49 protein-coding genes and 1 tRNA gene (2 of these 50 only partly in view) are annotated in these 57,671 nt (G+C 66.5%); 18 read left to right on the forward strand and 32 right to left on the reverse strand.

Features of this window, described 5'->3' with window-relative positions; genetic code table 11:
• From ASE63_RS22515 to lysM, 4 genes are all read right to left on the reverse strand, one after another.
• On the reverse strand, positions 1 to 388 hold the 5' portion of the coding sequence (locus tag ASE63_RS22515; protein ID WP_244491541.1) for a TRAP transporter large permease. 932 nt of this gene lie to the left of the window's left edge; the window shows 388 of its 1,320 coding nt (coding positions 1-388); its start codon is at positions 386 to 388; its stop codon lies off the left edge, out of view.
• Positions 385 to 888 carry a TRAP transporter small permease gene (locus ASE63_RS22520; RefSeq protein ID WP_056806943.1) on the reverse strand — a complete coding sequence of 168 codons (504 nt, stop codon included), beginning with the start codon at positions 886 to 888 and terminating at the stop codon, positions 385 to 387. Before ASE63_RS22520 ends, ASE63_RS22515 begins: the two co-directional genes overlap by 4 nt.
• An 8-nt stretch (positions 889 to 896) precedes the next feature.
• Positions 897 to 1,949: a TRAP transporter substrate-binding protein gene (locus ASE63_RS22525; RefSeq protein ID WP_056806945.1), complete on the reverse strand. Its 1,053-nt coding sequence runs from the start codon at positions 1,947 to 1,949 to the stop codon at positions 897 to 899.
• Between the two features lie 294 nt (positions 1,950 to 2,243).
• Complete coding sequence (gene lysM, locus ASE63_RS22530; RefSeq protein ID WP_056806947.1) at positions 2,244 to 2,687, reverse strand: peptidoglycan-binding protein LysM; 444 nt, start codon at positions 2,685 to 2,687, stop codon at positions 2,244 to 2,246.
• A gap of 309 nt (positions 2,688 to 2,996) precedes the next feature.
• Here lysM and ASE63_RS22535 point away from each other — a divergent pair, with 309 nt between their 5' ends.
• Complete coding sequence (locus ASE63_RS22535; protein WP_056806950.1) at positions 2,997 to 3,425, forward strand: heme-binding protein; 429 nt, start codon at positions 2,997 to 2,999, stop codon at positions 3,423 to 3,425.
• A gap of 22 nt (positions 3,426 to 3,447) precedes the next feature.
• On the opposite strand, the gene ASE63_RS22540 is transcribed toward ASE63_RS22535, so the two are convergent.
• Positions 3,448 to 5,943 carry a hypothetical protein gene (locus ASE63_RS22540; RefSeq protein WP_200962608.1) on the reverse strand — a complete coding sequence of 832 codons (2,496 nt, stop codon included), beginning with the start codon at positions 5,941 to 5,943 and terminating at the stop codon, positions 3,448 to 3,450.
• Between the two features lie 171 nt (positions 5,944 to 6,114).
• Entirely contained in the window at positions 6,115 to 7,350 is a 1,236-nt protein-coding gene (locus ASE63_RS22545) for a urate hydroxylase PuuD (RefSeq protein ID WP_056806955.1), read from the reverse strand.
• 275 nt (positions 7,351 to 7,625) lie between these two features.
• On the opposite strand from ASE63_RS22545, the gene uraH reads away from it, so the two are divergent.
• Together uraH and puuE are read left to right on the forward strand one after the other, a co-directional pair.
• On the forward strand, positions 7,626 to 7,979 hold the full coding sequence (uraH, locus tag ASE63_RS22550; protein ID WP_056806958.1) for a hydroxyisourate hydrolase: 354 nt from the start codon (positions 7,626 to 7,628) through the stop codon (positions 7,977 to 7,979).
• A 177-nt stretch (positions 7,980 to 8,156) separates the two neighbouring features.
• Positions 8,157 to 9,575, forward strand: a complete 1,419-nt coding sequence (gene puuE / locus ASE63_RS22555; protein WP_056806961.1) for an allantoinase PuuE — start codon at positions 8,157 to 8,159, stop codon at positions 9,573 to 9,575.
• Between the two features lie 86 nt (positions 9,576 to 9,661).
• On the opposite strand, the gene ASE63_RS22560 is transcribed toward puuE, so the two are convergent.
• Positions 9,662 to 10,423, reverse strand: a complete 762-nt coding sequence (locus tag ASE63_RS22560) for an SDR family oxidoreductase (protein WP_056807478.1) — start codon at positions 10,421 to 10,423, stop codon at positions 9,662 to 9,664.
• A gap of 134 nt (positions 10,424 to 10,557) precedes the next feature.
• Between ASE63_RS22560 and ASE63_RS22565 the strand changes: the two genes are divergently transcribed.
• The 7 genes from ASE63_RS22565 to malQ all read left to right on the forward strand — a co-directional run bounded on the left by ASE63_RS22565 (position 10,558) and on the right by malQ (position 21,854).
• Positions 10,558 to 10,737 (forward strand): hypothetical protein, encoded by a 180-nt coding sequence (locus ASE63_RS22565; RefSeq protein WP_056806964.1) that lies wholly within the window; start codon positions 10,558 to 10,560, stop codon positions 10,735 to 10,737.
• A 172-nt stretch (positions 10,738 to 10,909) separates the two neighbouring features.
• Positions 10,910 to 13,330 carry a glycogen/starch/alpha-glucan phosphorylase gene (locus ASE63_RS22570; RefSeq protein WP_244491558.1) on the forward strand — a complete coding sequence of 807 codons (2,421 nt, stop codon included), beginning with the start codon at positions 10,910 to 10,912 and terminating at the stop codon, positions 13,328 to 13,330.
• Between the two features lie 5 nt (positions 13,331 to 13,335).
• A complete protein-coding gene (gene glgX / locus ASE63_RS22575) occupies positions 13,336 to 15,315 on the forward strand; it encodes a glycogen debranching protein GlgX (protein ID WP_056806970.1) in 1,980 nt (659 codons plus the stop codon).
• A 207-nt stretch (positions 15,316 to 15,522) separates the two neighbouring features.
• Entirely contained in the window at positions 15,523 to 17,055 is a 1,533-nt protein-coding gene (glgA, locus tag ASE63_RS22580) for a glycogen synthase GlgA (RefSeq protein WP_082610202.1), read from the forward strand.
• 22 nt (positions 17,056 to 17,077) lie between these two features.
• Positions 17,078 to 17,431: a DUF2934 domain-containing protein gene (locus ASE63_RS22585; RefSeq protein ID WP_162261824.1), complete on the forward strand. Its 354-nt coding sequence runs from the start codon at positions 17,078 to 17,080 to the stop codon at positions 17,429 to 17,431.
• Between the two features lie 171 nt (positions 17,432 to 17,602).
• Positions 17,603 to 19,765 carry a 1,4-alpha-glucan branching protein GlgB gene (gene glgB, locus ASE63_RS22590; RefSeq protein ID WP_244491542.1) on the forward strand — a complete coding sequence of 721 codons (2,163 nt, stop codon included), beginning with the start codon at positions 17,603 to 17,605 and terminating at the stop codon, positions 19,763 to 19,765.
• A gap of 22 nt (positions 19,766 to 19,787) precedes the next feature.
• A complete protein-coding gene (gene malQ / locus ASE63_RS22595; RefSeq protein ID WP_082610204.1) occupies positions 19,788 to 21,854 on the forward strand; it encodes a 4-alpha-glucanotransferase in 2,067 nt (688 codons plus the stop codon).
• 100 nt (positions 21,855 to 21,954) lie between these two features.
• Here the strand turns inward: malQ and ASE63_RS22600 are convergent, their stop codons facing one another.
• Entirely contained in the window at positions 21,955 to 23,364 is a 1,410-nt protein-coding gene (locus ASE63_RS22600) for an SNF2-related protein (RefSeq protein ID WP_056806981.1), read from the reverse strand.
• Between the two features lie 126 nt (positions 23,365 to 23,490).
• On the opposite strand from ASE63_RS22600, the gene ASE63_RS22605 reads away from it, so the two are divergent.
• Entirely contained in the window at positions 23,491 to 24,879 is a 1,389-nt protein-coding gene (locus ASE63_RS22605) for a M20 family metallopeptidase (RefSeq protein WP_056806982.1), read from the forward strand.
• A 99-nt stretch (positions 24,880 to 24,978) separates the two neighbouring features.
• Here the strand turns inward: ASE63_RS22605 and ASE63_RS22610 are convergent, their stop codons facing one another.
• From ASE63_RS22610 to ASE63_RS22635, 6 genes are all read right to left on the reverse strand, one after another.
• Complete coding sequence (locus ASE63_RS22610; RefSeq protein WP_056806986.1) at positions 24,979 to 25,227, reverse strand: hypothetical protein; 249 nt, start codon at positions 25,225 to 25,227, stop codon at positions 24,979 to 24,981.
• Positions 25,228 to 25,372: 145 nt separating this feature from the next.
• Entirely contained in the window at positions 25,373 to 27,055 is a 1,683-nt protein-coding gene (locus ASE63_RS22615) for a TRAP transporter large permease subunit (protein ID WP_156410568.1), read from the reverse strand.
• Positions 27,056 to 27,177: 122 nt separating this feature from the next.
• Entirely contained in the window at positions 27,178 to 27,777 is a 600-nt protein-coding gene (locus tag ASE63_RS22620; protein ID WP_056806989.1) for a TRAP transporter small permease subunit, read from the reverse strand.
• 409 nt (positions 27,778 to 28,186) lie between these two features.
• A tRNA-Lys gene (locus ASE63_RS22625) sits at positions 28,187 to 28,262 on the reverse strand.
• Positions 28,263 to 28,402: 140 nt separating this feature from the next.
• Positions 28,403 to 29,674 carry a solute carrier family 23 protein gene (locus ASE63_RS22630; RefSeq protein ID WP_056806992.1) on the reverse strand — a complete coding sequence of 424 codons (1,272 nt, stop codon included), beginning with the start codon at positions 29,672 to 29,674 and terminating at the stop codon, positions 28,403 to 28,405.
• 242 nt (positions 29,675 to 29,916) lie between these two features.
• Positions 29,917 to 31,521 carry a 2-isopropylmalate synthase gene (locus ASE63_RS22635; RefSeq protein ID WP_056806995.1) on the reverse strand — a complete coding sequence of 535 codons (1,605 nt, stop codon included), beginning with the start codon at positions 31,519 to 31,521 and terminating at the stop codon, positions 29,917 to 29,919.
• A 408-nt stretch (positions 31,522 to 31,929) separates the two neighbouring features.
• Between ASE63_RS22635 and ASE63_RS22640 the strand changes: the two genes are divergently transcribed.
• From ASE63_RS22640 to ASE63_RS27565, 3 genes are all read left to right on the forward strand, one after another.
• On the forward strand, positions 31,930 to 32,571 hold the full coding sequence (locus ASE63_RS22640) for a YoaK family protein (protein WP_056807492.1): 642 nt from the start codon (positions 31,930 to 31,932) through the stop codon (positions 32,569 to 32,571).
• Positions 32,572 to 32,778: 207 nt separating this feature from the next.
• Complete coding sequence (locus ASE63_RS22645; protein WP_056806998.1) at positions 32,779 to 33,276, forward strand: c-type cytochrome; 498 nt, start codon at positions 32,779 to 32,781, stop codon at positions 33,274 to 33,276.
• A 165-nt stretch (positions 33,277 to 33,441) separates the two neighbouring features.
• Positions 33,442 to 33,792 (forward strand): hypothetical protein, encoded by a 351-nt coding sequence (locus ASE63_RS27565; protein ID WP_156410552.1) that lies wholly within the window; start codon positions 33,442 to 33,444, stop codon positions 33,790 to 33,792.
• A 115-nt stretch (positions 33,793 to 33,907) separates the two neighbouring features.
• Here ASE63_RS27565 and ASE63_RS22655 read toward each other — a convergent pair whose 3' ends face one another.
• Entirely contained in the window at positions 33,908 to 35,995 is a 2,088-nt protein-coding gene (locus ASE63_RS22655; protein WP_082610226.1) for a M3 family metallopeptidase, read from the reverse strand.
• A gap of 2,068 nt (positions 35,996 to 38,063) precedes the next feature.
• Here ASE63_RS22655 and ASE63_RS22665 point away from each other — a divergent pair.
• Positions 38,064 to 39,838 (forward strand): peroxidase family protein (locus tag ASE63_RS22665; RefSeq protein WP_280137462.1); only part of this gene is annotated, 1,775 nt, incomplete at its 3' end.
• A gap of 659 nt (positions 39,839 to 40,497) precedes the next feature.
• On the forward strand, positions 40,498 to 42,849 hold the full coding sequence (locus ASE63_RS28625) for a calcium-binding protein (RefSeq protein WP_082610206.1): 2,352 nt from the start codon (positions 40,498 to 40,500) through the stop codon (positions 42,847 to 42,849).
• A 367-nt stretch (positions 42,850 to 43,216) separates the two neighbouring features.
• Here the strand turns inward: ASE63_RS28625 and ASE63_RS22675 are convergent, their stop codons facing one another.
• From ASE63_RS22675 to ASE63_RS22700, 6 genes are all read right to left on the reverse strand, one after another.
• Entirely contained in the window at positions 43,217 to 43,951 is a 735-nt protein-coding gene (locus tag ASE63_RS22675; protein ID WP_056807011.1) for a hypothetical protein, read from the reverse strand.
• Positions 43,948 to 44,850 carry a PhzF family phenazine biosynthesis protein gene (locus tag ASE63_RS22680; protein WP_056807014.1) on the reverse strand — a complete coding sequence of 301 codons (903 nt, stop codon included), beginning with the start codon at positions 44,848 to 44,850 and terminating at the stop codon, positions 43,948 to 43,950. The genes ASE63_RS22675 and ASE63_RS22680 overlap by 4 nt, the downstream gene beginning before the upstream one ends.
• Before the next feature lie 15 nt (positions 44,851 to 44,865).
• Positions 44,866 to 45,981 carry a hypothetical protein gene (locus tag ASE63_RS22685; protein WP_056807017.1) on the reverse strand — a complete coding sequence of 372 codons (1,116 nt, stop codon included), beginning with the start codon at positions 45,979 to 45,981 and terminating at the stop codon, positions 44,866 to 44,868.
• Between the two features lie 17 nt (positions 45,982 to 45,998).
• A complete protein-coding gene (gene pdxY, locus ASE63_RS22690) occupies positions 45,999 to 46,847 on the reverse strand; it encodes a pyridoxal kinase PdxY (protein ID WP_056807020.1) in 849 nt (282 codons plus the stop codon).
• Between the two features lie 200 nt (positions 46,848 to 47,047).
• Positions 47,048 to 47,455: a nuclear transport factor 2 family protein gene (locus ASE63_RS22695; protein WP_056807023.1), complete on the reverse strand. Its 408-nt coding sequence runs from the start codon at positions 47,453 to 47,455 to the stop codon at positions 47,048 to 47,050.
• 179 nt (positions 47,456 to 47,634) lie between these two features.
• Positions 47,635 to 48,666, reverse strand: a complete 1,032-nt coding sequence (locus tag ASE63_RS22700; protein ID WP_082610208.1) for an ABC transporter substrate-binding protein — start codon at positions 48,664 to 48,666, stop codon at positions 47,635 to 47,637.
• A gap of 172 nt (positions 48,667 to 48,838) precedes the next feature.
• Between ASE63_RS22700 and ASE63_RS22705 the strand changes: the two genes are divergently transcribed.
• Complete coding sequence (locus ASE63_RS22705; protein ID WP_056807026.1) at positions 48,839 to 49,588, forward strand: DUF4239 domain-containing protein; 750 nt, start codon at positions 48,839 to 48,841, stop codon at positions 49,586 to 49,588.
• A gap of 11 nt (positions 49,589 to 49,599) precedes the next feature.
• On the opposite strand, the gene ASE63_RS22710 is transcribed toward ASE63_RS22705, so the two are convergent.
• Together ASE63_RS22710 and ASE63_RS22715 are read right to left on the reverse strand one after the other, a co-directional pair.
• Positions 49,600 to 50,388: an ABC transporter permease gene (locus ASE63_RS22710; protein WP_056807029.1), complete on the reverse strand. Its 789-nt coding sequence runs from the start codon at positions 50,386 to 50,388 to the stop codon at positions 49,600 to 49,602.
• Positions 50,385 to 51,296 carry an ABC transporter ATP-binding protein gene (locus tag ASE63_RS22715; RefSeq protein ID WP_082610209.1) on the reverse strand — a complete coding sequence of 304 codons (912 nt, stop codon included), beginning with the start codon at positions 51,294 to 51,296 and terminating at the stop codon, positions 50,385 to 50,387. Before ASE63_RS22715 ends, ASE63_RS22710 begins: the two co-directional genes overlap by 4 nt.
• A gap of 234 nt (positions 51,297 to 51,530) precedes the next feature.
• Here ASE63_RS22715 and ASE63_RS22720 point away from each other — a divergent pair, with 234 nt between their 5' ends.
• A complete protein-coding gene (locus ASE63_RS22720; protein WP_056807034.1) occupies positions 51,531 to 52,073 on the forward strand; it encodes a DedA family protein in 543 nt (180 codons plus the stop codon).
• Positions 52,074 to 52,248: 175 nt separating this feature from the next.
• On the opposite strand, the gene ASE63_RS22725 is transcribed toward ASE63_RS22720, so the two are convergent.
• The 9 genes from ASE63_RS22725 to ASE63_RS22765 all read right to left on the reverse strand — a co-directional run.
• Entirely contained in the window at positions 52,249 to 52,488 is a 240-nt protein-coding gene (locus ASE63_RS22725) for a hypothetical protein (RefSeq protein ID WP_056807037.1), read from the reverse strand.
• Positions 52,489 to 52,524: 36 nt separating this feature from the next.
• Positions 52,525 to 52,707: a hypothetical protein gene (locus ASE63_RS22730; protein WP_056807040.1), complete on the reverse strand. Its 183-nt coding sequence runs from the start codon at positions 52,705 to 52,707 to the stop codon at positions 52,525 to 52,527.
• A 221-nt stretch (positions 52,708 to 52,928) separates the two neighbouring features.
• A complete protein-coding gene (gene ilvC, locus ASE63_RS22735; protein ID WP_056807043.1) occupies positions 52,929 to 53,948 on the reverse strand; it encodes a ketol-acid reductoisomerase in 1,020 nt (339 codons plus the stop codon).
• A 34-nt stretch (positions 53,949 to 53,982) separates the two neighbouring features.
• Positions 53,983 to 54,618: a TetR/AcrR family transcriptional regulator C-terminal domain-containing protein gene (locus ASE63_RS22740; protein ID WP_056807046.1), complete on the reverse strand. Its 636-nt coding sequence runs from the start codon at positions 54,616 to 54,618 to the stop codon at positions 53,983 to 53,985.
• Positions 54,619 to 54,727: 109 nt separating this feature from the next.
• Complete coding sequence (locus ASE63_RS22745) at positions 54,728 to 54,949, reverse strand: hypothetical protein (protein ID WP_156410554.1); 222 nt, start codon at positions 54,947 to 54,949, stop codon at positions 54,728 to 54,730.
• A 10-nt stretch (positions 54,950 to 54,959) separates the two neighbouring features.
• Entirely contained in the window at positions 54,960 to 55,502 is a 543-nt protein-coding gene (ilvN, locus tag ASE63_RS22750; RefSeq protein WP_056807051.1) for an acetolactate synthase small subunit, read from the reverse strand.
• A 32-nt stretch (positions 55,503 to 55,534) separates the two neighbouring features.
• Complete coding sequence (locus ASE63_RS22755) at positions 55,535 to 56,224, reverse strand: glutathione S-transferase family protein (RefSeq protein ID WP_056807057.1); 690 nt, start codon at positions 56,222 to 56,224, stop codon at positions 55,535 to 55,537.
• The gene (locus tag ASE63_RS22760; RefSeq protein ID WP_056807501.1) at positions 56,221 to 56,931 is read right to left on the reverse strand and encodes an aspartate/glutamate racemase family protein; all 711 of its coding nucleotides are present in this window, start codon (positions 56,929 to 56,931) and stop codon (positions 56,221 to 56,223) included. Before ASE63_RS22760 ends, ASE63_RS22755 begins: the two co-directional genes overlap by 4 nt.
• Positions 56,932 to 57,059: 128 nt before the next feature.
• A protein-coding gene (locus ASE63_RS22765) for an acetolactate synthase 3 large subunit (RefSeq protein ID WP_056807059.1) crosses the window boundary here: on the reverse strand, positions 57,060 to 57,671 show its 3' portion. Its footprint extends 1,152 nt past the window's final position; the window shows 612 of its 1,764 coding nt (coding positions 1,153-1,764); the start codon falls outside the window, past its right edge; it ends in the stop codon at positions 57,060 to 57,062.

A 57,671-nucleotide genomic window follows, 5' to 3' on the forward strand; every position in this document is an offset into this window, starting at 1 on the left:
GCAGCGCCGCGCGCGAGAAGGTCGCGGTCGTGGCCACCGCCGAACCGCAGATCGCACCGAAGCCGGTGCAGGCCCCGATCACCGCCATGCCAAGCCCGCCGCGGCGATGGCCGACGACCGCCGAGGCCGCCTTGAACAGGTCGCCGGCGAGTCCGGAGCGCTCCGCGAAGGCGCCCATCAGCACGAAGAGCGGGATCACCGAGAGCGTGTAGTTGGCGAAGATCTGGTAGGGCGTGGTGCGGATATAGTTCAGGAACGGGTCGAGCCCGTTGAGCTGGATGTAGCCGACGCCACCGACCAGCATCATGGCGAGCCCGATCGGCAGGCGCAGCACCATCAGCCCGAGCATCACCGCAAAGCCGATGACCGCGATCGAGAAACCGCTCACGTCGCACTCCCGAGCAGGCGCCGGGCGCTGACCGCGGCCGCCGCGGCGACGAGCAGCGCCAGCGCCGAGCACAGCGCGATCGGCAGATAGCTCGGCACCTGCAGCACCATGCTGTTCTCGCCCGTGGCGAAGGCCGCGCGCGCGCCGACGGCGAGTCGCCAGGAGATCAGCGCCATCACCAGCGCGTAGAGGATGTCCCAGCCGGCATCGATGCGCCGCTGCCAGCGCAGCGGCAGCTTCAGCGTGAAGGTATCGACGAAGATGTTGCCGCGCCGCAGCTGGCACCAGGGCAGGAAGCAGAAGGCCGCGATCGCGGTCGCCATCTGCACCAGCTCGAAATCGCCCGGCACGCCGGCGCTGCCGACGAGGTCGCTGCGCAGCGTCACGCTGGTCACGACGGTCGCCGACAGGGCGATCAGCAGCGCGCCGCCGAGCAGCGCGACCATGCGCAGCGCCCGGTCGAAACCGGACGGCGCCTTCACCTCCGCTGGCGTGTCCATCGCGTCCGTCAGGCCGCCTTCTCGTGCTTGGCGAGGGCCGCCCTGGCGCTGGCGAGCAGCTTGTCGCCGTCGAGCCCCTTCTCCTTGGCGGTCTTGAGCCAGCCCTCGATCACCGGCTCGGTGGTCTTGCGCCAGCGCGCGGCCTCCGCCTCGTCGATGGCGCCGATGGTGTTGCCGCGCTTGCGGACCATGTCGGAGACGATGATCGCCTGCTCATCCCAGACCTTGCCGGCCATCGCCGCGGCGGCGGCGCCGGAATTGCGGTCGATCACCGCCTTGAGATCGGGCGCCAGCGCCTCGTACTTGGCCTTGTTCATCGCCAGCACGAAGGTCGCGACATAGAAGGTCGGCGAGCCCGGAATCTCGGTGTGGTATTTGACCAACTCCTGCACCTTGACCGAAGGCACCACCTCCCAGGGGATGACGCAACCGTCGATGACGCGCTGAGCCAGGGCCTCCGGCACCTGCGGCACCGGCATGCCGATGGCATTGGCGCCGAGCGCCCGCAGCGCCTCGCCGGCGAGCCGCGTCGGGAAGCGCAGCTTCAGACCCTTGAGGTCCTCCATCGTCTTCACCGGCTTGTTGGCATGGATCAGGCCATGATCATGCGTCCACAGGCAGAGCGGCTGGACGTCCTTGAGCTCGTCCTTGAGGTTCTCCTGCGCGTACTCGGTCAGTGCGAGCGAGTTCGGCAGGGCGCGCTTGTTGGCGATGAAAGGCAGCTCGAACGCCTCGAGCCCGGTGAAGCGCCCCGGCGTGTAACCCGGCAGCGTCCAGACCATGTCGACGACGCCGTCGCGGGCCTGGTCGAAAAGCTGCGGCGGGGTGCCGCCGAGCTGCATCGACGGAAAGATGTCGATCTTGATCCGCCCGTTCGACTCGGCCGCGACCTTGTCGGCCCAGGGCTTCAGGAACTTCGCATGCGCGACCGCGACCGGCGGGAGGAAATGATGCATCCGCAGCGTCACCTCCTGCGCATTCGCGCGGGAGGCTCGCATCACGGCGGGTGCGGCGACGGCCGAACCGGCCAGTGTCAGGAATCGGCGGCGATCGAATGTCATGACGTCCCTCCCCAAGGCTCATTTGCGCGAAGACTCGCTTACGCGATGTTTTTTTGATTGCCCACTGCGGACAGGCCGATCCCCGGCCATTTCTGACGATAGCATGATTGGCGGCGGACGGCGGCGCCGGCCTCCCGGCACCGCATCCACGCAAGAAAGATAGTTGCTGTAGCAACCATTTCCGTCAAGCCCAGCGAAGGGGCCGAGCGAAGGCACGGCCACGAGTTCACCGCGCATATGAGAAAGCCGCGCCCTGACGGGCGCGGCTCGGAACTGCGGATCATCTGCCTCGGATCAGGCCTTGGGCGGAATCCGCAACACCCAGCCGGGCAGGATGAGGTCGGGGTTCTTCACCGGAGGCGTGTTGGCCTTGACGATCTCGGTGTATTTCGCGCCCTGGCCCTTGCCGTAATGCTCCTCGGCGATTTTCCAGAGCGTGTCGCCCTTCTTGACCGTGTAGAACACCGCAGCCGCGACTTCCTTGTTCACCGCCAGGTCGGATTCGACAGAGGCGACGCCCGTGGTGTTGCCGAGCGCGAGGATGATCTTCTCCGCCTCCTCGGTCGAAACGGCCTTGCCGGAGACCTTCACCTTGTCGCCGTCGATCGAGATCTGCACGTCGGCCGGCAGGCCGTGTCCGGCGAGTTCCTTCTGCAGTTCTTCGGCGGTCGCAGCCTTCGCGGGGGTCGAGCCGAAGATCTTGGCGCCCGCTTCCTTGATGAAACTGAACAGACCCATTGCGTGTCCTCCTGGGGGCATCGGACCAAAAGTGGGATGCACTTTTCGGATGAATCCGATGCTAGGGCAAAAACGACAGATCGACACAGCGCGTCCGAATGGACGCGCGTCGATCCGGCGTCAGGCCGTCCATCAACCCCTGTCCGCGTGACAAGTGCAAGTCAGGAAAAGCGCAGCGTCGGAATTTCACGTCAGGTCAGAGACGGCCCGGACACCGCTCGTTTTCGGCAAACAGCTTGTCCGCAATGCGCCTTCCGCCGCCGCGCGGGGGCTGGCACAAGCGCTGGACCATCCTTTTCGGAGTTCCTCATGCTGAATTCAGCCCAGGCCCAGGCCATCATGTCCGCCGCCCTCGCCCATGCCGGGACCGCGGGCCTCAAGCCGCTCGCCATCGCGATCCTCGATTCGCGCGGGGCGCAGAAGCTCTTCGTCGCCCAGGACGGCACCAGCCTGAAGCGCGGCGAGATCGCGCTCGGAAAGGCGCATGGCGTCGTGGCGCTCGGGGTCGGCTCGCGGGCGCTGCACAAGATGGCGCAGGAGCGCCCCTACTTCATCGAGGCGGCGACCCATGCGGTCGGCGGATCGCTCGTGCCCGTCCCGGGCGGCGTGCTGATCCGCGCGGCCGACGGCGCGGTTCTCGGCGCGATCGGCATCTCCGGCGATACATCCGAGAATGACGAGGCGGCAGCGCTCGCCGGCATCGCGGCCGCCGGCCTCGTGGCCGAGACCGGCGCCTGAGGCTTTCAGGCGAAACCGGCCGTCAATAGCCCTGGACGGAGGAGACCACCTCGCGCGGCGGCGCTGCCGTCGCCGGGCCGAGCCGCAGCGAGTCCCTGACCGCGGGCGAAGGCCCGGCCAGCATCGAGGGCAGGAGCCCGTCGGTCTGCGCGATCACCGGCTCGTCGCGCAGCGGCGGCAGCGGCAACGGCAGATCGTCCTCGACCGCCGGCGGGCTGACCCGCTCGCGCATCTCGGCTATCGCGCCCTCGACGGCGTGGAAGCTGAAGCGGACCTTGTGGGTGCCGGCCGGCACCTGCACGGCACGGAACAGCACATTGGCCCTCAGGATCTCGGTCTCGACACCGTCCACCTGCGCCCGCCACCACGGATGCCAGATGTCGTTCAGGACGACGAAGCCGCCAGCGGCCGCCGTGACCTCGACCTCGATCTCGGTGTTCTCGTAGCGGGTGAGCCGGACTTCGCCCTTGACCAGGGACGGCCCCTCGGGCGCCGCCTCCGGTGGCTCGACTTCGAGGAGAACCGCCTGCCGCGGATCGAATTCGGGCCATTGTCCGCCCTGCTTCATGCCCTCGAAATCGGCCAGTTGCCAGCCGCCGGCGAAAAGCACCCGCGGCAGGGCCCGCGGATTCTCGTAGACGTACCCGTCCTTCGTCCGCGCGACGAGCTTGAGGTCGCCGTCCTGCAAGGAGCGGTCAACCTGCTCGATCGGCACGGGCGACGCGATGTAGCGTAGCCCCAGCATGTTCGCGAGGCGGCAGCGATAGGAGGGGAAGAGCGGCGTGAATTTGCGTTCGGAGGGCGAAGCGATGCCGTCGCGCGTGCCCACGGCCTCAGAAAAATCGGCCAGCCGCAGCGGGTTGTAGCCGAGCGTGTGATCGAAGCCGTGCACCAGCGCGGCATTGGGCCATTCGAAGCCCATCCCGAGCAGCTCGACGCGATCGCGACGCGGCGAGCCTGCGGGCTGGGCCGTCAGCCGCTTGAGCACCGCGATGGTCTCGTTATGCGTCTCCGGCCGGAGCACGTCGTAGAGCTGCGGCGGCAGCGCGGTGGATTCGTTGGGGCCGTTATTGACGCCGAGATCAGCCGCCAGAACGCCCGTCACCAGCACGGCCGCCGCGACCGGCGCCATCCCCCCGCGCCAGCGACGCAGCAGCACGAACACCACCGCCGCGGCTGCAAACCAGCCGAGCGCGAGCGCGACCGGCTTCCAGGCATCGCGCAGATGTCCTGCCTCCTGCGACAGCGCCAGAGCCAGCCCCGCCACGGCAAGCAGGATCGCTGCGGCAGCGAGCAGGTCGCGCCGGAAGGAGGTGCCGGGTTCCGCGGTCAGGATGCGGTGCAGGACATAGCCGGACAGGAGCGCGCCGAGCCCGCCCACCAGGAAGGTCGCGTCGGCCGGACGCCGGAACACCTTGACGCCCGGCAGATAGTCGTAGGCCAGGCCGAAGACCGGGGTGTAGCGGCCGAGCGCGAACAGCACCATGAAGGCGAAGAGCAGCGTCAGAGGCCGCACAGCCCTGTCCCAGAGCCAGCCGCGGGTCAGGCCAGGCGCGATCAGGAGCAGCAGCGGCAGGGCGCCGAAATAGACTTGCCCCATGTTCTGCGAGAGGAACAGCTCCTTGGCCCAGTCCGGATTGTTGTAGGGCCCCCAGAAATCGACCTTCGGGTCCAGCGCACCGAAGAGATCGCCGAAGAACGCGGTCAGCAGCGATGCCGGGTGCAGCGAACCGCGGCCCGCCTCCGCCAGATCGATGGCGGGGCGCGTCGTCGCCTCGGCGAAGAGCCAGGTCCAGAGCAGCGGCAGGGCGATCGTTGCGATGCCCGCCACGCTTGCGGCCGCGATGGCCGGCAGGCTGCGCCAGACCGCGACCCAGCCGCCCGAGACCCAATGGGCGACGACCATGCCGACCAGGATGTAGCAGCCAAGCAGAGCGACCTGGTCGGGCTCGAGCACCATCAGCCCGGCCGAGAAGCCCGCGAAGGCGCCCGCCAGCAGCGAGGAGCGCTGCAGCATGCGGGCCGTCAGCCAGAAGGCGATGGCGAAGAAGGCGAGGCTGGCTATCTGGCCGACATGTTGGACGCGCCAGGCGGCCGAGGCGCCGAAGGCGAAGACCAGCGCCGCCATCAGCCCGCCGACGGGATGCCAGTTCCGGTCGCGGAAGAACATCATCAGCGCGAGCCCGCCGGCCAGCAGATGCGCCAGCACATAGGCGTCGACCGCCCGGAAGCTTGGAGAAGGCGAGAGCAGCGCGAGGATGATCGCGGGCGAGAAGATCAGCGACTGGGGGTCTGCGACCTGTGGCGAGCCGCCGAAGACGTTGTGCGTCCAGAACGGCGACTGCCCCGAATGCAGCGCCTGCGCCAGGAACTGGATCTGCGCCTGGAAATGCGCCTTGGCGTCGAACGGGATGGTTACCGCGCCCGACAGCCAGGGCCAGCAAAGCACCGCCCAGACACAAACAAATGCCGTGGCCGCCAGCACATAGCCAGCGCCCTTCCTCGGAAACGCGTCCAACGGACCCCCCAGGTCCCCTGCAGGGCCGGGCGGCGCCACGTGGCGCCAGTCCCCGGCTAGTCGGTGGACCGGACCATGACGCCGGGCAGGTGAACCGAAACTGAATGGAATCACGGGTTCGTGAGGATGGACCGCAACAGGGTCAAGCGACGGTAACGCCGATCGCCGAAATCACCGCTTGGCCGCCAGCCAGGCGGCAAGGACCCGGCGCTCATCCGGCGTCATTCCCGAGAGATTGTTGGGCGGCATCGCATGGGTCATGACGGCTTGTGTCCTGATCGCGCGGGCCTGCGCCGCGATGCGCTCCGGCTCGTGCAGCAGCACGCCCTTGGGCGGGATCTGGATGCCGGGCCAGGACGGCTCGGGCGCATGGCACATGGCGCAGCGGCCGGTGACGATGTCGGTGACGTTCGCAGGCGGCAGCGTCAGGCCGGCCATCAGGATGGGCCGGGCCGCCTCGGCAGGCCTCAGCCCGAGCTGCTCGCGCCCTCCCGGCGATGAGGCCATCGCTACCCAGAAGGCGATCCAGAGCGCCAGGATCGCGACCACCCAGCACCACCAGGGCGATCTGGCATGGTCGGCATGGCGGATGTTGAAGAAATGCCGGATCAGCGCGCCGGCCACGATCACCAGCGCCACCAGCAGCGGGATCGTCGCCGAATTGGCATAGGTCACCGGGTAATGGTTCGACAGCATCAGGAACAGCACCGGCAGGGTGATGTAGTTGTTGTGCGTCGAGCGCTGCTTGGCGGCCTTGCCGTATTTTGGATCGGGTTTTTCGCCGGCCGTCAGCGCCGCGATGACCTTCCGCTGGCCGGGCATGATGTTGAAGAAGACGTTGGCGGTCATGATCGTCGCCATCAGCGCGCCGGTATGGATCAGCGCGCCGCGCCCGGAGAAGACGCTGGCGAAGGCCCAGCTCGCCGCCACGACATAGCCGAAGCCGATCAGCCCCAGCAGCACGTCGTGCCTCCCGAGCGGCGAGCGGCACAGCCCGTCATAGATCAGCCAGCCGACGACCAGCGCGGCGATGCCGATCACGCCTGCAGCCAAAGGCGAGAGCTGCATCACGGCCGGGTCGATCAGGTAGAGCTCGGACTGGGCATAATAGACCCAGACGAGCAGGAAGAAGCCCGAGATCCAGGTCCAGTAGCTCTGCCATTTGTGCCAGGTCAGCTCGGCCGGCATCACGGCTGGCGCGACCATGTATTTCCGCATCTCGTAGAAGCCGCCGCCATGCACCTGCCAGGCGCGCCCGCCCGTTCCGGGCGGGATGTCGGCCGCCGGCTTCAGCGAGGCGTCGAGATGGATGAAGAAGAAGGACGAGCCGATCCAGGCGATAGCGGTGATCACATGCAGCCAGCGCAGCAGCATGCCTCCCCATTCCATCAGATAGGCGTCGAGCATGCCCGGTATCGCTCCCCTACCGGCGAGACGCGCGGTGGACTTCGGCTGCAGGCAAATTACGGTTGGCGCAAGCCGGCGCGCAAGCTTCGCGCCGTCGGCAAAAGTAAGGTGGGCTTTCAACCCTCAGCCCTCATCCTGAGGAGCCGCGTGAGCGGCGTCTCGAAGGATGGTCCCGTAGGCACCCGAAGCCTCTGGAGCATCCTTCGAGACGGCCCTTACGGGCCTCCTCGGGATGGGAGCTGTGCGAAGAGGACCGGACGAAAAGGATCTGACGCATGGCGGGACTGACGACGCATATCCTCGACACCCATGGCGGCGTGCCGGCGGCCGGAGTGGCGGTGACGCTGCGCAGCGTCACGGATGGCGCGCGGGAGACGCTGAAGCAGACGGCGACCAATGCCGATGGCCGCACCGACGCGCCCTTGCTGAAACCGGAGGAAACGCAGGCCGGAATCTACGAGATCGACTTCGCCATCGGCGCCTATTTCCGAAAGCGCGGCGTCGAGCTTGCGGACCCCGCCTTTCTCGACATCGTCACGGTGCGCTTCGGCATCGCCGACACCGACCGGCACTACCATGTGCCGCTCCTCGCCTCGCCCTTCGGCTACACGACCTATCGCGGCAGTTGAGGTGCCGCGCTTGACGCCGCCTCCCCGTCATTGCGAGCGAAGCGAAGCGATCCAGGGAGCCGCGCACTCTACGAAACTGGATTGCTTCGCTTCGCTCGCAATGACGGATGCAGCATTTCCATTTCACTTCAAAACGTTACCATCCCGACCTGAATCAATCTGCGAGCGCGCCGAGCCATGACCGACAGCACCTACCCGCGCGACCTGAAGGGCTATGGCCGCACGCCGCCGCATCCGCACTGGCCGAGCGAGGCGCGCATCGCCGTGCAGTTCGTGATCAATTACGAGGAGGGCGGCGAGAACAGCATCCTGCACGGCGACGCCGCCTCCGAGGCCTTCCTCTCCGAGATCGTCGGCGCCGCCGCCTGGCCCGGCCAGCGCCACATGAACATGGAGTCGATCTACGAATACGGTTCCCGCGCCGGGTACTGGCGGCTCTGGCGGATGCTCACCGAGCGCAACCTTCCGGTCACCGTCTTCGCCGTGGCGAGCGCGCTGCAGCGCTATCCCGAGATCGTCGCGTCGATGCAGGAGGCCGGCTGGGAGATCGCGACCCACGGCCTGAAATGGATCGACTATCGCGACGTGCCGGCCGACACCGAGAAGCTCCACATCGCCGAGGCCGTCCGCATCCAGAAGCAGCTCACCGGCGCGCGGCCGCTCGGCTTCTACCAGGGACGCACCTCCGAGAACACGACGCCGCTGATGATGGCGGAGGGCGGTTTCCTCTACACCGCGGACATCTACAGCGACGAGCTGCCCTACTGGCTCGCCGGGCCGGACGGGCCGCAGCTTGCCGTGCCCTACACGCTCGACGCCAACGACATGCGCTTCGCCACGCCGCAGGGCTTCAATAGCGGCGACCAGTTCTTCGCCTATCTGAAGGACTCGTTCGACACCCTCTATGCCGAGGGCGAGGACGCGCCGAAGATGATGTCGGTCGGCCTGCACTGCCGCCTCGTCGGCCGGCCGGGACGCGCTGCGGCGCTCGCCCGCTTCCTCGACTATGTCCGCAGCCATGACCGCGTCTGGGTCGCGACCCGGCTCGACATCGCCCGGCACTGGATCCGCAACCACCCGCCGCAGGGCGGCTATCGACCCTCGGCCGTGCCGGAGGCGCTCTTCGTCGAGGTCTTCGGACGCGTCTGGGAGCACGCCCCCTGGATCGCTGAGGCGACTTGGGCCGCCGGCATCAAGACAGCCCATGACGACCCCGCCTCGCTGCATGCGGCCATGGCGCTCATCATGCGCGCCGGCTCACCCGAGCGGCAAAGACAGCTCCTGCTTGGCCATCCGGATCTTGCCGGCAAGCTCGCCGCGGCCGGCGAGATGACGGCGGAATCGGTCGGCGAGCAGGCCTCGGCTGGGCTCGACCGCCTGACCAGCGACGAGCGCGTCCGCTTCACCGCGCTGAACGAGGCCTACAAGGCCCGCTTCGGCATCCCCTTCATCATGGCGGTCGCAGGCGCCAACAAGGACGCGATCCTGGCCGCCTTCGAGACCCGCCTGAAGAGCACGCCGGAAACCGAGTTCGAGACAGCGCTCGCCCAGGTCGAGAAGATCGCGCTGCTGCGGCTGAAGGAGATCATGCGGTAGGCGGGTTCGTCATTCTCGGGCGAAGCGCAGACCCGAGAATCTCTCCCGAGAGGTGCTCGGGTCGAGCCCGCATGATGCTGCTCGCGCTACAGCCCGCTGACCAGATGCCCGCCATCCACCGCGACGACCGCCCCGCTCATGAAACGGGACGCATCGGCGCAGAGCAGCAGGAACGGCCCGTCGAGATCGGAAAGCTCAGCCGCGCGGCGCATCGGCACGCGGCCGATCAGCGCCTGGCCGGCCTCGGTCGCGAAGAAGTCGCGGTTGAGGTCGGTGATGACATAGCCCGGTGCCAGCGCATTGACCCGGACCTTGTGGCGCGCCCATTCCAGCGCCAGCGCCTTGGTCATCTGGATCAGCCCGGCCTTGGCCACCGCATAGGGCAGGACAGAGGCCGCGACCCGCTCGCCCAGGATCGAGGCGATATTGACGATGGCCCCGCCCTTGTCCTGCTTCGCCATGATCCGCGCCGCCGCCTGAGCCGCGAAGAAGCAGCCCTTCAGGTTGACGTCGAGATGCGCGTCCCATTGCTCTTCCGTGAGGTCGAGCGCACGGGCCGGATCGGCGACGCCGGCATTGTTGACCACTACGTCCAGCCCGCCGAGCGCGGCACAGGCCGCGTCAAGACCGGCCGTGACCGCCTCGACGGAAGCGACGTCCAGCGCCACCGGCACGACCTTGCCCGGCAGGGCCGCGCAGCTCTCGGACAGCGCGACCAGACGGTCCTGCCGCCGCGCGGCCGCAGCCACATGCGCCCCCTGCCCGGCCAGCAGCCGCGCAAAATGCGCGCCGAGCCCCGACGACGCGCCGGTGACCAGCACGCGCTTTCCCTTCAGATCCTCGAACATGCAGCCCTCGATGCTTTCCACCGAGGGGACACCGGCACGGCCGGGAGGTCAACCGACCCGGCGCTTGCGCCAGGCGCTGTGCGGAACCGGTCCTTCCGCTTCGCGTTTCCCGTCGAGCATGGAGGGTGGGATAGATGTTTCGGATTTTGCTGGTCATCGTAGTCGTCCTGATCGGCTACGATGCCGTGGTCCATCAAGGCATGTATACGCGTAGCATCTGGACGAGCGTCGTCGGTCTGACGGATTCCGCCGTATCCGGTGCCAAGGAGCTCGGCCGGGAGGTCCGTGAGGACACCGGCAGCACCAAGCAATGACCGGCTCGCGTCGGCGGCTCGCGACGCCCTTGCACGAAGCTTGCTGCGGTGCGGCAGTTGGGTCTGGACAGCCTGCCGCATTGCCTCGACAGTCGCGCGAGTGAAACAACCGGAGACGTGCCGCTTGACCGAGACCGCCTCGAGGGCCGCAGCCCCCGCCGAATCCGATGCCTTGATCGAGTCTCTCAAGGCGGAGATTCTGCGTAAGCTGACCTATTCGCTCGGCAAGAGCCCCGCGGTCGCACAGCCGCATGACTGGCTGACGGCCGGCATTCTCGCCGCACGCGACCATGTCATCGATGTCTGGCAGCGTTCGACCCGCGACAGCTACGCGACGGGCCGCAAGCGCGTCTATTATCTCTCGCTGGAGTTCCTGATCGGCCGCTCGCTCGCCGACACCCTCAACAATCTCGGTATCGCCGGCCCGATGGCGCAGGCCATGCGCGAGCTCGGCGTCGAACTCCCGGAGATCGAGACGATCGAGCCGGATGCCGCGCTCGGCAATGGTGGCCTCGGCCGCCTGGCGGCCTGCTATCTGGAAGCCATGGCCTCGACCGGCGTGCCGGCGCTGGGCTACGGCATCCGCTACGACCACGGGCTGTTCAAGCAGCGCATCGACGGCGGCAAGCAGGTCGAGGTGCCCGAGGACTGGCTCTCCTTCCGCAACCCCTGGGAGTTCGAGCGCCGCGAGGTCTCCCACAAGATCGGCTTCGGCGGGTCGGTCGTAGCGACGCAGAAGCCGGGCGAGGTCTTCTGGGAGCCGGAGGAGACCGTCTTCGCGGTCGCCTATGACACGCCGATCATCGGCTGGCGCGGTTGCGACGCCAATACGCTGCGGCTCTGGCGCGCCAGGGCGATGCACCCGCTCTCGCTCGACGCCTTCAACCAGGGCGATCTCGTCGGTGCCGTCGCCGAGCGCAACCGCGCCGAGGCGATTTCGAAGGTGCTCTACCCGAACGACTCCACCCCGGCCGGCCAGGAGCTGCGGCTGCGGCAGGAGTATTTTTTCACCTCCGCCTCGCTCCAGGACCTCGTGCGCCGGCACCAGCGCCAGTTCGGAACGCTAGACAACCTGCCCGAGAAAGCCGCGATCCAGCTCAACGACACCCATCCGGCGCTGGCCGTGGCCGAGCTGATGCGGCTGCTGATCGACCATCACGGCCTGCCCTGGGAGGATGCCTGGCGCATCACCAACGGCACGATCTCCTACACCAACCACACCCTGCTGCCGGAGGCGCTCGAGACCTGGCCGGTGGCGCTGATGGAGCGGCTGCTGCCGCGCCACATGCAGATCATCTTCGCCATCAATGCCCGCTTCCTCGACGATGTCAGGCGCTCCACCGAGGGGCAGGACATCGATCTCTCGCAGATCTCGCTGATCGACGAGCATCACGGCCGGCGCGTGCGCATGGCCAATCTCGCCTTCGTCGGCTCGCACAAGGTCAACGGTGTCTCGGCGCTGCACTCCAAGCTGATGGAGCAGACGGTCTTCGCGCCGCTGCACGCCGTGCTTCCCGGCCGCATCACCAACGTCACCAACGGCATCACGCCGCGGCGCTGGCTGTTTGGCGCCAATCCCGGGCTGACCCGGTTGCTGCAGGATGTCTGCGGCGACGACCTGACCGACGATATCACCCAGATCCGCAGGCTCGCCAGGCACACAGGCGACAGCGGACTGCATGAGCGCCTCGCTGCGATCCGCCGTGAGAACAAGCTGAAGCTGGCGAAGATCATCCGCCAGGATACCGGCGTCACCGTCGATCCAACCGCCCTGTTCGACGTCCAGATCAAGCGCATCCACGAGTACAAGCGCCAGCTGCTCAACATCCTGGAGACGATCGCGCTCTACGACGCGATGCGCTCCGAGCCCTATCGCGACTGGGCGCCGCGCGTGAAGATCTTCGCCGGCAAGGCCGCGTCCAACTATGCGACCGCAAAGTCGATCATCAATCTTATCAACGATGTGGCATTCGTCGTTAACAACGACATCACCACCCGTGACCGGCTCAAGGTCGTCTTCCTGCCGAACTACAATGTCAGCGCCGCAGAGCTCATCATCCCGGCCGCAGACGTCTCCGAGCAGATCTCCACGGCCGGCATGGAGGCCTCGGGGACCGGAAACATGAAGTTCGCGCTCAACGGCGCGGTCACCATCGGCACGCTCGACGGCGCCAATATCGAGATCGGCGAGCGCGTCGGCGAGGACAACATCGTCATCTTCGGCATGACGGCCGAGGAGGTCGAGGCCGCCCGGCGCGAGCCGCGGCCGAGCGACGAAGTCATCGCCGCGACGCCGCATCTTCAGGGCGTGCTCGATGCGGTCGCCGGCGGCGTCTATTCGCCACGCGAACGCGACCGCTACCTCGGCCTCGTCGACAGCCTGAAGGCCAATGACTGGTTCATGGTGCTGAACGATTTCGAGAGCTACCATCAGGCCCAACGCCGCATCGACTCGCTCTGGGCGGACCAGGGCAAGTGGTGGCGCATGTCGGTGACGAACACGGCCCATTGCGGCTGGTTCAGCGCCGATCGCGCCATCCGCGAATATGCCGAGCGCATCTGGCACGTGCCGGCCCGCGACGCGAAGGGCTGAGCGCCTTGGCCAGCGGGCAGACGCTCCTTCCCTGCCCGCTTCCCGCCCACCTCGGCGCGACCGTGACGGCAGAGGGTGTGGAATTCGCGCTCTTTTCGCGACATGGCGACAGGGTTCATCTCTGCCTCTTCGACGAGCAGGGCGAGCGCGAGACAGCCCGCCTGCCCCTGCCCTGCCGCTCCGGCGACATTCATCACGGCCTGCTCGCAGGTGCGGGCGCCGGCCTGTGCTACGGACTTCGCGTCGAGGGTCCCTGGCATCCGGAGCAGGGCCACCGCTTCGATCCGGAGAAACTGCTGATCGATCCCTATGCCGGGCAAGTCGATCGCCCGTTCCGCTGGGATGCGAGGCTGGCGCAACATGGCGTGGACACGGCGGCTTTGGTGCCGCGCTGCGTCGTCGGCCCAAACTCCGACCCTCAGGCTCAGGATAAGGGCTTTGATGGAAGCAGCCGCGCCCCGGCCTTCATCTACGAACTCGCGGTGAAGAGCTTCACGATGCGCCATCCCGGCGTCCCCGCAAAGCTGCGCGGCACGCTGGCGGCGCTCATGGAACCGCCGGTCCTAGACCATCTGCATCGCCTCGGCGTCAGCCATGTCGAGCTTATGCCGATCGCAGCCTGGATGGACGAACGCCATCTGCCGGCGCTCGGGCTCGCCAATGCCTGGGGCTACAACCCGGTGAACTTCTTCGCGCCCGACCCGCGCCTCGCCCCCGGCGGCATGGCCGATCTGCGCCGACTCTGCACGGCCTACCGCCAGGCCGGCATCGGAGTGATCCTCGACATCGTCCTCAACCACACCGCCGAGAGCGACGCGTTCGGAGCGACGATCTGCCTGCGCGGGCTCGACAACGCCGTCTATTATCGCCACGCCGCCGACGATCCCGGCCGGCTGGTCAACGACACGGGCTGCGGCCATACGCTCGCGCTCGACCGCGCCCCCGTGGTCCGCATGGCGATGGATGCAATGCGGCACTGGCGCGCCTGCGGCGTCGCCGGTTTCCGCTTCGATCTCGGCACGGTGATGGGGCGGACAGAGACCGGCTTCTCGCGAGACGCACCGCTCTTCGCGGCGATCCTGCAGGACCCGGACCTGTCGCAGGCCATACTGATCGCTGAGCCCTGGGACATCGGCCCGGGCGGCTATCGGCTCGGCGAGTTTCCCGCCCCCTTCGGTGAATGGAACGGCCGCTATCGCGACGATGTCCGCTGCTTCTGGCGCGGCGATGCCGTCTTCGCCGGCGCGCTGGCAACCCGCCTCGCCGGCTCCGCCGATCTCTTCGCACCGGGCCATCGCGGGCCGCGCGCGAGCATCAACTTCCTCGCAGCCCATGACGGCTTCACGCTGAACGATCTTGTCTCCTATGCGGCCAAGCACAACGCGGCGAATGGCGAGGACAACCGCGACGGCGACGACCACGGCTATAGCTGGAACAACGGCGTGGAAGGCGCGAGCGACGATCCGGCGATCCGCTCGGCGCGAAATCGCGACATCCGCGCGCTGCTCGCGACGCTGTTCCTGTCGCGCGGCACGCCGATGCTGGCGGCTGGCGACGAATTCGGCCGGACCCAGCACGGCAACAACAATGCCTATTGCCAGGACAACGAGGCCTTCTGGCTCGACTGGCGGGAAGCAGACGAAGACCGCGCAACCTTCGTCGGAGCGCTCGCGAGGCTGCGCCGCGAGCATCCCCTGCTCGCCGCCGACAGCTTTCTGTCCGGCAAGGGCGAGCCGCCCGATGCGCGCTGGCTGAAGCCGGACGGCACGGCGATCGCCGACGGCGAATGGGCGGGGCTGGACGCGTTCTGCCTGGTGCTGAACGGCGAGGGGCAGGTGCTCCTGATCGCGGTCAACCGCTCGCAGACGGCGATCCCGCTCGCAATCGTCAGCGCGCCGGGCTGGCATCGGACACTGGCTTCGACCGAGGCCGACGAGATTGCGACGCTGCCGGCGCGAAGCGTCGCGCTCTGGCAGCGGGATTAATGCCGCAGGTCATAGGCGTTCGGCCCATTCCCGAACGGCAACCGTCGCCCATCCGTCACACCATTATGCCATGCTGCGCCTCTGGCGGTTTGGCGGCAAGCGCGCCCGTTGCGGCATCCGAATTGCATAAGATTTTTGCACCGCACTATGGAACCATGATCACGCCGTAAATGTTCTCGTGACGCAGCACTGCTGGGGACCCTGACGATGGCCGACACGTTGAAGGAAACGGTGACCGAAACCTTCGCGTCCACCTCCGGCCACGCGTTGACTTACGCTGCTGCGGTCAAGGAAGGCCCGCTTGGCGCCACAGCGGCGCTGGCCGCCACGACAAGGCTCCTCTTCGTCACGTCGGAAATGGGCGATTTCATCAAGGCCGGCGGGCTCGGCGAGGTCTCGACGGCACTGCCGCGGCAGTTGCGCGCGCTCTGCGATGTCCGCGTCCTGCTTCCCGGCTTCCGCCAGGTCCGGGCCGCCAGGCCCAACATGGATATCGTGCGGAGCATGCCGCGCACCGCGAGCCTGCCGCCCTGGTCGCTCGGGCGCTTCGCCACCGCAGACGGCCTGACGATCTATGCCGTGCTCTGCGACGAGCTCTATGATCGCGAGGGCTCGCCTTATGGGCCGTTCGCCGGCGGCGATTTCCCCGATAACGACATCCGCTTCGCGCGGCTCTCGCTTGCCGCGGCCGAGATCGCCGCTGGCGAGGCCGATCCGAACTGGAAGCCCGACATCATCCACGTCAATGACTGGCCGTCCGCCCTGGCGCCCGGCTACATGCGCTGGAAGGGCCTCGCCACGCCCTCGATCCTCACCATCCACAATCTGGCCTATCAGGGGCTCTACCAGCCCTCGCGCATGGCGGCTCTCGGCATTCCGGACCTCGCCTTCTCGGTCAACGGTGCCGAGTTCCACGGCAAGATCTCGTTCCTCAAGAGCGGCATCTATTACGGCTCCCATGTCACGACGGTCAGCGAGACCTATGCCCACGAGATCACCACGGCCGAGCATGGCTGCGGGCTCGAGGGCCTGCTCAAGCTCCGCATGGACGAAGGACGCCTGACGGGCATCGTCAACGGCATCGACGACAGCTGGACCTCTCCCGCCGACGCAGGCGGAAGCCGTGCCCGTGGCGTGCGCCTTTGGAAGCGCCAGAACGCCGCCGACATCCGCAGGGATTTCGAGCTTCCGCCCTCGCGCGGGCCGCTGTTCTCGATCATCTCGCGACTCGTCCACCAGAAGGGCATCGACCTGTCGATCGAAGCGGCCGAGACCATCATCGGGAATGGCGGCCAGCTCGTCGTCACCGGTCGTGGCGAGCCGCGCCTGGAGGATGCGATCGAGCGGCTGGCCCGCCAGCACCCCAAAGCCGTCGCGGCGCGGATCGGATTCGACGACGCCGAAGCCCGGCGCATCTTCGCGGCGAGCGACTTCCTGCTGATGCCCTCGCGCTTCGAGCCTTGCGGCCTCAGCCAGATGTACGCCCAGCGTTTCGGTGCGCTGCCGATCGCCTATCGCACCGGCGGCCTCATCGACACCATCGAGGACGGGCTTTCGGGCTTCCTGTTCTCCTCGCCGACCGGCGAGGGGCTGACCTCGGCCGTCAGGCGCGCCCTCGACGCCTTCCGCTCCAAGACCGCCTTCACGCGGATGCGCGATCACGCCATGGCGAAGCGCTTCGATTGGGGCCGCCCGAGCCATCGTTATGCCGGCGTCTACGCCAAGGCCCTGGCGGCTTGAGTTCGCGTATGGCCCCAGCCAGGTGTCCGGCATCGTCGAGAATGCCGCCGGCGTCGCCCTGCCATTCAGATTTTCGACCATTCTGGTGTTTGACAAGGAGACTGCCATGAGCCGCGAACAGGTCGTCCGCGACGTCGCCTATGCGATCTGGGAAGCCAAGGGCAGGCCGGAGGGCCGCGATGCCGAGCATTGGCATGAGGCTGAAGCCCAGGTCGCAGCAAGCCTCGCGGGCAAAGCCACGCAGAAGCCGGCGCAGAAGCCCAGGGCGAAGCCGCCGGCCAAAGGCACGCCCGCGGCCGATCCCGACGCCGGCCCGGCCGCCAAGCCGCCCGCGAAGGCCGCAGCCACGAAGGCGGCGCCCCGCAGAAAGGGCTGACCACAGCCGCAGTGCAGACATGCGCTGCCGCGGCCGTGGAACGGGATCGCGCTCGGCGGCGTTGCATCACGACATGTCCAGGCCGCCCGTGGTGTCGGTCCAGTTGCGGAGCCCGCCCCGATGACGCGCCAATTGCCGTTGCGATTGCCAAGCCTCTCCACAAGCGAAATCATGATGCTCGAGGAGGGGCGCCATCCCGACCCCTTCGCCGTGCTCGGACGGCATCTCGTCGAGGATATCGCGCTCGTGCGCGCCTGGCTGCCCGGCGCCGCTTACGTCGAACTCGTCACCGGTGAGGGCGAAGGGCGCCGCGCCACGCCGATGATCGGCAACGGCAACGGGCTCTATGAGGCACCCTGCCCGGACGGCACGCCCTATCGCATCCGCACGGCCTGGCCGGACGGGATCAGCGAAGCCGCCGATCCATACAGCTTCGGCCTGCTGCTCTCGGACGACGATATCCATCTCTTCGCCGAAGGCCGGCATTTCGACCTCTCGACGCGGCTCGGCGCCAATCTGCGGCAATTCGACGGGGCCGACGGCGTGCTCTTCGCCGTGTGGGCGCCGAACGCCTCCCACGTCGCGGTCGTCGGCGACTTCAACGGCTGGGACGCGCGCCGCCACCCGATGCGCCACCGGCTCGGCTCCGGCCTCTGGGAGCTGTTCATTCCCGGCGTAGGGCCCGGCGCGGTCTACAAATACGCGCTGATCGCGGCGTCGGGCGAACGCCTGCCCTGGAAGGCCGACCCGCTGGCGCGCTGCACCGAGGCCCCGCCCCGCACCGGCTCCGTCGTGGCCGCGCAGCCGGAGTTTGCCTGGACGGATGAAGCCTGGCTGGAGAAGCGAGCGCGCGCACATCCGATGGCCGAGCCGATGGCGACCTACGAAGTCCATGTCGGGTCCTGGCTGCGGACCGAATGGGGCCAGATGGGCTCCTGGGACGAAGCCTGCGACAGGCTGATCCCCTATCTCCAGCATATGGGCTTCAGCCATGTCGAGCTGATGCCGATTACCGAGCATCCCTTCGGCGGCTCATGGGGCTATCAGCCGCTCGCGATGTTCGCGCCGACCGCGCGGCTCGGCCCGCCGGAGGCCTTCGCCCGCTTCGTCGATCGCTGTCACGCCGCAGGCATCGGCGTGATCCTCGACTGGGTTCCCGCCCATTTTCCATCGGACGAGCATGGCCTCGCGCGCTTCGACGGCAGCGCGCTCTACGAACATGAGGACCCGCGCCAGGGCTTCCACATCGACTGGAACACGCTGATCTACAATGTCGGCCGCCGCGAGGTGCGCGGCTTCCTGCTCGCCTCCGCCCTGTTCTGGCTCGACACCTTCCATCTCGACGGCCTGCGCGTCGACGCGGTCGCCTCGATGCTCTACCGCGACTACAGCCGCAAGCACGGCGAATGGGTGCCCAACCACCTCGGCGGGCGCGAGAACCTCGAGGCCGTCGCGTTCTTTCAGGAGCTCAACACGCTGGTCGGCGCGCAAGGCCGCGGCGCCGTCACCATCGCCGAGGAATCGACCGCTTGGCCGGGCGTTACGAAGCCGGTCCATCACGGCGGGCTCGGCTTCCATTTCAAATGGAACATGGGCTGGATGCACGACACGCTGCGCTATTTCGCGCATGATCCCGTCCATCGCCGCCATCACGGCGACGACGTCACCTTTGGCCTGATCTACGCCTTCTCGGAGAATTTCGTGCTGCCGATCTCCCATGACGAGGTCGTGCACGGCAAAGGCTCGCTGCTGGCGCGCATGCCCGGCGACGACTGGCAGCGCTTCGCCAACCTTAGGCTTTTTCTGGCGCTGATGTGGGCCCATCCTGGCAAGAAGCTGCTGTTTATGGGCTGCGAATTCGGCGCCGAGCAGGAATGGAACGTCGACGCCCCCTTCCCCTGGCCGCATCAGGACGACGCGCACCGGCAGGGCGTGTCGAAGCTCGTGCAGGACCTGAACGCGCTCTACCGCGCGACGCCGGCCCTTTACCGGCTCGACCATGCGCCGGAAGGCTTCGCCTGGGTGGTGGGAGACGACGCCGTGAACTCGGTATTCGCCTTCAGCCGCTCGAGCGCGCGGGGCAAGGCCGAGATCATGGTCGTCGCCAATATGACGCCGGTGCCACGCCACGACTACCGCATCGGAGTCGCCAGGCCGGGCCTCTGGCGCGAGCGCCTCAACAGCGATGCCAACAGCTATGGCGGCAGCGGGCTGGGCAATGGCGGTGGTGTCCGCAGCGATGCCATCAGTGCCCATGGCCAATCCCAGAGTGTCTCCCTGACCCTCCCCCCGCTCGGGCTCATCGTGCTCGAGCATGATCCGCACGCCGTCTGAGCCATCGCGAGAACCTTTGGGCATGAAGAGCGACGACCTCCTGCGCCAGCTCGCGATCAAGGCCGGCATCGCCTCTCACTGGACCGACCAGACCGGCACCGAACGCGCCGTCTCGCCCGACACCCTGCGAGCGCTGCTCTTCGCTCTCGGGCTGCCGGCCGACAGCGATGCCGCCATGCGCTTTTCGCTTTCGCAGATGGAGGGCGGCTTCAACGCGGCCACGACATCGCGCTTCACCACCGCCCGTATTGGCCAGACGGTTAGCCTGCCGCTGGCCGGGAAGCCCGGGACGGAAGTCGAGATCACGCTCGAGCGCGGCGAGCGACGGAGCGTCGTCACTGTCGAGGCAGACGACGGCACCCTCACCCTACCGGCCTTCGACGTGCCGGGCTATCATACGGTGCATACCGCGCAGGGCGACTTCACCGTCGCGGCGGCACCGAACCGCTGCGTCACATTCGCCGATCTCAACGGCGGCGCGCCGGGCTTCGGCCTCGCGGCCCAGATCTATTCGCTGCGCAGCGAGAACGACGGCGGCATCGGCAATTTCGGCGGGGTAGCTGCGCTCGGCCGGGCTGCCGCCGCTCGCGGCGCAGATGCGCTGGCGATCAGCCCGGTCCACGCTCTCTACGGCGCGGACCCTGGACGCTTCAGCCCTTACTCGCCGTCGACGCGCCTGTTCTACAACCCGCTTCATGCCGATCCTGCGGCCGTGCTACCTGCGAGCCTGCTGCAGAACCTGATCGTGCAGGCCGGGCTGGCCGAGGACATGGCGCGGCTCTCTGGGCTCGAACGCATAGACTGGCCGGCGGCGACGCCGCTGCGTCAGAAGCTGCTCCGCGCCCTCTTCGATGCTCTGCGCGCGCCCGCATGCGCGGCCGAGCCCGCTCGCGGCGATTTCGAGCGGGTGCTGGCCGAGGCCTCGCCGCTGCTGAGATCTCACGCGATCTTCGAGGTTCTGCACGCCGCGGAGCTGCGCCGTGATCCCAACGCCTGGAGCTGGCGGAGCTGGGGCGCTCCCTATCGCGACCCCGACAGCCCGGAAGTCGCAGCCTTCGCCGCGGCCCATCAGGATGAGGTCGCCTATCAGATCTTCCTGCAATGGCTGACGGGCCGTTCCTATGGCGAGGCCCAGCGCGCCTGCCGCGAGGCCGGCATGGCGATCGGACTGATCGCGGATCTCGCCATCGGCATGGACGGCTCCGGCAGCCATGCCTGGAGCCGTCAGGACGAGGTCCTCGGCGGGCTCAGCATCGGCGCCCCGCCCGACTATTACTCTGCCGACGGGCAGAACTGGGGCCTCACCACCTTCTCGCCGCGCGGGCTCGCGGCCTCGGGCTTTGCGCCCTTCATCGAGACGCTGCGGGCGGGCCTGCGCCATGCCGGGGGAGTCCGCATCGACCATGTCATGGGGCTGAGCCGGCTCTGGCTGATACCCGAAGGGGCGGGCGCGCTCGACGGCGCCTATGTCGCCTTCCCCGCCGAAACCCTGTTCCGGCTGGCGGCGCTCGAATCCTGGCGGCACGACGCCATCGTGATCGGCGAGGATCTTGGCACGCTGCCTTATGGCTTCCGCGACTATCTGCGCGAACAGGGTGTTGCCGGCCTCCGGGTTCTGCGCTTCGAACGCGCCGGCGACGGCTATGTCCCGCCCCAGGAATGGGATGCGGGCGCCGCGGCCCTCACCACCACCCATGATCTCGTCCCGACCGCCGGCTGGTGGGCGGGCTCGGACCTCCCGACGACGGATGACGGCATCGACCATCAAGGCGTCCGCGCCTGGGATCGCGGCCTGCTCTGGGGCGCCTTCCGGGACGCCGCCCTCGTCGAGGGCGAGCGGCCGGAGCCCGAGGACACGGCCCCGGTCGTGGATGCGGCCGTGGGCTACATCGCCAGGACGCCCTGCACGCTGAAGCTGCTGCCGATCGAGGACGCGCTCGGCATCCGCACCCAGCCCAACGTGCCCGGCACCACCGTGGAGAAGCCGAACTGGCGCCACCGGCTGGACGGCAATGCCGGAGCGTTGCTGGATGACGAGGCCGTGCGCGGAAGGCTCGCGCTGTTGGGGCCGGCGCGCGAGGACACATAAAATCCTCACCGTCATTGCGAGCGGAGCGAAGCAATCCAGGAGGGCGTAGAGCTCTGCCGCCCCTGGATTGCTTCGCTTCGCTCGCAATGACGGAAGAGCGCTACGCCGCCTCCATCGCCTCGGCGATCGCCTCTAGCATCGCGGTGTCGTCGCCCGCGAGCCCGTCCATCGCCGCCATACGCTGGATCACCGTGCCTGCTATCGCCTCCTCCACCGTGTCCTCAGCATAGGCGTAGAAGATGGTCGCATGCTGGCCGTCGCGGTGGCAGCGGCCTTCGATCTGCTGGAGCTGGATCGCGCTGTGGCGCATGTCGTGGATCACCAGCGAGCGCTCGCGCTCGCCCCCCGGCATCTCGCCGCGATGCAGCGAGATCGACTCCGTCACCGTGAAGATCACCGCATCGAGCTGCCCGGTCTGGAACGCGACGCGCGTTTCTTCGTTCTGCAGGCCATAACGCTCGCCATTGATCTCGCCCACGCGCCAGCCGCGCCCCCGCAGGGTATCGGCGAGCATGGCGCTGGTTTCCAGGAAGGCGACCGACACGGCGACCTGCTCGTCATTGCCCAGCAGATCGTCGCAGAAATCGACCGTGCCCGGAATCCGCAGCAGGCTCGCCTTCTGGCGGAAGCGGAGATCGGCGGCCCAACCCTGGGGCTTGCGCGTCGAGCCGCCGGCGAGGCCGAGTTCCTTGCGGAATTCGCGCCATGTCGCCTCGTAGAGCTTGCGCGACGCGGCTTCGAGCGCGACCGGCGCAAGCTCGCGCTGCACCTCGGGCCAGCCGGCTATCTCCTCCGGGCGCCGGCGCAGGCCGATGGCGTTTCCGCCGCGATAGAGCAGGTCCGCCATCGCCTTGCGGTCGTCCTCGTTCGGCTCCCAGCTCCAGTTCTTCCAGCGCCCCTTGGCGCGCCCGATCTTCAGCCGCTTCATCAGCACGCGGAAACCGTCGAGATCGGCAGTAGGCATGCCAGCCGCCCGCGCCAGCAGCGGCCCGAGATAGGACAGCTCATGCGGGGACTGGCCCGCCGTCGCGCTCATGTAGATCGTGAAGTTCGCGGCAGCCGCCATCTGCCGGCAGACCAGGCCCTGCTGCGAGTTCGGGTTGCGGATGCGGTGGGCCTCGTCGATCACGACCAGCGGCCAGACCCGCTTCGGCACGCCATGCTTAGCAAGCTCGTTGTTCTTCGCCCGGACCGAGCGCTTCTTCGAATCGGCAGGCGGCGCCAGCAGCGACTTCGTCCGCTCGAAATTCATCAGCGTGACGCGCTTCGGCGGCAGGCCGGAAAGCGCCATGCTGCGCCGCCATTGCGGGATCGCGCCCTTGGGACAGATCACCAGGATGTCCTGCTCGGGCATCGCCGACAGCGCCAGCCAGGCCGAGAGCGTCTTGCCGAGCCCGGTCAGATCCCCAAGCAGGAAGCCCGGCGCGCCGGATTCGCGTGCTGCGAGGATGACGTCGCGTGCGACGAGCTGGTGCGCATGCGGCACCATGAGGGCGCTCTCGCCCATCATCGGGCGCACATCCCCTGCCCGCGATATCCCGTGGCCGATCCCTGCATGCCCGTGCCAGTATCAAGGCCCGGCAGCATCGGCAACGATCAGCCCGTTCCGTTCGATAAATCAGAATAGCGAGCTTCCATGACCCGCGCCCAGGCCATCGCGCATGCACAGGACTATTTCGACACCGGCGCTCTGAAGAGCGACCTTGCCCGGCTCATCGCGATGCCGACCGAAAGCCAGAATCCCGACCGCGCCCCGGTCCTCGCCGAGTATCTCGAAAAGGAAATGCGGCCGCTCCTCGAAGGGCTCGGCTTCGAATGCCGCATCCTGCACCATCCGAAAGCCAAGGGGCCCTTCCTCTTCGCCCAGCGCATCGAGGACGAAAGCCTGCCGACGGTCCTCGGCTACGGCCATGGCGACGTCATCCGCGGCCTCGACGCGCAATGGAGCGAGGGCCTCTCGCCCTGGACGCTGACCGAGCGCGATGGCCGCTGGTACGGCCGCGGCGTGGTCGACAACAAGGGCCAGCACGTCATCAACATCAACGCGCTCCGCGCCGTCATCGAGACGCGCGGCAAGCTCGGCTTCAATGCCAAATACCTGATCGAGATGGGCGAGGAATCCGGCTCTCCAGGCCTGCGCGAGCTCTGCGAGGACGAGAAGGCGCTGTTCAGGTCCGATGTGCTCGTCGCCTCGGATGGCCCGCGGCTCAACGCCGAGCGCCCGACCGTCTTCCTCGGCGCGCGCGGGGTCATCACCTTCGATCTGCAGATCGTGGCGCGCGAGGGTGGGCATCATTCCGGAAATTGGGGCGGCATTCTCTCCGACCCGGCGATCCAGCTCGCCCATGCCATCGCCTCGATCACCTCGCCGACCGGCCAGATTCGCATCAAGGAATGGGTGCCGAAGGAACTGCCTCGCGCGGTGCGCGAGGCAGTCGCCGATTGCGAGATCGACGGCGGCCCGGACGGACCGACCCTCGACCCGAACTGGGGCGAGCCCGATCTCTCGCCAGCCGAGCAGGTTTTCGGCTGGTGCTCCTTCGACGTGCTGGCGATGAAGTCGGGCGTGCCGGAAACGCCCGTCAACGCGGTGCCACCGAGCGCCTGGGCTCGCGTCGCGCTGCGCTTCGTCGTCGGCATCGACCCGACCGACGTCGTGCCCGCGCTGCGCCGACATCTCGACCGCAACGGCTTCGGTATGGTCGAGATCATCATGCCCGGCACCGAGCGCTTCGGCGCGACGCGGCTCGACCCCGAGGATGCCTGGGTCACCTTCGCGATCGATTCGATCGCGAAAAGCACCGGAAAGAAGCCGGCCCTGCTGCCGAATCTCGGCGGCTCGCTGCCGAACGACATCTTCGCGGAGATTCTCGGCCTGCGCACGATCTGGGTGCCGCATTCCTATCCGGGCTGCTCGCAGCATGCTCCGGACGAACACCTGCCCTATGCCATCGCGCGCGAGGCTCTCGGCCTGATGGCCGGGCTCTACTGGGACATCGGCTCGGGCGAAGCACCTCCGGTCTGAGTCGAACAGGCCGCTCACAAGAGCCCGCCGTCATTCCGGGCGCCCGTAGGGCGAGCCCGGAATAACGGCGGGAGCAGTCCGCTCCCGTGATCGAAACCACTACTCCATAGGCTGCCGCGGGCCGCGGTCCGGCGGCAGGTCGAACGGCGTCGCGGGCGGTGCTTCCGGTGGCTTCTCCGGCGGTAGTTCCGGCGGCGGCTCGGTCGGAATGCCCTGCGGTTCCTCGTCCGGCGGCGCTTCCACCGGGGGTGCCGGCGGCACCTCATGCGGCGTCAGCGGGGGAGCCTCCGGCGGAGGCGTCGGGCTGGCAGGCTGTCCGGGATCGGCCGCATTCGTGATCGCTATCATGGCTTGGCTTGGTCCTCTTTTCGAGGATCAACGCATGTCCGCCGCCAAAGGTTCGCCGCCGTCCGCACCACCTGAAATCGACGAAGCCGGCATCGAGGATGCCGGCTTCGTATTCTGCTGCAAAGTTCCGATGCGGAACGCCGAACTATTTGAAGCTCGGCGGCGCACTGAAATCGATCCCCGGCAGGCCGCCGCCATCGCCCATGCCCGGGATCTGGATCGAATCGAACTGCTTGTCGATCGCCTGCTGGTCGAGCTGCACGGCCGAAGACTTGTAGTGCATCACCATCTGCGGAAACAGGATGACGAGCGCGACCATGATGCACTGGATCACGACGAAGGGTACCGCGCCCCAATAGATCTGCCCCGTGGTGACCGGCTCCATCCGCTTGCCCGTGATCTTGTCGATATAGGCCGACTTCGGCGCCACCGAGCGCAGGAAGAACAGCGCGAAGCCGAAGGGCGCGGTCATGAAGCTGGTCTGCATGTTGACCGCGAGGATGACGCCGAACCAGATCAGGTCGATCCCGAGCTTGTCCGCCGCCGGCGCCAGCAGCGGCACGACGATGAAGGCGAGCTCGAAGAAGTCGAGGAAGATCGCCAGCAGGAAGACCATCACGTTGACGACGACCAGGAAACCCGCCGCGCCGCCGGGCAGGCCGACGAGCAGATGCTCGACCCAGATATGGCCGTTGACGCCGTAGAAGGTCAGCGCGAAGACGCGGGCGCCCAGCAGGATGAAGAGCACGAAGGCCGCAAGCTTCGCAGTCGATTCGACCGCCTGCTTGAGCAGGTCGAACGTCATCGCGCGCTTCGCGTAGGCGAGGATGATCGCCCCCGCCGCACCCATCGCGCCGGCTTCCGTCGGCGTGGCGACGCCGATGAAGATCGTGCCGAGCACGAGGAAGACCAGCGCCAGCGGCGGCACCATCACGAACACCGCCTGCTCGGCCATGCGCGAGAGCAGGTTGAGCCGCAGCACCCGGTTGCCGATGGCGATGACGAGCGAGATCGCGATGCCGAGCATCAGCATCAGCACGGCGAAGTCGGAACCGCCCGTGACGTTCGTACCGAGCTTCATATAGGCATAGGCGAGGCCGAAGGAGATGGCCGTCACCACTGCGAGCGAGCGGCGGCGGGTCTTGCCGTCGGCGTCCCGCAGGGTCTGCGCCTCCGGCGGCAACCCCGGAACCCGGTTGGGCGCGAAGAGGCTGACCAGGAAGATATAGCCGGCGTAGAGACCGGCGAGTACGAGACCGGGGATGAAGGCCGCCTCATACATGTCGCCGACGGAGCGGCCGAGCTGGTCGGCCAGCACGATCAGGACGAGCGAGGGCGGGATGATCTGCGCCAGCGTTCCCGACGCCGCGATCACGCCCGATGCAAGACGCCGATCATAGCCGTAGCGCAGCATGATCGGCAGCGAGATGAGCCCCATCGAGATCACGGAGGCCGCGACGACGCCGGTGGTGGCCGCCAGCAGCGCGCCGACGAAGACCACCGAATAGGCGAGGCCGCCGCGCAGCGGGCCGAAGAGCTGCCCCATCGTGTCTAGCAGGTCCTCCGCCATGCCGGAGCGTTCGAGGATCAGCCCCATGAAGGTGAAGAACGGGATGGCCAGCAGCACGTCGTTGTTCATCGTGCCGTAGACGCGCTCCGGCATGGCCTGCAGGAAATTCTCCTGGAACAGGCCTAGCTCGATGCCGACCAGCGCGAAGACCAGCCCGTTGGCCGCGAGCGAAAACGCGACCGGATAGCCCAGCAGCAGGAAGACGATCAGGGCGGCGAACATCACCGGCCCGAGATTGGCGCGCAGGAAATCGGCCAGCCCGGCGGCCTGTGCGTCGCCCGTGTGCAGCAGGAAGAACGCGGCGAGCGTCAGGAGGGCGCCGGCGAGGCGCGGAGAGCGGAGTGCGAACATGATTTTTGACCCGGCGTCGCTGGGAAGGCTCAAGGGGCGATGCCCTGTTCCTTGGCCTGGTTGAGCAGCCGCTGCGCTTCGGCCTCGGCCGCGGCCGCGAGGCCGCCGGCTGTGTCGTCGTCGGCGATGACGCCGCGCATGATCGCGATCTGCTTGATGATCTCGGACAGGCCCTGGACGGTCAGCAGCGCGAAGCCGACGACGACGAGGCCCTTGGCCGGCCACTGCGCCAGCCCGCCCGCGGAGAGCGACTGCTCGTTGATGGCGTAGGAGCGCATGAAGAACGGCCAGGAGTAATAGACGGTCAGGACCGAGAACGGCATCAGGAACAGGAGATGGCCGAGCAGTTCCATCCATTGCTGGACGCGCTTCGGCATCAGGTTGCTCGCGATGTCGATGCGGATGTGCTCCTTCAACTGCAGCGTCCAGGAGGCGCACATCAGGAACACCGCGCCGAACAGCATCCATTGCAGTTCGAGCAGCGAGTTAGACGACCAGTTGAAAAGCTTGCGGATGATCGCGTTGCCGGCCGAGATCATGACCGCCGCCAGGATCAGCCACGCGACCTTCTTGCCGATCTGGCCGTTGATCGCGTCGATGACGCGGCTGATCCGCAGTAGGCCGTTCACGTGTCGATGCTCCCAAATCGCGCACGAGCCATGCTCGACGCTGGCCCGCTTTGCGCCTCGGTTATAGCAAGGCTATATCCAGCACAAGCGCTGAGGCATCTAGTCAATTTGGTCAATTGACGGGGTTTTGACGCGGATATCGACGCTCAGATGGAAAATTCGATATCTCCTACGGCGAGCGCGCAAGATCTCGCGGAAGATAAAGCTATGTCGTGACTATGAAAAGAAGGCCAACTGCGCCGCCAACCGCCGGCGTCAGGGCACGCAGAAAATCGCGTTCGAAAAGCCAGTGATCGCTAGGCCCGGCCGCCTGCGGCCAGGCGCAGCGAGCGAGAGGAAAACCGCCCGACGCCGTCGGCTCAAGACCGGAGGCACTTGCGGAATTATCCAGCGATTTCAGGAAGGTCCGTGGTGGGTGATGTAGGGCTCGAACCTACGACCCGCTGATTAAGAGTCAGCTGCTCTACCAACTGAGCTAATCACCCAACGCCACGAAGCGTTGCCGTTCAGCGGCGTCGGCCGCGTCAGGCAGGGGGCGTGTAGCAAAGCCCCCCTGCCCTGTCCACCCACCTGCGACAGAAATCTGACGGTCCGCGAAACAAAGTCTCGCGGACCGTGGATAAGTTCAGACCGGCTTGCGGTTCAGCAGGTGATAGAGCGCGATCGCGCCGAAGGTCGCGGTGCCAATGCCACCCAGTTCGAAGCCGAAGATCGGCAGCTTGAGGTCGCCGGCGCCGAGGATGAGCGCGGTCGCGACGGTCAACAGGTTCTTCGGCTCCGAGAAATCGACCTTGTTCTCGACCCAGATTCGTCCGGCCGTAGCGGCGATCAGGCCGAAGACAACGACGGCGAGCCCGCCCAGCACCGCGACGGGGATCGTGCCGATCACGGCGCCGAACTTCGGCGAGAAGCCGAGTACCAGCGCGATGATGCCGGCCGCCACGAAGACCAGCGTCGAATAGACCCGCGTCACCGCCATCACGCCCATGTTCTCGGCATAGGTGGTGACGCCGGTGCCGCCGCCGGAGCCGGCGATCATCGTGGCGACGCCGTCGGCCATGAAGCCGCGCCCGATCAGCGGGTCGAGATTGCGCCCGGTCATCACGGCGATGCCCTTGATGTGCCCGAGGTTCTCGGCGACCAGGATGATCGCGACCGGCGCGATCAGCGCCATCGCCTTGGCGTCGAACACCGGCGCCACGAAATTCGGCAGGCCGAACCAGGCTGCCGCGCCGACGCGAGCGAAATCGACCGGCGGCGCGCCGAAGCTCGAGGCCGTCAGGGTGTAGGCGATATAGGCCGCGAGGCCTCCGATCAGGATGGGCAGGCGCTGGGCGAGGCCGCGCCCATAGACCGCGACGAGCGCGACGGCGACGACCGTGAACAGCGCGATCCATTTGGTGTAGGCGCTGGCCGAGATCATGTTCATCGCGACGGCGGTCAGGTTGAGACCGATCGCGGCGACGACGGCGCCGGTCACGACAGGCGGCAGCAGCTTCTCGATCCAGTTGGTGCCGACGGCCTGGACCACGAGGCCGATCAGCGCATAGAGGGCGCCGCAGGCGATGATGCCGCCGAGCGCGATCCCGATATTCGGGTTCGGCCCCGAGCCGGCATAGCCGGTGGCAGCGATCACCACGCCGATGAAAGCGAAGGAGGAGCCGAGATAGCTCGGCAGCTGGCCGCGCGTGATGACGAAGAATAGCAGCGTCGCGATGCCGGAGAAGAAGATCGCGACGTTGGGGTCGAAGCCCATCAGCACCGGCGCCAGCACGGTCGCGCCGAACATCGCGACGACATGCTGCAGGCCGGCGATGAAGGTCTGCCCGGCAGGCAGACGCTCATCCGGCATCACCGCGCCGGATGTCTTCAACGTCCATTTCGGAAAGTAACCCATCGCCCGCTCCGTTCAGCGCCGGCCCGCGCCGGTCCCGAGCGGAATAGAGGCAAGGAATGCGCCGCGCGCCAGTTGGTCGCAGGCCTTCATCCACCGGATTCGGCGTAGCGAGGCGTCATGAACGGGGCGGGCTGTGCCGTCATGCTCGCCCTTGTGGCGAGCATCCACGTCTTGAACACCACACTCGACCAGCGAAGACGTGGATGGTCGGGACAAGCCCGACCATGACGAGAGGCGCGTGCTTACTCCGCAGCCTGCGCATGCAGCCGCGCGCCGCGCGCGATCAGCTTGTTCAGCGCCGCGAGATAGGCCTTGGCCGAGGCGACCAGCGTGTCCGGATCGGCTCCGCGGCCGGTAACCGAGGAACCGTCGCGCGAGAGCCGGACCGAGACCTCGGCCTGTGCGTCCGTACCCTCGGTGACGGCGTGGACGTCGTAGAGCTCCAGCGTCACCTCATGCGGCACGATCGTCTTGATCGCCTTGAAGATCGCGTCGATCGGGCCGTTGCCCTCGACCTCCTCGGTGACGTGGCGGCCCTCGACGTCGAGCTTCATGGTCGCGCGCTGCGGCCCGCGCGTGCCGGCGATCACCGTCAGCGATTCCAGCTTGATGCGGTCATGGGCGGTGGCGATGTTCTCGTCGACCAGCGCCTCGATATCCTCGTCATAGACATGCTTCTTACGGTCGGCGAGCGCCTTGAAGCGGGTGAAGGCGTCCTCCATCTGGTTGTCGCCCAGGTCGTAGCCCATGTCCTTCAGCTTCGAACGGAAGGCGGCGCGGCCTGAATGCTTGCCCATCACCAGCGAGGTCTTGGTCACGCCGACCGAGGCCGGCGTCATGATCTCGTAGGTGGTGTTGTTCTTCAGCATACCGTCCTGGTGGATGCCACTCTCATGGGCGAAGGCGTTCCGGCCGACGATCGCCTTGTTGTACTGCACCGGGAAGGAGCAGGCGGTCGAGACCGCCTTGGAAGCGCGCATCAGCATCGTCGCATCGATGCCGGTATCGTAGGGCAGCACGTCGCCGCGCACGCGCAGCGCCATCACCACCTCCTCCAGCGCGGCATTGCCGGCGCGCTCGCCGATGCCGTTCAGCGTGCATTCGACCTGCCTCGCCCCACCCTCGATCCCGGCCAGCGAGTTCGCCACGGCCAGGCCGAGATCATTGTGACAATGCACCGAGAAGATAGCCTTGTCGGCGTTCGGTACGCGCTCGCGGACCGCCTTGAACATGGTGCGGTATTCGTCCGGCGTCGCATAGCCGACGGTGTCGGGCAGGTTGATCGTGGTGGCGCCCGCCCTGATCGCGGCCTCGACCGTGCGGCAGAGATAGTCGATGGGGGTCCGGGTGGCGTCCATCGCCGACCACTCGACATCCTCGACCAGGTTGCGCGCCTGCGTCACCGTCGCGGTGATGATCTCCAGAACCTGCTCCTGGTTCTTGCGCATCTGGTGCTCCAGATGGATCGGCGAGGTCGAGACGAAGGTGTGGATGCGTGGCCGCGGCGCATGACGCACCGCCTCGCCAGCGCGGGCGATGTCGCCCGAGATGGCGCGGGCGAGGCCTGCGATCGTCGCGCGCTTGCTGCGGCGGGCGATCTCGGAAACCGCCTCGAAATCGCCGTCCGAGGCGATCGGGAAACCGGCCTCGATGATGTCGACGCCCATGGCGTCCAGCATCTCGGCGATCTCGAGCTTCTCCTCGAAGGTCATGGTGGCGCCGGGGCACTGCTCGCCGTCGCGCAAGGTGGTGTCGAAGATCAGCACGCGATCCTTGGAGGAGGTGGGCTGCGAGGAGGCAGTGTGGGCGGAGGCGTTGCCGGCAGGCTTCCGGGTCGAAACGGTCATGGTCGTGTTCCTGGTAGAGTTGGCGCCGCTCTCAGCAGATGCAGGGCGCCCGGGATCTGAAGGTCGTTCTCGTCACTCCCCTGAGCGCCCAGGCATGCATGCCCGGCCGGCCCTCAGGGGCGGCTAAGGAGAAGAAGGAGACCAAGGCCGGAGAGGGCTGAAGCGCGCATGCCGGCGGCCTGCGCGATGGCGCAGTCACTCATCCGGGCATGGGCGGCGGTCGAGACCACAGGCGTTCCTCTAGGCGTCCGATCATGATGTAACCGAAACCGGCACCGCGACGCAAGCATATGTCCGGCCGTCGCGGGGAATTGTGGCGCCTCCTGCCAAGGCCCTATCGTGATGCAGGCGCGACTCATGGCCGGGGAGCGCGCCCGTCCCCCCTCGGCCGCGTCGGATCAGCCGTCGATGATGCGCTACGACCGCCGGGCGATTGTCCTCGCCTCCTGCTTCTCGGGCCTTGCCGGCTACATCGACGCGCTCGGCTTCATCGCGCTCGGCGGCTTCTTCGTCTCCTTCATGACCGGCAACACGACCCGGCTCGGCATCGAGCTCGCCGGCAGCCATGGCGGCGGCATCGCGCTGGCCGCCGGCATCCTCGCGCTCTTCGTCGGCGGCGTCGTGCTGGGCTCGCTAGTCGGCCATGTCGCGGGCCGACGCCGGCCTCCGGCCGTGCTCGCGCTGGTGACGGTCTGCCTGTTCGTCTCGGCCGCGCTCGACACCGCCGGCTTCACCATGGCAGCGGTCTGCCTGCTCGCCGTGGCGATGGGTTCCGAGAACGCCGTCTTCCAGCGCGACGGCGAGGTCACGATCGGCCTGACCTACATGACGGGCACGCTGGTCAAGATGGGCCAGCGCATCGCGGCGGCGATGCTGGGCGGCCCGCCCCTCGCCTTCGTCAGGCATTTCCTGCTCTGGCTCGGGCTGATGCTGGGCGCCTGCATCGGCGCGACGGTGCATGGCATGATCGGCCTCGCCGCGATCTGGATCGCGGCCGGCGCGGCCGCACTCCTGTCGATCGCGGCCTCCTTCCTGCTGCACGACGGCTGAGGCCGCCTACCTCGAAAGGGGTATATGGCGCGAGCCATCTTCGAGGCATATCGTAGCGTCACCTTCCGTAACTGCAGCTGCTGCGCGCCGCGAATGGCGCGCTGGCCCGCTGTTCTCGCGACCCGGCACCGAAGTGCTGCCGGTCGCGACCTTGAAGGCCTGGCTTCCCGCGGACCGCCTTTTCGTCGCAATCAAGAGGAGACGAGCATGCGCCTGCCCCTTGCTGTCGCCGTGCTTTGCGCCGGTTTCGCCCTTCCCGCCACCGCCCAGGCGCCGGCCGACGCCGCCAAGCTCAAGCGCGGCGAATACCTCGTGACCATCATGGACTGCACCGGCTGTCACACGCCGGGCAAGCTGCTCGGCAAGCCGGACCACGGTCGGTTGCTGGCCGGCTCGGAGGTCGGCTTCGGCATCCCCGGCCTCGGCACCTTCTACCCGCCCAACCTGACGCCGGACCGCGAGACAGGGCTCGGCGGCTGGTCGGAGGCCGACATCGTGAAGGCCGTGCGCACCGGCGTGCGGCCGGACGGGCGCGTCCTCGCCCCGATCATGCCGTATGACAACTACGGCAGGCTGACCGATGCCGACGCCGCGGCGCTCGCCACCTATCTGAAGAGCCTGAAGCCGGTGCGAAACGCGGCCCCTCGCCTCGTCGGCCCGACCGAGAAACCGACCGCGCCCTATCTCAGCGTCGTCATGCCCTGACGGGCGGCGTTTCGCGTCGCCTCAGAATCAGGCATCGTCGGCGCAACCGGAGCATCGGGCCGGATGGCGCCATCGCCATGCGAACGAATCCGATGCTGAGACAATGAGATCGACCGGCATCTCGCATCCGACAGGATGCGCCGGTCGATGCCTTGGAGTGCCTCGATGCCGATTTCTTCCCGCTTCCTGCCGCCGCTCGCAATTCTCTGCGGGCTTGGCCTCTCCGCCTGCCAGACGCCCGCGAGTGCTCCTGCGGCGCCCCCGCCGGAACAGGCAGGGGCTGGCGTGACCCCCAACACCTTCCGCATGCCGACCAACACCGGCTGCGCCGGCGACGTCGACCGCTTCCAGGCGGTGATCGACAACGACCTCGCCACCGGCCACACGACGAAGGGCGTCCATGGCCGCGTCTCGGCCGAGATCGCCAGCGCCCGTTCGAGCTGCGCCGCCGGCAACGAGGCCCGCGCCGCCAGTCAGATCCGCTCGACGAAGGCGAAGTTCGGCTATCCGGGTTGAACCCGGCGCAGCCGGGTCGGATGAGGGTATCCTGGGTGAAACGCAGCCAGGACGGCCCTCATACGTCTGCTGCGCAGACACCTTCTCCCCCGACGGGAGAAGGAAAACGGCGGCCTTAAGCCGCCAGTCCCCGCTTCTCCAGCAGCGCGTCCGGCGTCGGCAGCCGGCCGCGGAACAGTGTGTAGGCTTCCGCCGCGTCGCGGGTGTCGCCGGCCGAATAGATGTAGCGCTTCAGCCTCTCCGCCAGTTCCGGCGAAAACACGTCGCCTGTCTCGCGGAAGGCATTGAAGGCGTCGGCATCCATCACCTCCGACCAGAGATAGCTGTAATAGCCGGCGGAGTAGCCGTCGCCCGCGAAGACATGGGTGAAATGCGGCGTCCGGTGCCGCATGGTGATCTCGGCGGGCATGCCGATGCGCGCGAGCTCTGCCGCCTCGAAGGCGAGCGGATCGACCTCCGCGGGTTCTTCCAGCGAGTGAAAGGCGAGATCGACCAGCGCCGAGGAGGTGTATTCCACCGTGGCGAAGCCCTGATTGAAGGTCTGCGCTTTCTCGATCTTCTCGATCAACGACTCGGGGATCGGCTCTGCCGTGTCGGCGTGCAGGCAATATGTCCGCATCACCTCGCGCGTCAGGAACCAGTGCTCGTAGAGCTGCGAGGGCAGCTCTACGAAGTCGCGCGCCACCGCCGTGCCGGCAAGCGACCCATAGCGCACATCCGATAGAAGCCCATGCAGCGCATGGCCGAACTCGTGGAAGAGCGTGCGCGCCTCGTCGAGCGAAAGCAACGCCGGCTTGCCCTCGGCCGGCTTGGCGAAGTTGCACACATTGACGATGATCGGCCGGACCTCGCCGTCGAGCTTGCGCTGGCCGCGGAACGCGCTCATCCAGGCGCCGGACCGCTTCGAGGCGCGCGCGAAGTCATCGCCGACGAACAGGCCGATATGGCGTCCGCCGTCGCTCTCCGTCACCTCGAAGATGCGGACATCGGGATGGTAGCCGGCAAGTTCCGGCCGCTCGGCGAAGGACAGGCCGAAGAGCTTGCCTGCGACGTCGAAGGCCGCCTGCCGCACCCGGTCGAGTTGGAGATAGGGCTTCAGCACCGCCTCGTCGAGCGCATAGGTCTTCTGCCGAACCTTCTCGGCATAGTGACGCCAGTCCCAGGGCCGGATCGGCCCGTTCTCGCCTTCACCCTGCGCCATAGCGGCGAGATCGGCGGCCTCGCGCCCCGCCCGCGCCCTGGCCGGCGCCCAGACGAGTTCGAGCAGATCACGCACATTCTTCGGTGTCTTCGCCATCGTATCGTCGAGCTTGAAATGCGCGAAGGTCGCGAAGCCGAGCAGCTTCGCCTTCTGCGCGCGCAGGCTCACCATCTCGGCGACGATCGCGCGGTTGTCGCTCTCGCCGCCATTCTCGCCGCGCTTGCTCCAGGCGATGAAGGCCTCCTCGCGCAGGTCGCGCCACTTCGAGAAGGTCAGGAAAGGCTCGATGATCGAGCGCGACAATGTCACCGCATGCTGGCCGGGCTTCCCCCGGTCGGCGGCAGCGCGCGCCATCGCCGCCTTAAGGAAGTCCGGTAGCCCAGCGAGCCCGGCCTCGTCCTCGATGAACAGCGCATAGGAGGATTCGTCCTTGAGAACGTTCTGGCTGAACTGGGTGCCCAGCGCCGCCAGCCGCTCGTTGATCGCGGCGAGCCGCTTCTTGTCCTCGGCGCCGAGCTTCGCACCAGAGCGAATGAAACCCTTGTGGCTCCGTTCCAGGAGCCTGGCCTGCTCGGCGTCGAGACCGAGCGCATCCTGCCCGGCGAAGACCGCGTCGACGCGCGCGAACAGCCCCTCATCCATCATGATCGCCGACCAGTGCCGCGACGTGATCGGCGACATCTCGCGCTCGATCGCCTGCAACGCTTCGTTGGTGTCGGCACCGGTGAGGTTGTAGAACACCCCGCCGACGCGGCTGAGCGCTCGCCCGGCCCGCTCCAGCGCCTCGATGGTGTTGGCGAAATCGGGCTTGGCCGGATCGGCGACGATCGCCTCAATCTCGCTCTTGTGCTTGGCGAGCGCCGCGTCGAAGGCAGGCCGAATATGCTCCGGCCTGATCGCTTCGAAAGGCGGCAACCGGAACGGCGTCTCCCAGCGCGCCGCGAACGGATTCTCGGCCGGCAGCGCCAGAGCCTCGGGATGGGCGGTTTCGGCAGAGGTCATCTTGTCGCTTTCGTGAGGCAAGCCGGATCGATCGCCGTCGAAGATATGTGCGAGATAGCAAGCCCGCACTGCGGCGGCTTTATCTTTGCGCGCCTTTTTCAAACAAACTGTTGATCTGTATAGAAAATTTTCTTTATCGTTGCGCGTCGCCTGTCATTATTTGTCGGGTTGTTTCCGGCTTTCGCTCCAATTTCACCGCATCAACCGCGTCGCCGCCCCCCGGATTGGTCACCCCTCCGACGCGCTCAGGTTGGCGAGCCGATCGCCGCCAACGCCCATGTCGAGATCTGGTTATGTCACCCGCGAGTTCGAAGTGCCGTTGATGACCTCGCGGCTACGCCTCGCTCTCGTGCCTGCACTCAGCGGCCAAGTCGATGGAGCAGCAGGCGGTCGAGTGCATGACGGTTGCATGACTGCGCCAAGCCGCGTGACTCTTCTTTGCAAAACTTAAACACACGATCGCGGTGCGACGGGAGAGGCACATGGCAATCGGGAGCGCCCCGGGCAGTTGGGGCAGCATGACCGCGGCAGCAATGATGGACCTTGGGCTGTGGTTTGGCGACTTACGTCTGAAGGACGGCCCGACCAAACGCCGTAGCACAACCTAGCCGCTGGTCGGGCAACAAAGTCCGACATAGTCCTCTAACGGCCAATACCGCTACCGGGCATCATGCTCGCTCTGCGAGGCCCAAGATAAACAGATGCGCGATTTGGCAGGAGGCGCTGCCACAAGCAAATCGAGGATTAGATCGCACTCGGCCTTTGGTCAAGGCTGTTGCGACCTTTCGGGCAGCTGCGTCCATGAAGATCCGCGCACTTATGATCGATTTTCACATCTGCGGCCCAGCCGCCTCGGCGGCCCGGCCCATCAAGGGGTGAGGGCGTCATGGTTGACTATATCAAGAGCGACCTGGAGTTCATTCTCAACCAGATCAAGATTTCCGAGGCTCACGCTGCTGGGCAGCCGTTGTTCGGGCCCGGCGGTCTCATCCCCGCCTACAATCTTGCCTGGGGCTTGCGCACCGTCGACGGCAGCTACAACCATCTGCTTCCGGGGCAGGAGCAGTGGGGGGCGGCGGACCAGGAATTTCTGGAACTGCTGAATCCGACATTCCGGACCATCATGGTCGATCCCGACGGACCGGGGCCGTCCGGGCCCATTCCGATCCCCTATACACCCGGCAACGATGTCGATGGACCCGGGACATTTGCCGATCCTGGCGACGTCATCGACCCGGAGGTGCGCACGATCTCGAACCTGATCGTCGACCAGACGCTCGGCAATCCCGCCGCGATCCTGACGGCGTTGCGGCGCGCCGGCATCGAAGATCCCGGACTGGCGATCACGGCTACGATCTCGGCCGCCTATGCTCCGCTGAAGGATGATTTCCGGGCCGTCGCCGATGCCCAGCGCGTCGAGGCGTCTGCAGCCGCAGCCGCGGCCGCCAGCCCTGGCAATGCCGCGCTGCAACAGGCGGCTGCCGATGCCGCTGTCTCACTTGCGGCTGCGCGGGCGACGCTCGATGCCGCGGCCGGCGTGCCCGGCGGACTTCACTCCCTGCTCACTGCCAACGGCATCGAATTGGATGGCGCCAACGTGCACCTCCCCAACATCGCGCCGGATGAGGGCTTGTCGGCTCCGTTCAACTCCTGGTTCACGCTGTTCGGCCAGTTCTTCGACCACGGCCTCGACCTCGTCAACAAGGGCGGCAGCGGCACGGTGATGATCCCGCTGCAGCCGGATGATCCGCTCTACAGCACGGCGCCTGGCGCCCTGAACTTCATGGTTCTGACGCGCGCCACGACATCCCCCGGAGCCGACGGCATCCTTGGCGACAATCCCGCTACCGCGGGTGTCGACGAGAGCCTCGACGACGGTCGCCCCGTCAACACCACGACCTCGTTCGTCGACCAGAACCAGACCTACACCTCGCATTCCTCGCATCAGGTGTTCATCCGGCAGTATGAGCTCAACGGCGCCGGCCGGCCGGCAGCGACCGGCAATCTGATCGAGGGCAACAATGGTGGCATGGCCACCTGGGCAGAGCTCAAGGTCCAGGCCAGGGAGATGCTGGGGATCCTGCTGACGGATGACGACGTCGGCAAGGTCCCGCTCCTCAGGACTGATCAATACGGCAACTTCATTCCCGACCCCGCGACCGGCTTCGCCCAGGTGATCACCGGCATTGGCCTCGACGGAATCCCGAACACGGCGGACGACATCGTGATTTCGGGTACGCCAGCCGCCCCGGTCGGCCTGACAACCGCGATCCGCACCAATCACGCGTTCCTCGCCGACATCGCTCATAATGCCGTGCCGGGTGGTGTCGCCGATGGCGATATCACGATCGGCCTCGAGAATCCGGGCAATCAGCCCGGCGTCTATGACAATGAGTTGCTCGACGCCCACTTCATCGCCGGCGACGGCCGGGTCAACGAGAACATCGGCCTGACAGCCGTCCACCACGTCTTCCATGCCGAGCACAACCGGCTTGTCGCGCACACCAAGGAGGTCGTCTTAAGCGATGCCCAGACGCTGCTCGATGGCGGCGCATCGCAGGCCGAGGCCGTAGCGTTCCTCAACGAGTGGCTGACAGTTGACGTCGCCGCTGTTCCGGCTTCGGCTGCGGGGCTCGTCTGGGACGGCGAGCGGCTATTCCAGGCTGCCAAATTCGGCACCGAGATGCAGTATCAGCACCTCGTCTTCGAGGAATTCGCCCGCAAGATTCAGCCCGCCATCAATACATTCCTGGTTCCGGACGGCTTTGACACCACGCTGAATCCCTCGATCGTGGCCGAGTTCGCCCATGTGGTCTACCGCTTCGGCCACTCGATGCTGACCGAGACGATCGACAAGTTCGATCCGACCTTCACACCCGACCACATCAGCCTGATCCAGGGTTTCCTCAATCCGACCGCTTTCGACGGCGTCGATCATGCGCTGACCGATGACATCGCGGCCGGGGCGATCATCCGCGGCATGACTCGTCAGCCCGGAAACCAGATCGACGAGTTCGTCACCAGTGCCTTGCGCAACAACCTGCTCGGCCTGCCGCTAGACCTCGCGACCATCAACCTGGCGCGTGGCCGTGACACCGGCGTCCCGTCGCTGAACGCCGCCCGTACCGAGTTCTACGCGGCCAGCAACCAGAACATCCTGCTGAAGCCCTATGAGAGCTGGGTCGATTTCGCCGGCCATCTCAAGAACGACGCGTCGATCATCAACTTCATCGCAGCTTACGGGACCCACGAAACGATCTTGAATGCCGCAACGATCGAGGAGAAGCGTGACGCCGCAATGGCGTTGGTCGGCTTGCCGCCTACGATAGCCGAAGCAGCGAATATCAGTAACGCAAGCTTCGATCTCGATTCCCTTGCCGACGGCGCGCCTAACGTCATCTCCACGGTGATTGGAAACTATACGTTCACGTCACCGATGGGCTGGGAAATTCTTGGGGCGGGTGGTCTCTTCGCGCCATCTGCCAGCGTGATCGACCAAGCCGCTCTGGCCGGAGCTAACGTGGTCTGGCTGGGCCAGGACGGGCTGCTTGCCAAGGACACCGGACTGGTTCTCGAAGGAGGGGTCAGCTATCGCCTCAGCTTTGACGTCTTCGATCGACTGGACCTCGCCTCCCAAAGTGGCGTAGCGCGCCTCGTCGCTGACGACGGGACAGTGTTGGCCTCCGCGGACATTGGCGTGGCAGCCGTCAATGGCGGTTCGGTCGAGGTGATGTTCCAGACAGCTCCGATCGCGGCCGCTCAAGTCGGGCAAGGACTGAGGATCGAAATCCAACAGATCGGAGGCAACGGCAACCAGGTCCAAATTCTGGTCGATGACGTCCGNGGCGGTTCGGTCGAGGTGATGTTCCAGACAGCTCCGATCGCGGCCGCTCAAGTCGGGCAAGGACTGAGGATCGAAATCCAACAGATCGGAGGCAACGGTAACCAGGTCCAAATTCTGGTCGATGACGTCCGTATCGACGTGTTGCGGCCAGGTGACACCGAAGCAGCGAATGTCAGTAACGCAAGCTTCGATCTCGATTCCCTTGCCGACGGCGCGCCTGACGTCATCTCCACGGTGCTTGGAAACTATACGTTCACGTCACCGATGGGCTGGGAGATTCTTGGGGCGGGTGGTCTCTTCGCGCCGTCTGCCAGCGTGATCGACCAGGCCGCCCTGGCCGGAGCTAACGTGGTCTGGCTGGGCCAGGACGGGCTGCTTGCCAAGGACACCGGACTGGTTCTCGAAGGAGGGGTCAGCTATCGCCTTAGCTTCGACGTCTTCGATCGACTGGACCTCGCCTCCCAAAGTGGCGTAGCGCGCCTCGTCGCTGACGACGGGACAGTGTTGGCTTCCGCGGACATTGGCGTGGCAGCCGTCAATGGCGGTTCGGTCGAGGTGATGTTCCAGACAGCTCCGATCGCGGCCGCTCAAGTCGGGCAAGGACTGAGNTTCCGCGGACATTGGCGTGGCAGCCGTCAATGGCGGTTCGGTCGAGGTGATGTTCCAGACAGCTCCGATCGCGGCCGCTCAAGTCGGGCAAGGACTGAGGATCGAAATCCAACAGATCGGAGGCAACGGCAGCCAGGTCCAAATTCTGGTCGATGATGTCCGCCTTGACGTGCTGCGGCCAGTAGCTCCTCTTGACGAACAGGATAGGCTCGACTTCCTCAATGCCACCGGTGCCTATGCCGGCGGTACGCTTGGCGGCCTCAACAATGTCGATCTCTGGATCGGCGGCCTGGCTGAAGAGACGATGCCGTTCGGCGGCATGCTCGGCTCGACCTTCAACTTCGTCTTCGAAGTGCAGATGGAACAGCTCCAGAGCGGCGATCGGTTCTACTATCTGCAGCGTCTCGACGGTCTTCACCTTTTCGGCGAGATGGAGAACAATTCCTTCGCCGCCATGATCATGCGCAACACGGACGCGACACATCTGCCGTCGGACGTGTTCTCTACCCCGGGCCTGATCCTGGAGACCGATATCACCAAGCAGTTCAACGACCTGGATGGCGACGGCGTTCTCGAGAGCACCGACCCCGTGGGCGGTGGCCTGCTGACCCAACTCGTCATCCGGAACGATCCGTCCACGCCCGGCAACACCGATACACACTATCTCCGCTACACTGGCGGCGACCATGTCGTACTCGGAGGTACGGACGCCAACAATACGCTCATCGCCGGCATCGGCGACGACACGCTGTTCGGGGACGGCGGCGCCGACAAGCTCGAAGGTGGCTTCGGCAACGATATCATCAATGGCGGCGACGGCGACGACATCATCACCGACGCCGGCGGCGACGACAACATCAAGGCCGGATCCGGCAACGACGTTGTTCATGCCGGTCCGGGCCTCGACCTGGTGCTGGGAGGGGCAGGCCAGGATTTCGTCTTCCTCGGCACCGACGAAGGCTCGGAAGTCTTCGCCGGCGAGGGCAACGACTTCATCTACGGCAACAAGAACGCCGAGCGCATTCTCGGCAACGAGGGCAATGACTGGATCGAGACCGGCACCTTCGACGGGGCGCCTGGCGACAATTTCGACGAAATCTTCGCTCAGGACGGCATCGACGGGCATGACGTCTTCCTCGGCGATGGCGGCTTCGACGAATTTATCGGCGAAGGCGGCGACGACATCATGGTCGGCAGTGCCGGCCGCGGAAAGATGGTCGGCATGTCCGGCTTCGACTGGGCGACCTACAAGGACAATCTCATCGGCGTGAATGCGAATCTGTCGATCCCGATCATCTTCGACGAGGCGCCGGTCCTGCCGGCGAACGCTGCGCTCGATGAATTCGAGTCGATGGAAGGCCTTTCGGGTACGCGCTTCAATGACGTCCTGACGGGCACTGAGGATGTGGCAGCTGATCGGGCACCACTCGCGCAGGGTGGTACGACAGGCTTCCGCGGAAGCGTCCTCACCGCTGAAGGCATCGCCTTGATCCAGGGCTTGCAGGCTCTGCTCGGGGCGGGTGTGACGGAGTTCAACGGTGGCGACCTCATTCTCGGCGGCGACGGCAGCGACGTGATCACGGGCCTAGCGGGCGACGACATCATCGACGGCGACCGGTGGCTCGACGTGCAGATCGGGGTCTTCGCCTCCGACGATACGCAGCACACCGGCACCCCGCTCTCGTTGCACGACAGCATGACGTCGCTCGCGGCCGCCATGTTCAACGGAACGATCAATCCGGGGCAGTTGAGCATCGTCCGGACGATCCGCAATAGCGACGACCAGCCCGACAGCGACGGCATCGCCGATGTCGACACTGCGGTGTTCTCCGGCGCGGTGGCAAACTACGCTTTAGCCTTCAATCCCGATGGCACCGTCACCGTGACGGACAACACTGGGACCGATGGCACGGATACGCTCTGGAACATCGAGCAGCTGCGATTTTCCGACACGAGCGTGGCAGTCGGCACGGCTGCAGCCGACACGCTCAATGGAACGGCTGGCGCCGGCTCCGACCTCATCCTCGGCCTCGGCGGCGACGACACCATCACGGCGAGCACTGCTTTGAACGTGATCGAGGGCGGGGCGGGCAACGACACCTTCCGCTTCGAGAGCAGCGCAGCGGCGGATGGCGACACCATTCTCGACTTCGAGCCCGGCGACAAGCTCGACCTGTCCGGCATCGACGCCGATGAAGCGCTCGCCGGCAACCAGAGCTTTACGCTGACAAGCGGCCCGGCCTTCACCGCCACCGCCCAGCTGCTGGTGAGCTACGAGACCCGAACCGATGGCGATTACACGGTGGTCTCGGGCAATATCGATGGCAACAACACGAATGCAGAGTTCGAAGTCAGCCTGAAGGGCACCCACACCCTGAACAATGGCCACTTCAACTTCTGAGGACGATAGCGGCAAGGCCGGCCCTTCGGCCGGCCTTGCTTGAGCGCATCTTTCCACCGTCCCGGCCACCGCGCCGGATCGCAACATGCGACGCGCACGCATAAACCCAACTCCACTCGACGGAGTCGGCAACGGGGCCAGATGCGAATCGTTTCTCGCCGCGGCTGGCGGAAGTCAGAACGGCGCGTGCTGGCCTGCCGTTCTATGGCTGGGGTTCAGCGGTGACGGTGATAAGCGGGCCAGCCGAACGGTCAGATAGCGGGGTTCCGGGACCAAACACCGGCCCGCTGTCGTCGCATGTCCGCTTGGCGGCAACGCGACGGAAACGACGCTGGAAAACTGCCTCATCTTAAGTAAAATCAAATATTCAAGTCGAAAAATCAACTTCTCCGAAGATATGCGCGAGATAGCGGCGCATGAAGGGTGGCATGTCGAGCTTTTCCGTCTCGGCCACGCTGCGCACGATGACGATATCGGAGAGCTCTTCCTCCTCCAGATCCTGCATTCGCCGCAGCATCAGCGTCCGGGCGGCCTCGGCCGCCATATCGATTCCGACCTCGCGCATGAAGGCGATGCGCCCCTGCTCGATCACCGCCGTCCAGCCCTCGCCGATGCTCAGTTCGTCGACACGCAAACCGGTTTCCTCGCCAAGCTCGCGCGTGACGCTGCCGGCGAGATCGAGCGTGCCGTCGGGGCGGACATCCTCGCGATCCGGCGTCCCGGCAGCGAAATAGACCTTGCCAGGATTGGCGGTGTGATCGCCCATCTTCCCACACAGGAAGGCGCCGTCATTGGCCCGCAGCGCCGCCATGGCGAAGCCGTTGCGGATGACGGGTCCGGGGTGGCCGAAATCCCGCCAGGTCATGAAGTCCGCATAGTCGGTCTCGAAATAGGACGCCTCGAACACGCCGTCGCGGATCGCCGCCTTGTGCTGCAGCATGACGCGGCCGTTGAACATGGCCGGCTTCCCGGCGCTGATCCTCGACCAATGCGCCGCGATGGCCGCGCCGTTCTCCTGCGCGAACCCCCAGCGATAGGGCTCGACCCGGGCATCGACACGGGCGAGCCGGACGATCGTGCCGTTCTCGACTCCGTCGCTCACAGGAGCACGCCTTCGCTGACGAGCACTGCCGAGCCGCCGATCCGTGCCGACGCCAGCGCACCGTCGGCAACCGTCAGTTCGAGCGTGATCTGCGATGGCCGCCCCATCTCATAGCCCTGCTCGATGATAAAGCGATGCTCGCCGTCGCCCGGCTTCTCGAAGCGCATCACGATGGCAGCGAATGCCGCAGCGGCGGAGCCCGTGGCAGGGTCTTCGCGCACACCCATCGCCGGCGCGAACATCCGGGCGTGGAAATGGTGCCCGGCGTCGCGCGTCTCGCGACAATAGACATAGGCGTTGGGCTGGTCCGCCGGCCGGATCGCCTGCGACCACAGGGTCGTGTCGAGCCGGACGCGCTCCAGGGCGGCAAGGCTCGATACCGGCACCGTCGTGAAAGCCACGCCAGCGGAAACGACGCATGGGACATGACCGTCGAAGCCGATCTCGCGGCGGTCCAGCCCCAAGGCCCCGGCGATCAGCGGCAGGGAGGACGGCGGCCCAAGCTCATCGGGCAGGCGTGGCAGCGTGAAGACCGAATTGCCGACGTCCGGTCCGCTGACGGAGACGGCGCATGTCACGAGGCCGACCTGCTCCTCCAGGATGATGACGTCTCTCGCCTTGCCCTCCGCCGCATCCCGCAATGCCAGCAGCACGGCCGAGCCCACCGTGGGATGCCCTGCGAAAGGCAGCTCCCGGCCAGGCGTGAAGATCCGAAGCGCCGCGCGATGGGGCTTGTGTGCCGGCGTCGCGACGAACACCGTCTCGGACAGGTTGAACTCGCGCGCGATGGCCTGCATCGCGACCGTGTCGAGGCCGTCGCTGTCCAGCACGACCGCCAGCGGATTGCCGGCGTGGCGCCTGGTGGTGAAGACATCGAGCGTGACAAAGCGGCGTTTCATGGCGTCATCCTGGGGTCACCCTGCCGGGATTTCGAGTTCGATGGTGAGCGGGCAATGGTCGGAGGCCTTCGGCCGGTCCCAGCCGACGCGTGGATAGCGGTCGGCGCAGGTCGCGAGCCTGGCCATGGAGCGGTCCGGCTCGCGCGGGTCGAGCGGCACGCGATAGGGCAGGCCACGCCTGATCATCTGCATCGCCGGCGTCGGGTTGGCTGCCGCCAGCGCCGGCGACAGCAGGATGTGGTCGAGCGGCATGTGGCTGTCGATCAGCCGTTCCTGGCTCTCGGACCAGTAGCGCCTGAAATGCGTCCAGCGCTCATGCACCGGCAGCGTCTCCATCGGGTCTATGGCGAAGTCGTCGAGCAATGGCTCGATGCCGCTGTCGCCCTCGTCGATCCGCTCGGCCAGCGGCCCGAGCCCATATCGATAACCGTTGAGGTCCCCGAGCACGATCCAGTTCGCCTCGCGCCAGCCGCCGCCGAACCGCTGCTGGATCAGCCATTTCACGGCGCGCGCCTCGGCCCGGCGAACCGGCAGCGTTGCCTCGCGGCCATCCTCGCGGCCATTGTTCATCGATTTGAGATGGCAGCCGAACAGGCTGAGCCGCCGCCCGTCGAAGGTCAGCTCCACCTCGAGGCAGTCGCGCGCGAACACCTTGCCGTGCGGACCGATGCCTAGCAGGGCAAGCTCGCGGTCATGGACGCCGGCCTCGGCGAAGGTCACGTCCTTGTGCGACCGGATCGCGACCTGCTGGGGCCCGAGAAGATCGCGCCGTGCCGCGAAGCCGATATCGATGTTGCGCCGGTCGTTGCCGTCGATCAGACCGAAATGGCCGTAGCGGAAATCCGCGATGCGGTGGACGTAGTTGGCGAAGAAGGCCTGCAGGCTGGCGAGCGAATCCACCTCCTGCAGCATCCAGAGATCCGCCTGCGCCTCCGCCAAAGCGAGCGCCGTCATCTGGCGCTTGTCGTCCTCGAGCGCCACCGCCAGCGAGCGCTCGACCGCGTCGCGCTCGTCGCTGCGCGGGAAATGGAACAGCGACATCGCCGCAGCGGTATCGTTGCGCCCATTCGACGAAAACCGGTGCCGCGTCAGCAGGTTCTCGACGTTGAAGGTCCCAACGCGCAGCTTCATTGCGCTTTCAACACGGCTCAGAGCGCTTCCAGCTCGAAGAGCCGCGACGGCGTCACGAACTCGTCCTGCGCCGCGACGGTGAGGATCTCGCGCGAGCCCGCCTCCTTGGTGCGCTTCAGCAGGCCGAAGATCGAGGCCGAGGCCTTCGCCAGCGCAGTCGCGGCGGATTCCTCGCGCAGGTAATGCACGAAGAACAGCGCCGCGATCGCATCGCCCGCACCATTGACGCTGACGTCGAGCTTGGGCGTGCGGACGCGGAAGGCCCCACGTGAATCGGCGGCCATCATGTCGATCGCGTCGTCCGGCGTCTCCTCGGTCTGGAGCGAGGTCACCAGTACCACCTTGGGCCCGGCGTCGCGCAGCGCCTCGACCGCGCGATGCGCATCGGCGATCGTCCTGATCTCGATATCCGTCAGCAGCTCGAGCTCGAACTGGTTGGGGGTGACGATGTCGGCCGCGGGGACGGCCTGCTCGCGCATGAATTCCGGAATGCCCGGCCGGACGAAGATGCCGCGCCCGACATCGCCGATCACCGGATCGCAGCAATAGAGCGCCTTCGGATTGGCCGCGCGCACCTGCTCCACGGCCGAGAGGATCGCATGGCCGATATCGGCCGAGCCCATATAGCCCGAGAGCACGCCGGTGCAGGACGGCAGCACCCCGCGCTCGGCGATGCCCTCCATCACCTCATCGATCATGCCGCCGTCGAACACCCGCCCCTTCCAGGCGCCGTAGCCGGTGTGGTTCGAGAACTGCACCGTGTGGATCGGCCAGACCTCGACCCCGAGACGCTGCATCGGGAAGACGGCGGAGGCGTTGCCGACATGGCCATAGGCGACATGCGACTGGATCGAGAGGATGTTCATGGCGGCAGGAGAAGCCTTCAGCGAAACGACGCGGCGAACCTAGAGCATCGGACCGAAAAGTGGAATCCACTTTTCGGACGAATCCGATGCTTAAACAAAGAGATAGATCGACATAGCGCATCCGGCAGGACGCGCGGCGACCCAACTTGCCGCGCCGCACGCAAATCGAAAGCATCCGTGCAGGCGATCACCGGTTCGTATCAGGCCTCGCCCAGCCGCATCACACCCGCCGTATCGGTGAACTGGGTGATGTTGCGCACCTTCCCGTCCTCGAAGACGACGATGTCGAGGGCCTCAAAATTCTGCGTCCGCCCCGTGGGTATGAAGGTCACGTCCGCCCGCCAGCGATGCGCCGCGCGATCCCCCTCGACGATGAGGTCGAGTGTCTCGAACTTCGAGAAGGCGAATGTATGGATAAGGCCGGCCATATGCTCGCGGACCGCCGCACTGCCGGAATGCGGATGGCAGGCCGGCCCCACCTCGGGCGCTCCCATCAGATGGAAGCGGCATTCCGGATGGAAGTAGGACATCACCTTGTCGAGATCGCCTTGCACCCGCGCCGCATAGGCGTTCCTGAGCAAAGCCTCGATCGCAACGCGCTCGGTCATCTTGGCTCTCCTTGGGTAAGGAGAGTGAGCTTGACCGAGGCGTTGCGGGAAGTCGAGAGGGAGCATGTTCCGCTCCGAAGCATCCCGGCCTCTCGCGGAACCAGGACGTCATCCAGGTGCTCCTACGGTCGCCCGGGAAGACGACGCGATCGCATCGCCAGCCGAGATCCCGCCTTGCTTTACGAACCCGAAGCGGCCTTCTTGGCGAAGCTGTCGATGAAGGTCTTGCCGAGATCGACATTCGACGCCGCGAGTTCCGGATCGAGCAGCTTGAGCGAGTCGTACATGCTCTTCATCGCGTCGGGCGTCGAGATGCCGGTGCGCGAATAGCTCTCCTGCGAGTTCTTCACCGCCCGCAGATAGAGCGGCTTGTCGCCGAGGTGATATTCGGTCGGCACCAGGTCCGCGACATCCTCGGGCTTCGCGGTCTCGAGCCATTTCAGCGACTTCATCAGCGCGTTGACCAGCTTCTGCGTCGTAACCGGGTTCTTCTCGGCGAAGTCGTTCTTGAGATAGAGCACGGCGGCCGGGTTCGCGCCGCCGAAGAGCGCCTTGGTACCGGCCTCGGTACGCGTGTCGATGAGCGCGACCACGTCGCCATCGGCCTCGAGCTTGGAGGTGACGGGGTCGAGATGCGAGATCAGGTCGACCTGCTTCTGCTTGATCGCGGCGACCGCGCTGGCGCCGGCGCCAACACCGATGATCGGGGCATCGCTGGCCTTCAGCCCAGCCTTGACCATCGCGTATTGCGCGGTCAGCGCGGTCGAGGAGCCCGGCGCCGTGACGCCGATCTTCAGCCCCTTGAAATCGGCCGCCGTCTTGATCTTGTCGGCGAGGTCCTTGCGCACCGCGATGGTGATGGCCGGGAAGCGCCCGAGCTCGATCACGGCGCGGATATCCTGCCCCTTGGCCTGCATGCGGATGGTGTGCTCATAGGCGCCAGTGACGACGTCGACAGAACCGCCGACAAGGGCCTGCAGAGACTTGGCGCCGCCGCCGAAATCGTTGATCTCGACGTCGAGCCCCTCATCCTTGAAGAAACCCTTCTTCTCCGCCACGGTCAGCGGGAGATAGTAGAGAAGCTGCTTGCCGCCGACGCCGAGCGTCAGCTTGGGCTTTTCGGCGGTCTGCGCCAGTGCGCCGTAAGGGGCGAAGCCTAGCGAGGTCGAAAGGGCGAGCGCGGCCAGCGCGCCGCGGCGGGACAAAAACATGGGTGTTCCTCCGGGTTGGACGATGTCGCCTCTTCTGACGGGCGCATTCGCGAAGAACATAGGCGAGGTCGAGCAGCCGGAGCAAGAATCCCGATCAGGCCTACAAACAGTCATAACCATCCGACGTTTCCGCACATGTCCACATGGTGCAACAGCGCGGCGAGGGCGGGCCATGAACGAGGTACGGATTGCTGTATTCGTGTTTGTCTGCCTGACGGCGGCGTCGCTGGGCACGCTTTTCCTTTACGAGCGGCTGCCTTCGCATCAGCGTCAGGATGACACCCACGCCGTGGTTCGGCTGATCGCCAACACCTTCATGGTGATGACCTCGCTGGTGCTGGGCCTGATGATTTCCTCGGCCAAGGGCAGGTTCGATGCGGTCAACCGGGACGTGCACAGCTATGCCACGGAGCTGATCCTGCTCGACAGGATGCTGGTTCTCTATGGGCCCGAGGCGAGCGAGGCGCGCCGGGAGCTGCGCTCCTATGCGGAACGCGCCGCCAATGGCAGTTGGAACGCCGAAGGCGGGCATTCCGACACGACCGCCGAACGCTTGCTGGAGAATCTGGGAGCCGGGTTGCGGGCCCTCGCGCCCAGCCGGGACCCTCAGCTTTCGATCTGGAACGACATTCGCGACCAGTATCGCAAGGTTCTGGAGTTGCGCTGGGCGCTGGTGGAACAGGCCGAGGGCTCGATCCCGCGGCCGCTCGTGCTGATGCTCGTCGCCTGGCTCATGCTGATCTTCACGACCTACGGCTTTCGGGCGCCGCGCAACGCGGTGATCGTGACGAGCTTCGTCGCGGCTGCGGCGCTGATGGGCGGAGCGATCTACCTGATCGTCGACATGGACGCGCCGTTCGAGGGGCCGATCCAGGTCTCGGCCGCCCCGCTGCAGAGAGCGCTCGCCGAGATGCGCCGCTGAGGCATGGTGATCTATGTCGTCGTCGAACTCTGTCCCGGTCGCCAGACGAGGAGCCGCTTCTCCACCATGGTCACGAAGGAATCGATCGCGATCACGAATATGGCCAGAATCAGCATGCCCGAAAACACGCCGGTAACGTCGAAGACGCTCTCGGCCTCGTGGATCTTGTAGCCGAGCCCGGCAGACGAGCCGAGATATTCACCGACCACCGCACCCACCAGCGCGAAGCCGACCGAGGTGTGCAGGCTCGAGAACATCCAGGTCAGCGCCGAGGGCCAGTAGACGTGCTTGAAGAGCTGACGCTCGTTCATGCCGAGCATGCGCGCGTTGGCCAGCACGGTCGGCGAGACCTCGCGCACGCCCTGATAGACGTTGAAGAAGACGATGAAGAAGACCAGCGTGAAGCCGAGCGCGACCTTCGACCAGATACCCAAACCGAACCAGAGCGCGAAGATCGGCGCCAATACCACGCGGGGCAGCGCGTTCGCGGCCTTGATGTAGGGATCGAACACCGCCGCCAGCAGCGCGTTTCGCGCGAAGGCGAAGCCGAACAGGATGCCGGCGGCCGAGCCGATGACGAAGGCCAGCACGGTCTCGGTCAGCGTGATGCCGAGATGCCAGTAGATTTCGGTGCCGGTCAGCTGTCGCCAGGTCCGGGCGAGGACGTCGATCGGCGTCGAGAAGAAGAACTGCGTCGTCTTGACGTCGCCGAACAGGCTCGTCGTGGTGACGACGTGCCAGATGGCCAGGGCGACGACCATCACCAGCGCCTGCAGCACCAGCAGTTTCACGCGGTTCATGAAGCTGCTCCTTCGACCAGTTCCTTGCCCTCGCCCATCGCGTAGGCCTTCTGCACCTCGACACGCAGCGAGGCCCAGATGTCGCGATGGATTTCGTGGAAGGCCTTTTCCAGCCTGATCTCGGCGATATCGCGCGGGCGCGGCAGCGGCACCTTGTAGTCCGCGACGATACCGGCGGCAGGCCCGGCCGACATCACCACGACCCGATCGGACAACGCGATCGCCTCCTCGAGGTCATGCGTCACGAAGATCAGCGCCTTGCGATCCTTCGACCAGAGATCGAGCAGGAGATTGCCCATGATCTGCCGCGTCTGCGCGTCGAGCGGCCCGAAGGGCTCGTCCATCAGCAGGATCTCGGGGTCGCGGATCAGCATCTGCGCCAGCGCCACGCGCTTGCGCTGCCCGCCCGAGAGCATATGCGGATAGCGGTCGACGAAGGCGCGCAGGCCGACGCGGGCGAGCCAGTCGCGCGCCCGCTTGTCGGCCTCGGCATCCGGCACGCCCATCGGCTCGAGCGCCACCTTGACGTTGTCGAGCGCCGTCTTCCACGGCATCAGCGCATCCTGCTGGAACAGGTAGCCGGCGCGCCGGTTCAGCCCCGAGAGTGGCTTGCCGAAGATCGTGACCGTGCCGGCAGACGGCGTCAGCAGTCCCGCGGCCGCGTTGAGCAGGGTCGACTTCCCGCAGCCCGTCGGCCCCACCACCGAAACCAGTTCGCCGGCAGAAACCGAGAGGTCGATGCCGGTGACCGCCTGATATCGGTTGCCGCCTTCGAGATGGAAGGTGATGTCGAGGCCACCGAGCGCAACCGCGGCAGGTTGTAGCAAAGGCGCTTGTTGCGGCGAAGGTGCTTGCGACGGCACGCCCGTCGCTCCCGCATCGCCGTGCGGGCGCTGTTGCAGCTCCATGAACCGTTTCCCCATCGGCGCTGGCACGCCTGATGGCGCCGGCCAAGCTTTGCATGTTGCCGGGGAGATTAGGCCAACGGCCGGACAAGGCAAACCCGATCATTCGGCGGAGACGGCGCGGGTCCTTCAGCAAAGTGGCCCCTGGCTTGACGGACCAATGCACGAGCCGACGCGGCCGGTTGCAATGATGCAGCGGTACGGCGATAAGCCCGCAACCCTCGGAACCGGACGCACATGGCCCAACTCGACCTGTGGATGCACGCGCTCGTCACCTTCATGCGCGACAATCAGGAATGGGCGATCCCGATCGTCTTTCTTGTCGCCCTGTGCGAATGTATCGCGATCCTGTCCTGGCTCGTGCCCGCTACGGTGTTCTTCACCGCTTTCGGCGCGGTTGCAGGAGCGTCCGGACTACAACTCGCACCGCTGGCCATCGCAGCAGCGGCGGGCTCGGGCGTCGGCTTTTGGCTGTCCTACTGGGCCGGGCAGATGCTGGGCCCGCGCGTCCAGAATTACTGGCCGTTTAACCGCAATCCCGAAATGCTGGCCCGCGGCCACGCCTTCTTTGAGAGATGGGGCATCGCCAGCATCCTGATCGGGCATTTCTTCGGGCCGCTGCGCGCGGTGGTCGCGATCGTGGCCGGCATCGTGAAAATGCCGTTCTGGCCATTCCAGATCGCCAACTGGCTGGCATCATTCGCATGGGGCTTCGCACTGCTCTACGGCGCGGGCCGCCTGGCCGAGATGGCCACCCAAGGCGGCTTCCTGTCACGCTAGAACATCGTTCGGGCCGGCCGACCGTTCAGGCCAACCCGAGCACGACAGCCAGCAACAAAGCCAGCGAAAGCCCGAGTGCGATGCCGGCTGCGACCGGCCCGTCCATCAGCTTCAATATGTGCATCGCCACCTCCCTATCCTGATCGGGGAGCCGCAACGTCAAATCAGCAGGCCATCAATAGGCCAGGAGTTCCACGGCGATCCAGGCGATGATCGCCAGGACAAGGCCACCGATCAGCACGCCCAGCACCGGGCGGCCGAGAAACCCCTGCCGTGCCTCGACGGGTGTCTCCACCGCCGGGCTCGCACTGCTGTGATCGTCGGGCCGCATCGGCGGCACCTTCTCTCCGTCACGAGGGCTCTCGGTCTGAACTCTCGCGCGCGCTTCGGCGCGGTCTTCGGCATCGATGCTCATCTGGTCTCCTCCGCTGGGACTTGGCGCAGCTACGCGCTAGCCCTGAATCAGGCCGATTGCGTTCCCGAGCAGCAGCGCGATGGCGAGCCCTGCGAACAAGGCAGCCGACAGGGACCAGCGCCAATGCACATCGGGCGGCGCCACGGCGACCCGCACATCGCGCGGCCGGCCGCTTCTGCGATGACGGCCCGCTGCCAACCCATTGCGATCGGTCTCCATCTGCCTGCTCCCGCTTGTCTCGTATGAGAAAGAAAACGCGCGGTCGCCGCATCGGTTCCAGGGCCCGCCACGACCACGCCCCGCAAGCAAAAGAGGCGGGCGCATCGCTGCACCCGCCTCCTAGAAGTACGAACCTGTCGTCGCTTGCGGCCGAAAGCTCGATCGGTCCGGCAAACCGCTGGATCGGTATGCGAGAGGCCGTGGCCTCCCGCGCGCCGATCTCAGTTCTTGGTCTTGTCGACCAGGGCCTTGGCCTTGATCCAAGGCATCATGTCACGCAGCTTGGCGCCGACTTCCTCGATCGGATGCGCGGCATAGCGGGCGCGGGTCGCCTTGAACGAGGTCTGGTTGACCTTGTTCTCCAGCATCCAGTCGCGGGTGAACTTGCCCGACTGGATGTCGGCCAGCACGCGCTTCATCTCGGCCTTGGTCTCGGAGGTGATGATGCGCGGGCCGGTGACGTACTCGCCGAACTCGGCCGTGTTCGAGATCGAGTAGTTCATGTTCGCGATGCCGCCCTCATAGATCAGGTCGACGATCAGCTTCACCTCGTGGAGGCACTCGAAATAGGCCATCTCGGGGGCATAGCCGGCTTCCGTCAGCGTCTCGTAGCCAGCCTTGATCAGCTCGACCAGACCGCCGCAGAGCACGACCTGCTCGCCGAAGAGGTCGGTCTCGCACTCCTCCTTGAAGGTGGTCTCGATGATGCCGGCGCGGCCGCCGCCATTGGCCGAGGCGTAGGACAGGCCGAGGTCGTGGGCGTTGCCGGTCGCATCCTGGTGGATCGCTATCAGGGTCGGCACGCCGCCGCCACGCTGGTACTCCGAGCGCACCGTGTGGCCGGGGCCCTTCGGCGCGACCATCAGCACGTCGAGGTCCTTGCGGGGCTCGATCAGGTTGAAATGGACGTTGAGGCCGTGGGCGAACAGGAGGGCGGCGCCTTCCTTCATGTTGCCGTGCAGCTCGTCGCGATAGATGTCGCCCTGCAGCTCGTCGGGGGTCAGCATCATCATGATGTCGGAGACCTTGGCGGCCTCGGTCGGGGTCATGACCTTGAAGCCGGCTTCCTCGGCCTTCTTGCGGGTCGCCGAGCCGGCCTTCAGCGCGATGATGATCTCCTTGACGCCGGAATCGCGCAGGTTGAGCGCATGGGCGTGGCCCTGCGAGCCGTAGCCGACGATGCAGACCTTCTTGCCCTTGATCAGGTTGATGTCGGCATCACGATCGTAATAGACGCGCATGTGAAATATCCTTCCTTGGGTCTGGGTGGTTTCTTCAGGCTTCCGGTGCGGATTCCGTCCGCCCGTAAAGTGCGAGGAACTGGTCGGTGGCCCGGGCGGCGTCCCGCTCGATCTCGTCACGGCCCAGCGAGAGGATGTCCCCGAGCAGGAGCCGGATCTGCACGTCGCGCCCGACGAGGCCGAAGAAGCTGCGGAAGGCCGTTTCGGAATCGTCGAAGGCGAGCAGCCCGGCCTCGCGGCCGGCCTCGAGCACGGGCCGAAGCCGCTCGCCGATGGCAAAGCGGCCGTTCTCCAGCACGATGCCGCCGAGATTGCTCTTGCGCGACGCCGCATGGCCGATGGCGAGGCGGTTCAGCGCGATCGAGGTCGGGCTGGAAATGACGGTCAGCCAGGTCGCGGCGAAGCCCTTCAGGCTGTCGCGCAGGGCGGCGATGTCGAGCGTCGGCCGGTCGTATCGGCCAGCGCGCACGCGCGCCGCCTGCCAGCGCACCGTCGCGGCCAGCAGCCCGTCGCGGTCGCCGAACCATTTGTAGAGCGTTTCCTTGGAACAGCTCGCCCGGCGCGCGACGGCAGTCATGGTGAGCTTGTCGCCCTCCTCCACCATCAGCGACAGCACGGCGTCGAGCACGGCCTGTTGCCGGGCCGTCGGCTCTTCCGTCTCCGCTGCCATGTTGCGCGCTGTCGTCACTGTTCGCCGAAGCTCGGAATGCCGTACCGTACGTTACGGTTCGGCTCTCTAGCGCAGGCGCCACGCGCCTGCAAGAAGGATCCGCGCGGCCTTAAAGCCCGGCAGCCTGCTGGCTCGCCATGCGCTGGAGAAAGATCGCGGCGATCGTCAGGAGGAAGCCCGCCCACCACAGCGGCGAGCGCAGGCTCTTGCCGCTGCCGGGCTGCTCGGCCGGCGCCCTGCCGTTGATGCGCTGCAGGATCGGCCAGCCGAAGCAGCCGAAGCCGGCGACGCCAAGCGCGAGCGCAACCATGTTCAGTGTTTCGGGAGCCATCGGCCCGAAATCACATTGCGTCCGGTCCGCGGCTCATCGCCGCGATGCCGGTGCGCGAAACCTCGGTCAGCCCGACGACCGTCATCAGCTTGATGAAACGCTCGACCTCGTCGGTCGTGCCGGTCAACTCGAAGATGAAGGAGGTCAGCGAGGCGTCGAGCGTGCGGGCGCCGAAGGCGGCAGCCAGCCGCATCGCCTCGACACGATGGTCGCCCTTGCCCACCACCTTGACCAGCGCAAGCTCGCGCTCGATCGCCTCGCCCTGCTCGGTCAGGTCGACGACGCGGTGGACGGGCACGAGCCTGTCGAGATGCGCCTTGATCTGGTCGACGATATGGCCCGTGCCCGAGGTCACGACCGTGATGCGCGAGAGGTGCTTTTCATGCTCCGTCTCGGAGACCGTCAGGCTCTCGATGTTGTAGCCGCGCCCGGAAAACAGCCCGGCGATGCGAGCGAGAACACCCGGCTCGTTGTCGACGATTACCGCGAGCGTGTGGCGTGCGACGGGTTGGGATTTGGGAGCGTTCGGATAATGCGTAGCGGGCTTTGACATGGAAAGACCTGTAGGCGTTGGAGCGGATGGGATCAGGATTGGCGTAAATCGGCCAGGGCGGGCTCCTCGACCTCGTCCTGGGCGACGACCCAGGGCTCGGCCAGCGCCGCCGTGAGCCACTCCCGATAGGCGGGCAGGCCGAGCACGGCGCGCATGTAGTCCTGCGAAGCGGCATCGACGGCGATGCCGTAGGAATCGAGCCGGGTGACGACCGGGGCATACATCGCATCGGCGGCCGAGAAGGCGCCATAGAGGAACGGCCCCTGCCCGCTCCCGGCGAAACGCTCGCGCGCCTGCCGCCAGATGCCGGTGATCCGCTCCACGTCCCGGGCGACGCCGGCGCCGCGGTCGCGCCCAGCGAAGCGCTTGCCGAGATTCATCGGGCAGGCACCGCGCAACGCGGTGAAGCCCGCATGCATCTCGCTCGAGATGGCGCGGGCATGGGCGCGCGCCGCCACGTCGCGCGGCCAGATCCCCGCCTCCGGACGCGTCTCATGCAGATATTCGGCGATCGCCAGCGTCTCCCAGACGGCGACGCCGCCATCGATGAGGGTCGGCACGGTGCCGCCGCTGCCCGGCGCCTCGGCGAAGATCGCCTCCTTGAAGCCCGGCTCGTCGAGCAGGACGAGCTTCTCCTCGAAGGCGAGGCCGGTCGCGCGCAGGAGCAGCCAGGCCCTAAGCGACCAGGACGAATAGCATTTGTTGCCGATCAGCAGTTTCATGCCGCGACGCTCTCCGCCTCGCTCGCGAAATCGAGCGCCGCCGCGACATGCAGCGCGGTGGTGTCGAACACGGGCACGGAAAAATCCGCCTGCGAGACGAGGAGCGTGATTTCGGTGCAGCCGAGGATGACGCCATCGGCCCCCTCCTCCCGCACCGCCCGCTCGACGATGGCGCGATAGCGCTCTCGCGAAGCAGGCTTGACCTCACCGCGGCACAGCTCCTCATAGATGATGCGGTGCACCTCGTCGCGTTCGCCGGGCCGCGGCACCAGCGCCTCGACGCCGAAGGCGCGTAGCCGGTCGCGGTAGAATCCCTGCTCCATGGTGAAACGCGTCGCCAGCAGCAGCGGCCGGCGAGCGGCGGAGGCGAGAACTGCCCGCGCCGTCACATCGGCGAGATGCAGGAAGGGCAGCATGGTCGCGGCGATGATCGGGTCCGCGACCTTGTGCATGGTGTTGGTACAGAGCAGGAGACACGAAGCACCGGCCCGCTCCAGCCGCCGCGCGCTCTCCGCCAGCGCGGCGCCTGCCGCGGCCCAGTCGCCCTGCGCCTGCATCTCGGCGATCGGCGAGAAGTCGATCGAATGCAGCAGCACATCCGCCGAATGCAGCCCGCCCGCGCGGGCGCGCACGCCTTCGTTCAGGAGCCGGTAATAGACCGCGGTCGATTCCCAGCTCATTCCGCCGATCAGGCCGATCGTGGTCATGAGGTCCCCCTTGCTCGCCGCCATCGTCATTCTCGGGCGCGCGGAGCGCAGACCCGAGAATGACGATCAGGATGTGGCGCCCTTCTGGCCCGAGATGCTCGGGTCAAGCCCGAGCATGACGCGCCCTGTCAAACCAGCTGCTTGCCCTTGGCGTCGATGATCTCGCCGGTGTCGCCCTCGAAATCGGGCAGGATCATCTCGTTATGCGCCTTGCCCGACGGGATCATCGGGAAGCAGTTCTCCTCCTTCGCGACGAGGCAGTCGAAGATCACGGGCTTCGGCGTCTCGATCATCTCCATGATCGCCTCGTCGAGCTTGGCCGGGTCCGAGCAGCGGATGCCATGGCCGCCATAGGCCTCGGCGAGCTTCACGAAATCGGGCAGAGACTGCGAATAGCTCTCCGAATAGCGCCCGCCATGCAGCAATTCCTGCCACTGGCGCACCATGCCCATGTATTCGTTGTTGAGGATGAAGATCTTCACCGGCAGCCGATACTGCACCGCTGTCGACATCTCCTGCATGTTCATCAGGATCGAAGCCTCACCCGCGACGTCGATGACCAGCGCCTTGGGATGTTTCATCTGCACGCCGATCGCCGCCGGCAGTCCGTAGCCCATCGTGCCGAGCCCGCCCGAGGTCATCCAGCGGTTGGGTTCCTGGAACTGGAGATACTGCGCCGCCCACATCTGGTGCTGCCCGACCTCGGTCGTGATGTAGGTGTCGCGGTCCTTGGTCAGCGC

Origin of the sequence: Allobosea sp. Root381, assembly GCF_001429395.1 — a bacterium.
In the GTDB taxonomy this organism is placed as follows: Bacteria; Pseudomonadota; Alphaproteobacteria; order Rhizobiales; family Beijerinckiaceae; genus Allobosea.

Coding starts and splice junctions, on each gene's coding strand:
- ASE63_RS22520 (WP_056806943.1), bottom strand. CDS start 888: ATGGACACGCCAGCGGAGGTGAAGGCGCCGTCCGGTTTCGACCGGGCG.
- ASE63_RS22525 (WP_056806945.1), bottom strand. CDS start 1,949: ATGACATTCGATCGCCGCCGATTCCTGACACTGGCCGGTTCGGCCGTC.
- lysM (WP_056806947.1), bottom strand. CDS start 2,687: ATGGGTCTGTTCAGTTTCATCAAGGAAGCGGGCGCCAAGATCTTCGGC.
- ASE63_RS22535 (WP_056806950.1), top strand. CDS start 2,997: ATGCTGAATTCAGCCCAGGCCCAGGCCATCATGTCCGCCGCCCTCGCC.
- ASE63_RS22545 (WP_056806955.1), bottom strand. CDS start 7,350: ATGCTCGACGCCTATCTGATGGAATGGGGAGGCATGCTGCTGCGCTGG.
- uraH (WP_056806958.1), top strand. CDS start 7,626: ATGGCGGGACTGACGACGCATATCCTCGACACCCATGGCGGCGTGCCG.
- puuE (WP_056806961.1), top strand. CDS start 8,157: ATGACCGACAGCACCTACCCGCGCGACCTGAAGGGCTATGGCCGCACG.
- ASE63_RS22560 (WP_056807478.1), bottom strand. CDS start 10,423: ATGTTCGAGGATCTGAAGGGAAAGCGCGTGCTGGTCACCGGCGCGTCG.
- ASE63_RS22565 (WP_056806964.1), top strand. CDS start 10,558: ATGTTTCGGATTTTGCTGGTCATCGTAGTCGTCCTGATCGGCTACGAT.
- glgA (WP_082610202.1), top strand. CDS start 15,523: ATGGCCGACACGTTGAAGGAAACGGTGACCGAAACCTTCGCGTCCACC.
- glgB (WP_244491542.1), top strand. CDS start 17,603: ATGATGCTCGAGGAGGGGCGCCATCCCGACCCCTTCGCCGTGCTCGGA.
- malQ (WP_082610204.1), top strand. CDS start 19,788: ATGAAGAGCGACGACCTCCTGCGCCAGCTCGCGATCAAGGCCGGCATC.
- ASE63_RS22600 (WP_056806981.1), bottom strand. CDS start 23,364: ATGATGGGCGAGAGCGCCCTCATGGTGCCGCATGCGCACCAGCTCGTC.
- ASE63_RS22605 (WP_056806982.1), top strand. CDS start 23,491: ATGACCCGCGCCCAGGCCATCGCGCATGCACAGGACTATTTCGACACC.
- ASE63_RS22610 (WP_056806986.1), bottom strand. CDS start 25,227: ATGATAGCGATCACGAATGCGGCCGATCCCGGACAGCCTGCCAGCCCG.
- ASE63_RS22630 (WP_056806992.1), bottom strand. CDS start 29,674: ATGGGTTACTTTCCGAAATGGACGTTGAAGACATCCGGCGCGGTGATG.
- ASE63_RS22635 (WP_056806995.1), bottom strand. CDS start 31,521: ATGACCGTTTCGACCCGGAAGCCTGCCGGCAACGCCTCCGCCCACACT.
- ASE63_RS22640 (WP_056807492.1), top strand. CDS start 31,930: ATGATGCGCTACGACCGCCGGGCGATTGTCCTCGCCTCCTGCTTCTCG.
- ASE63_RS22645 (WP_056806998.1), top strand. CDS start 32,779: ATGCGCCTGCCCCTTGCTGTCGCCGTGCTTTGCGCCGGTTTCGCCCTT.
- ASE63_RS27565 (WP_156410552.1), top strand. CDS start 33,442: ATGCCGATTTCTTCCCGCTTCCTGCCGCCGCTCGCAATTCTCTGCGGG.
- ASE63_RS22655 (WP_082610226.1), bottom strand. CDS start 35,995: ATGACCTCTGCCGAAACCGCCCATCCCGAGGCTCTGGCGCTGCCGGCC.
- ASE63_RS28625 (WP_082610206.1), top strand. CDS start 40,498: ATGTTCCAGACAGCTCCGATCGCGGCCGCTCAAGTCGGGCAAGGACTG.
- ASE63_RS22680 (WP_056807014.1), bottom strand. CDS start 44,850: ATGAAACGCCGCTTTGTCACGCTCGATGTCTTCACCACCAGGCGCCAC.
- ASE63_RS22685 (WP_056807017.1), bottom strand. CDS start 45,981: ATGAAGCTGCGCGTTGGGACCTTCAACGTCGAGAACCTGCTGACGCGG.
- pdxY (WP_056807020.1), bottom strand. CDS start 46,847: ATGAACATCCTCTCGATCCAGTCGCATGTCGCCTATGGCCATGTCGGC.
- ASE63_RS22695 (WP_056807023.1), bottom strand. CDS start 47,455: ATGACCGAGCGCGTTGCGATCGAGGCTTTGCTCAGGAACGCCTATGCG.
- ASE63_RS22700 (WP_082610208.1), bottom strand. CDS start 48,666: ATGTTTTTGTCCCGCCGCGGCGCGCTGGCCGCGCTCGCCCTTTCGACC.
- ASE63_RS22705 (WP_056807026.1), top strand. CDS start 48,839: ATGAACGAGGTACGGATTGCTGTATTCGTGTTTGTCTGCCTGACGGCG.
- ASE63_RS22710 (WP_056807029.1), bottom strand. CDS start 50,388: ATGAACCGCGTGAAACTGCTGGTGCTGCAGGCGCTGGTGATGGTCGTC.
- ASE63_RS22715 (WP_082610209.1), bottom strand. CDS start 51,296: ATGGAGCTGCAACAGCGCCCGCACGGCGATGCGGGAGCGACGGGCGTG.
- ASE63_RS22720 (WP_056807034.1), top strand. CDS start 51,531: ATGGCCCAACTCGACCTGTGGATGCACGCGCTCGTCACCTTCATGCGC.
- ASE63_RS22725 (WP_056807037.1), bottom strand. CDS start 52,488: ATGAGCATCGATGCCGAAGACCGCGCCGAAGCGCGCGCGAGAGTTCAG.
- ASE63_RS22730 (WP_056807040.1), bottom strand. CDS start 52,707: ATGGAGACCGATCGCAATGGGTTGGCAGCGGGCCGTCATCGCAGAAGC.
- ilvC (WP_056807043.1), bottom strand. CDS start 53,948: ATGCGCGTCTATTACGATCGTGATGCCGACATCAACCTGATCAAGGGC.
- ASE63_RS22740 (WP_056807046.1), bottom strand. CDS start 54,618: ATGGCAGCGGAGACGGAAGAGCCGACGGCCCGGCAACAGGCCGTGCTC.
- ASE63_RS22745 (WP_156410554.1), bottom strand. CDS start 54,949: ATGGCTCCCGAAACACTGAACATGGTTGCGCTCGCGCTTGGCGTCGCC.
- ilvN (WP_056807051.1), bottom strand. CDS start 55,502: ATGTCAAAGCCCGCTACGCATTATCCGAACGCTCCCAAATCCCAACCC.
- ASE63_RS22755 (WP_056807057.1), bottom strand. CDS start 56,224: ATGAAACTGCTGATCGGCAACAAATGCTATTCGTCCTGGTCGCTTAGG.
- ASE63_RS22760 (WP_056807501.1), bottom strand. CDS start 56,931: ATGACCACGATCGGCCTGATCGGCGGAATGAGCTGGGAATCGACCGCG.